We start from the raw sequence: 57086 nt of genomic DNA on the forward strand, positions 1-57086 counted from the left end.
GTGTCCACATCGACCATATGGTCGTGGTGGCCGCCGCGATCCAGCTCGTACACGGCCTGGCCGCCTTCGAAATTGTGCTTGAGCACCAGACCGGCAGCCTCGAACTGGGTCAGCACGCGATACACCGTTGCCAGCCCGATCTCGTCGCCGTGATCGAGCAGCTGCCGATAAATGTCTTCTGCGCTGAGGTGATGGTGACTGCTCTTCTGCTCGAGCAATTCCAGGATCCGCATGCGCGGATGGGTCACCTTGAGCCCAACTTTGCGCAGGTCGTGGGTTTCCATATGTTCTCCGTTCATTGGCGATTTAGCGCCAGCTGCCATCAAACGGGTCGCGGCGACCGGCGGGAGTGTATCATCGGCGTGATTTCCTCAGCACTTATTCCCCGATGCGCAATCTCCTGCTGGTCGCCGCCGTTGCTCTTTCCACCGCTGGCTGCGGCATCATTTACAAGCAGCCGATCTACCAGGGCAATCTGATCAAACAGAATGCCGTGGAGCAACTGCAGGTCGGCCAGAGCAAGCAGCAGGTCAGCGCGTTGCTGGGTACTCCGTCGATTCCCGACCCGTTCCATGCGCAGCGTTGGGACTACACGTCTACCCAGCGCGTCGATCGCCTGGCGCGTACCGACGTCAAGAATTTCACCGTGTTCTTCGAGAATGATCAGGTGGCGCGCTGGGAAGGCGACTACTTCCCCTCGCAGGACGAGCAGCTGGCCAAGTCGGCACCCAAGCAGTTCGGCCGCAACCTGGCGCGCGACAAGAAGAAGCAGCGCGGCCGTTGATGCGTTCGGTCAGCGATCGCGCGATCGTCTGACCACCCGCAACGCCTGAAAGCCGGCCATCGATGCCGGCTTTTTGCTTTTCACCTTATCCGCTCGGATTGTCCGCTCGGACCATCGCACTCGGCCTGCCGACTGCCGCGCGCTTGCCTACGCTGGCAACGCGCATGCTTGGCGCAGTGCGCAGATGGCAGCGCTCGATACTGTATGGCCTCAGGCAGGCGCCGCGTCCGTCTGGCGACGCGAAGAGCGAAATTCGCTCGAAGCCCGTTTCTACGCGCTCACTTCTGTATCGAAGCCGATTGCAGCCAGCACAGCACGACATCGAACACCGCAACGCAAAAACTGCGATGGCGCCCTTGCCGGAAGAGTTCGCTCAATAGCAGCTGCCCGGCTGATGCGGCCAGATCCGGTCATTAGCTAGCGGGATTGGCCTTCGCAGCAGATGCAGCCCGGCGGCGACGCGCTTCTTTCGGGTCCAGCAGCAGCGGCCTGAGCAGCTCGACCCGGTCGCCTGCGCGCAACACCTGATCCGGGCGCGCCACGACACCGTGGATGGCGATCGTTGCGGATGCGTTCTGTTGCATGAGGCCGGATGCCGCCGCTGCCTCGGCGACCGTTGCGCCCTCCGGCAGATCCAGCAACACCGCGCTGTAGCGATCCGGCCAGGCCAGGACGACTTCAACCTGCATGGTCACACGTCGCCGCGATCGGCGACCCGCACGAAATCGTTGACCATGCGATCAGCCAGACCCTGAAATCCCAGCGCCAGTGCCGGCCCCAGCAAGCGCGAGCTGGTTTCCACTTCCAGGGTCAGACTCACCTTGCACGCGTTGTCGCCCAGCGATTGAAACTCCCACAGGCCTTCCAGGCGCTTGAACGGCCCATCGCGCAGATGCATCACGATGCGTTCGGGCCGCTCGAGCATGTTCTCGGTGGTGAACCAGGTGCGGAACGAGCCCAGCCCCAGATCCAGGCGCGCCACGATATGCGCATCGTCCTGCTCCAGCACATGGGCAGCGTCGCACCAGCCGAAGCGGCGCGGATAGGCGGCGACATCATTGACCAGATCGAACATGCGGGAGGTGCTGTGTTCGACCAGTGCGCTGCGACGGATGGTAGGCATTCGCTAACTTGTGAAAGACGGAAGATCGTTTGACGACGCCGAATCGGCGACAATGGCGTCATGAGCAAGCAACCATCCAAGGATAAAGCAAACGGCGCGAAGGCCACGAAAACCATCGCGCTGAACAAGCGTGCGCGCCACGAATACCACCTGGAAGAGCGCTACGAAGCCGGTCTGGCGCTGCAGGGCTGGGAGATCAAGGCGATCCGCGCCGGCCGCGCCAACATCGTCGACGGCTACGCGTATGTGCGCTCCGGCGAAATTTACCTGATCGGCGCGCAAATCACCCCTTTGATCCAGGCCTCCACCCACACCGTGCCGGTGGAACGTCGCGACCGCAAACTACTGCTGCACCGGAGCGAAATCGACAAGGTACTCACCCGCGTGGAGCGCGAAGGCTACACCCTGGTGCCGACCGCGCTGTACTGGAGCAGCAACAAGGTCAAGCTGGAAATCGCCCTCGCCAAGGGCAAGCAGAATCACGACAAGCGCGACGCCGCCAAGGACCGCGACTGGCAGCGCGACAAGCAGCGCGTGATGCGTCGGCACAACCGAGATGCGTGAATCGGAAATCGGGAGTGGGGAATCGCAAGAGCGGGTCTGCTGCCTGCTTCTGGCTTAATTCAGCCTTTGCCAGAGCACAAACTGACTCAGTGCACGGCATCTCAGCTTTGACGATTCCCGATTCCCCACTCCCGATTCCTCACGTCGCGCCAAGCATCCGCATCAAATTCGGCACTCCCCTGCCCTGCACGTAGCGATCGCGCTCCAGATCGGTGCAGGTGTCCAGCATCAATTGCTTGACCCGGTCCGGGAAGCCGATGAACTCGCGGCGTGCCGACAGAAATCCGGCCAGTACGCCGGAGACATGCGGCGCGGCCATGCTGGTGCCGCTCATTTCCACCATCAGGCTGGCCGGATCTTTGGGGTCGAAGTCGTAGTACGCCGAGACGATCTTTTCGCCGGGCGCCACCACGTCGGGCTTGCCGCGGCCGTCGGCGGTGGGGCCGCGCGAAGAAAAATACGACACGCCGTAATTGTGCGGGCTGCTCTTGTGCACCGAGCCGACCACGATGGCCTCTTCCAGATTGCCCGGGTCGCTGATCGATAGATCCATGTTGGCCGGATAGGCATCGCCATCCTTACCCATCAACCAGGCCAGCCCTTCGTTGCCGGCAGCCACCACCACCAGCACACCCTGCCGCCATAGCCGCCGCAACTCGTTGCAGAGCGGCGTAAAGCCGCAGCCATAGCTTTCCGGGTCGAAATAGCCGCCCAGGCTCAGATTCACCCCATGGATGACCAGCTCGCCTGCGCGCTCGTTGATGGCAGCCACCTGCTGTACGGCCTTGATCATCCACGAATCGCGCCCATCGCCGGCGTCGTCCAGCACCTTGAAGCCATATAGCTGCGCGTCCGGCGCCATGCCGGCAAATTCCAGCGGCGGGCCGGGCTTGCCCTGCGCATCCGGCAGCGTCGCCTGGCAGTGGCCGGCAATGATCCCGGCGATGTGGGTGCCGTGGCCGTGCCGATCGAGCCGGGCAAACGCATCGCCGTCGGCGCGCGTCAATCGCTTGGGCGCACCGCGTCGGGTGCAATCCCATTGCGCCACCACGGTATCGCGCTGGCCTTTGACGAAGAAATGCGGGTGACTGGCGGCGATGCCGGTATCCAGTACCGCCCAGCCGATCTGCTGCCCGCGCGCACGATAAGCATTGCGTGCTGCATCGGCATGCAGCACGTTGCCGGAGATGTGAATCAGCGCGCGCTTGCCGGCATCGCGCCACACCCGGCGAAACCCCAGCGCGCGGTAGCGATTCTGCAGCGATTCGATTTCGAAGCGGGTCAGGCGCGCGGACACGAAGCGCTGCAACCCGTCTTCCAACTCGATCGCCTCATCCAATGCGTCGCCCTCCAGGCCGGTGCTGCGCGCAGCGACTTCGCGCAGATGGCGCACCAGTACCGCCCGCACACCGGCCGGATCGTTGCCGGCGAGCCGCCGGTCCAGTTCGATCAGAACTTCATGCCGATGCTCTGGGCCGTGCGCTTCGAGCTGCTCGCTGAGGTCCTTGATCAACACCGCATTGGAGACAGGCTGATCGAAGCCCATACCCACCGCCTGACGCACCGCTGCGCGCACCTGCGGGATCGACAGATAGCCCGAGCCCGAATGCGGGTTGTGCTGCCAGTCGGGATTGATCCGCGCACCGGCAATGTTTTCGAAACGCCCCTTCGCATTGGCGATGTCGTCGGTGAGATCCGGGTCCAGCGCGATCGGGTCGCGCGTCTCGGCGACGTTGATCCACTGCTGCACGCACGCCGGGAATGGCAGCTTGCGGGTGCCGGTCCAGCGCTTGAACATGCTGCGCACCTGCGGCAACCCGAGCGGCGACCCCACGGTCAGGAACAGCGTCACCTCGCAGTCGGCCGCCTCAAGCTGCCGCAGCACGTCGTAGGCGATCATCGAGCCCTGACTATGCGCGACCACCACGAACGGCCCGCCGCCTGCACGCAGCCGCTGGGTCAGGCTGTCGCGCATCGATGCGGCGCGCTCTGGCACGAAGAACAGGTCATGCACGTCCTGCAGCAGCGCCGCAGAAATCAGCCGCAGCAGCACGCGGTTGATCGCATCGATCGGGCCCTTTGCCTGCACGCTGCCGGGTGCGCTCGCCGTCTCCAGTTCGTCGAGCAAACGATGCAGGTCGGCCCGCTCCTGATCACTGTGTGCCAACGCATCGGCGAGCACGTGCAGATCCTGCCCGCCCGGCACCAGGCCGAGCGTACTCAACGCACGCTGCACGCTCTGGTTGAGCGCCGGCCCCACATCGCGCCCATCGCAATTGCCGGGCTCTGCCACCGGATACCGCTCGCGATTGACCCAGTACGCCAGCCGGGTGCGCTCGCCCATCGGACGCCCGAACAACGCCTTGTCCCACTGACAACGCAACACTTCGGCGGGCGGCTTGTTGCCGATGCCGTGGATGTAGATCACGGTGCGCGCCTTTCCCTGCACGCGGGCTGCCGCGGCGACTTGTGCGCCTGACTGCGATGAGCGCTTCTGTTGCGGCCGTGCCGGCTGCTTGGCAGTTGCAGTGGCCGGGCGCGGGGCTGCGCGTGTCGAACGTGGACGTGGGGGCTTACCTGTCGCCATCGCTTCGCTCCTTCGTTTACAGACTGTTCGGTCCGGTAGGACTGAAGCCACTGTAAGCGCTGTCCATCTCACCACTTGTGACCGGGCGCGCCGATCCCTACACTGACCCCGTCAGCGTTTGATGCTTTCCCCGGGGGTGCACTGGTTTCGACGGGGGTCGCGAAGTCGCTTGGCGCATGCCGAGGGGGCAGCTTTCCTCGTTAATCCAGCAGCAAACTTTTAGTTGCCAACGACGACAACTACGGTTCGGACTTCGCTATCGCCGCTTAATTGGCTTTAGTTGTAGTTCTACAGCCGCCTAAGGCGAACCCCCGAAACTACTTGTGCCCGTGCTCGTAGATGTAGGGTCATTATCACGGAACCGCCGGTGGTGGCTGCCTGTCAGCTACCGGCTAAATAAAGCAGGCTGGTTTCCAGGTGCGCTTTGCCCGCCGTGCTGCCTGGGAATGAGATCTAACGGAGGGATAAGCATGTAGTGCCGGGGATGGAGTGCTTCCGGACGGCGGTTCGATTCCGCCCACCTCCACCACACAGCGGTCCTAAGAAGACCGACTAAGGCCGGGAATCCTCGAAAGAGGTTCCCGGCCTTTTTCATGGGCGCTGCGGCAGCGACGCCGCTAGCGCCATCGCCAGCGCTCGCCACTGTCCGCCGCGTCAATTAGTGACGCGGGCTGTCGGTTCGGATGTGGTGGCGATCGCCCCTGCGAGAGGGCGGTCACACGCGTGGGCTAACGCAACGTCGCCGCGGAGTTGGTCGAACAGTGCGAGCAGCTCGGTCGCTTCCTGCTGCAGCAGGACCAGTGCGCTCTTGTTGGGCTCATCCATTGCATCTACTCCGACGGCGCTCGCCAGCGCTCCTGATGCACTGGAAGCAAACCGCATGCCAGCGTGCCGGTGCTGGTTGCTGCTCCGGCACTGGCTGGACCAACTAGGGCGACTCAGTGCCTGCAGTGCGTGGCGCTTTCAAGCCCGGCAATGGCAATGGCCAGGTTGACGCCCTCCTCCTGGCTACACGTCGGCCCTGCACCGCTGGCGACCAACGCGTTCGGCTCAGGCGGAGTCGAGTTGCCGTTGCGCTTCGGCATGCATGGCCTCCATGGCATGGGACACCCTGCCGGCACTTCGCCCGGCGAACATGGCGCTGCGTTGATCGGGAGCGTAGGCGCAAGCGTGGCGCTTGCGAGCTCGCGCTTCTCTACCCGTGCCGCTGTTTCGATGCGCCTAACCGCGGCCCAAGGCTCGCCGATGCCACGGCTTGGGGCGGCGCGACAGATCAGCCGACCGGTTAGAAGAAAAACACACAAGGCACGCTTGGTTCTGCAGTGCGGCATGAGCGTACTGGCGCCAGGGCATGACACCGAGTCCTGCCAGATGGCTGATTGGCTAACTGATTGGCTGACTGTCAGATTGAGGCACGGCGCTTGCATCGGCCTCAACCAGACAATCGGTGTTGGGGAACACGGTGTTGACCAAGAAAGCAAAACGCCATGCCGCTGGGGCTTTATTGCTCGGGGGCGCCATCTTCGTCCTGATCGGTATCGGCGGCTACTTCACCACGCAGCGCTCACTGGCCGATGCGGGCTGGGTGACGCATACGCAGGAAGTCCTTGCGGGCATCGACGAAATCCAGGCTGGGCTGCTGTCGGCGGAGTCGTCGGTGCGTGGCTACGTGCTGACCGACAACGAGGCGTTCTTGGGCGTGTATGCCGATGCGATCGGGCGCCTGCCCGAGCGCATCGTGCGGCTGGAGGCGCTGGTGCAGGACAACCCGGTACAGGGACGCAATGTACGTGTGCTCAGCCGATTGGTGGACACACGACTGGTACAGATCAACAATCTGCTGCACAGCTATCGCACCCATGGCCTGGATGGCGCGCGCGGGTCGATTGCGCGCGGCGTGTTCCAGACCTCCTCGGCATTGCGGCGCCAGGTGCAAACCATGACCGAGCTGGAACGTCACCAGCTGGTGAAGCGGACGCAGACCAATGCACTCAGTGCGCAGTGGGTGCTGCGGATGACCGTGACCGGCATCGTCAGCGGGCTGCTGGTGATGCTGCTGGCTTACCGCTTGCTGGCGCGCGAGCTGCAACGCCGCGAGCGCGCCGAGGACGAGGCCAGCCATACCAGCGAGCAGTTGGTCGAGTCGTTTGCGACGCTGGAGCGCACCTCTGCGGGACTGGAAGCCTTGTCGCGCTACTCGGGATTGCTGCAAAACTGCCGCGATGCCGAAGAAGCGCTGGAAATTACCGCACGCACGATTGCGCCGCTGATTCCCGGCGCGGCCGGTGCGGTGTATTTGCTGCGCGCATCGCGCGATCGCGCCGAGCAGGTGGTGGCCTGGGGCGCGATGGCCGACGACGACAGCGCAAGCATCGCGCCGGAGACATGCTGGGCGCTGCGCCGCGATCGCACGCACGTGGTGGAAGATGCCAGCCTGGGCATGCTGTGTCGCCATACCGGCGCCAATCTTCCGACGCACGCCAGCACGGTGTGCATTCCATTGTCGGCACAGGGCACACAGCTGGGCATGCTGGCGCTGCGCAGCGACCAACCGGGCGGCCTGAGTTCACTGACCGTGGCCGAAGCGGCGGCGGAACAACTCTCGCTGGTGCTGCATAGCCTGCGTCTGCGCGAAACACTGCGTCAGCAATCGATCCGCGACCCGCTCACCGGCCTGTACAACCGCCGCTATCTGGAAGAAGCGCTCAATCACGAACTGGCACGCTGTACGCGCCGGGTGCAGCCGTTGTCGGTGCTGATGCTGGACGTCGACCACTTCAAGCGGTTCAACGATCTGCATGGGCACAGCGGCGGCGACCGGGTGCTGGCGGCAATCGGCGAACTGCTGCTGGCGCAGACCCGTGGCGAAGATATCTGCTGCCGCTACGGTGGCGAAGAATTGACGATCATCCTGCCCGAGGTGGATCTGACCACTGCGCGCAGGATGGCGGAAAAGTTGCGCGCCGGGATCGAGGGGTTGCAGGTGATGGCCGATGGCGTGTCGCTGCCGAAGATCACCGCATCGTTTGGCGCGGCGAGCTTTCCCGAACACGCGGGCAATGCGGCGCAACTGCTGCGGCGCGCCGACGAAGCGCTGTACCGCGCCAAGCAAGCCGGGCGCAATCAGGTCATCAGCGCGCCGGAAGCGGCCGACACAGAGTTGGCGCAGGAGTCCTGACAGCCACAGGCCGATCGCAGCGATCCCGGCGATCCCGGCGATCGCAGCGCGATGATTGGATACGCGATATCTGATCGTCAGCCGGTCGCCAGGCGTCGGTCCGGCACCAGGCCACCCCAGCGCGACTATGCATACACGCTTATATCCGCAAGCCAGAGATCATGAGAGGCGTTCGCTAGGTAAGACGGCGTCGCCAAAGCTGCGGCCTGACGCACCATGCCGACACAAGCACTCGCCGTGCCTGCCATACGTGTCGGCCGATTCTTCAGCAGCGCTGCATCACCGACCGGCACGCCCATCCGCGCCGGTGGGAATCAGCCCTGCTCCAGCCAGCATGCCGTCGACGCGGGCACGCACGTAGGTCGCATCGTCGGGCTCGGCGCTGCGCAGTACCGTTTCGGTGCGCGCCTGGAAATCCGATAGTCGAAATCCGCATCTTCATCTGCAGGCAGCTGCGGCAGTCCGTTCTGCAACGCATCGAGGCGCGTCGCTAGCTCTTTGCGTTTAGGCATAACAGGCCCCGACTCACAGCCGATACGGTTGCCACAAGGCCGTCAACAACGCACCAAGCCTTGCCATGCAACGCTTCATTTTCCTACCCGCTACAGCGGTGATTGCATGCTCAACTTTCGCGCAACCCGGCCGATAATGATGCCGACTCCGACAGAACCTTGCCTGTGATCCTTCACCTGCGGCGGGATTTCCGCCTCGGCATCGTCAAGATGCTTGGGCCAATCACCGCGCTGTTGCTTTGCCTCTATGCGGTGTACCTGGCCATGACCGGCCAGGCGATTGCGTGCCTCATCACCGCAGCGCTGGGCGTGCTGGCGATCTGGCGTGGCTGGCAGATGCGCGCGGCAGAACGCACGGGCGCTGGCGGTGTCTGGTTGGCATCGATCAATGTCGCCGGCTGCCTGGTGGCCTGCTGGACCGGGGGCGACGGCGCCCTACCCTGGCTGTTTCCGGTGCTGGCAACCAATTATTTTCTGTGCGGGCCGCAACGCGCGGTGTTGCTGAGCCTGCCGTTGATGGTGGCATTGTTGTTCTTGCCCGGCTTGATCGTCAGCCCCGGCCAGGGCGTGTCGACCGTGGTGGTGACGCTGGTGACGTTGGCGGTGGGGTATTCGTTCTCGCTGCGCATGCAGGACGACCGCGTGCACCTGGAAGAGCTGGCGTCGCTGGATGCGCTCACCGGCTTGCCCAACCGACGCATGCTCGAACGCGCGTTGACCCATCAGATCGATCAACGCCAACCGCAGGAGCGGCTCAACAGCCTGATCATCCTGGACCTGGACCATTTCAAAGAGGTCAACGATCTGTACGGGCATGCCGCAGGCGATGCGGCGCTGTCGGATCTGGCGACCATCTTGCGCTACGAAGTCCGCGAGCCGCATCAGGTGTTCCGGTTTGGCGGCGAAGAATTCGTGGTGTTGCTGCGCGCCGGCTCATTGGCGGAACTGGAAGCGGCCACCGAGCGCTTGCGCAAGGTGATCCGTAATGGGTTGCGTGGCCCGGGAGGACGCATCACGGTCTCGCTGGGAGCTGCGCGCCACGATGGCGAAACGCACTGGCAAGACTGGTTTTCGCGTGCCGATGCGGCACTGTATCTGGCCAAAAACAGCGGCCGCGATAGCGTACGGGTTGCCGACTGAGCACCGCGCCGCTGGCTGGCTGGATCGCGACATCGAACACGACGATTACGATCTTCTGCTAGACGGGGCGACCCAACGGCCGCCCCGTCCATCGTTCAACGATCGACCACCGCCACCGGTGCGGCGGGTGCTTCACCCTGCTTCCAGCCGCCCAGCGCCTTGTACACACCGACCACGCCGACATTGACTGCCGCCTCGGCCTGCGCCAACGCATCGTCTGCCGCCAGCTGGGTGCGCTGTGCATCCAGCAAGGTCAGGAAGTCTTCCGACCCCTCGCGGTAACGGATCTGCGCGAGCTGCTCGGCACGTCGCGCGGCATTGGCCTGGTCCACCACGATGGCCAGACGCGCCTGCTGCCGGCCGTAGCCGATCAAGGCGTTTTCAGTGTCTTCCAACGCCAGCAACACCGTTTGCTGGTACTGCGCCAATGCACCGTCGGCCTGGGCCTTGCTGGCACGCAGGCGTGCACGCACGGTGCCGAAGTCGAATGCAGCCCAGCTGATCGACGGGGTGATCGACCAGGCTTTTGCGTTGCCCTGGGTCAACCTGGCCGCATCGCCGGACAGAAAGCCGACAAAGCCGCTCACGCTGATGCGCGGGAACAGATCGGCCGTGGCAACGCCGACCTGCGCGGTGGCTGCGGCCAGACGGCGCTCGGCGCTACGCACGTCCGGGCGCTGACGCAGCAATCCGGCCGTATCGCCCAGCGGCAACGGGCGCGCGAACGCCGGCATGCTGCGTGCGACCAGGGTGGCATCCAGCGCATTCGGCTGCTGGCCGAGCAACACGGCAAGACGGTGCCGGTATTGCGCCTCGGCGGTTTCCAGCAACGGAATATCCGCTTCGATGGCCTTCAAACGCGCCAGGCTGCTCTGCACATCCAGCTCGCTGCCGGCGCCCAGGTCCCAACGCGTCTGCGTCAGCTTCTGGGTATCGCGCAGATTGGTCAGGGTGCGCTTGGAGACATCGAGCTGCTTCTGGGTGCCGCGCAATTCGAAGTAATTGCGCGCCACTTCGGCTGCAACCGTGACCTGCACGTCCAGCAGGTTGGCCTGCTCGGCGTCGAGATCGGCGCGCGCCGCTTCCGAGGCGCGGCGCTGACGGCCGAACAGATCCAGCTCCCAGGCCGCATCCAGGCCCAGGGTGGTCTGTTCGGTGAGGAAGCGCTGATTGCCGGCGATCACCTGCTGCTGCTCGCGTCGATCGAAGCTGCTCTGCGCAGTGATATGCGGGGCCTGATCGAGACGACGCTCCACAAACACCGCACGTGCCTGCTTCACCCGCGACACCGCGATGCGCAGATCGTGATTGGCGAACAACGCATCGCGCACCAGTTGCTCCAGCACCGGGTCGTCGAACTGCGACCACCAGTTGCCGACCGGGGATTCAGCGCTGAAAGACGCATCCTGCGCGCCCTGCAGCGTGACCGAGGCGGGCGGGTCGGGCCGGTAATCCGGCCCCACCGCGCAACCGCTGAGCACCAGCGCAGCCAGCGCCGCGCCGAGCAATGTCCTTACCATGGCAAGGTGTCTCCCAAGTGGGTGTAGCTGCCGGTGGGGCCGTGCGCATCGATCAATGCCATCTGCACGCTGCTGTGTGCGCCCTGCTCGATGTCGATCTCGCCCTCACCACCGTTCATGTCGGTTTTGACGTAGCCCGGATGGATGGCGTTGACCTTGATCGAGGTGTCGCGCAGCTCATAGGCCAGATGCACGGTCCAGCTGTTCAAGGCGCTCTTGGAGGCGTTGTAGGCAGGCACCTTGAAAGTGTAGATCGGCGAGTTGGGGTAGCTATGCAGCGTCAGCGAGCCGAGAACGCTGGACACGTTGACGATACGGCCGGCCAGCGAGCGCTGCAGCAGCGGCAGGAACGCCTTGGTCACGCCGACTACTGCAAACAGATTGGTGTCGAAGGTGCGCTTCCAGGTGTCCAGGCTTTGCTCGGACGGCTTGCGCTGGATGTCGTCGATCATGATGCCGGCGTTGTTGACCAGGATGTCCAGGTGGCCGTGACGCTCCTTCACCGTGCCGACTGCTGCAGCGATGCTGATGTCGTCGTTGACGTCCAGTTGAATCGCTTCCACCGGCAGGCCTTCGGCCTGCAGCTTGAGTGCAGCGGCCACTGCGTCGTCGCGCTTGCGACCGGCCAGCAGCGTGTGCACGCCGGCCTGTGCGAGTTGACGAACGGTTTCCAGGCCGATGCCGCGGGTGGCGCCGGTGACCAGTGCGATCTTGGTGTTGCTCATGTGGTGAATCCTCTTCAATTGGGGGAAGTGATTGGCTTACGCCTTGACCGTGTCATGCGAAACGGCGGCCGGTGCAGCGGGCCCGCGACGGGTCACCCACTTGCGCAGCGCCACGTAGAACACGGGGGTCAGGAACAGGCCGAACAAGGTCACGCCCAGCATGCCGGCGAACACGGTGATACCGGTGACCGAGCGCACTTCGGCGCCAGCGCCATGGCCGAACACCAGCGGCACGGTGCCGGCGATGAAGGCGATGGAGGTCATCACGATCGGGCGCAGACGCAGGCGGCAGGCTTCCAGCGCGGCCTCGACAATGCCCTTGCCGTGCATCTCCAGCTCGCGGGCGAATTCCACGATCAGGATCGCGTTCTTGCACGCCAGGCCCATCAACACCACCAGGCCCACCTGCACGAACACGTTGTTGTCGCCGCCAGTGAGCCACACACCGAACAACGCAGACAGCAAGGTCATCGGCACGATCAGGATCACCGCCAGCGGCAGGGTCCAGCTTTCGTACAACGCGGCCAGCACCAGGAACGCCAGCAACACCGCCATCGGGAACACGATCAATGCCGAGTTGCCCTGCGTGGACTGCTGATAACTCAGGTCGGTCCATTCGATGTTCATGCCGTTGGGCAACACCTTCGGCGCCATGCCGGCCAGCGTGTGCATCGCCTCGGTGGACGACAGCACGCGCGGGTCCGCTTCACCGATCAGATCGGCGGCCGGGTAGCCGTTGTAGCGGATCACCGGATCCGGGCCGTAGGTCTGGCCCAGCGTCACCATGCTGCCGATCGGCACCATTTGGCCGTTGGCATTGCGGGTGCGCAGGTTGGCAATGTCTTCGACGCTGTCGCGGAACTGTCCATCGGCCTGGGCGATCACCTGATAGGTGCGACCGAAGCGATTGAAGTCGTTGATGTACGACGAGCCCAGATAGGTCTGCAGCGTGTCGAACAGATTGGTCAGCGGCACGCCCTGTGCCTTGGCCTTGTCGCGGTCGACCTTGGCATCGAGCTGCGGCACGTTGGCCTGGTAGGTACCGATCGGGAACTGCATGCCCGGCGTTTGCGCGATCGCACCGGACATCGCATTCACCGCACTCTGCAACTGGCCGTAGCCCAGACCTGCACGGTCCTGGATATACAGCGAGTAGCCCGAGCCCTGGCCCAGACCCAGAATCGGCGGCGGCATGAAGGCGAACGCAAAGCCCTGCTGGATCTGGCTGATACGTGCGTTGATTTCCGCATTGATCTGCGCGGCGGTACGGGTGCGCTGACTGAACGGCTTGAGCGTCAGGAACACGGTGCCGGTGTTGGGCGTGTTGGTGAACTGCAGCGGATTCAAACCCGGGAACGCAATCGCGTGGTCCACGCCTTCGGTCTGCAGCGCGATCTGGGTGATCTGACGGATCACCTCATTGGTGCGCTCCAGCGAAGCGCCTTCCGGCAACTTGGTACCGGCGATCAGGTACAGCTTGTCCTGAGTCGGAATGAAGCCGCCCGGCACGATCTTGAACATGAAACCGGTGCCGACCAGCAGCAGCAGATACACCATGAACACCGCGCCACGCTTGCCCAGCGCACGCGACACCGCGCCCTGATACTTGTGCGAGCTGCTGTTGAAGAAGCGGTTGAACGGACGGAACAGCCAACCGAACAAGCGATCGATCAACCGCGACGGGCCGTCCTTCGGCGCGTCGTGCGCCTTGAGTAGCATGGCTGCCAGCGCCGGCGACAAGGTCAGCGAGTTGATCGCCGAAATCACCGTGGAAATGGCGATGGTCACCGCAAACTGCTTGTAGAACTGACCGGTCACGCCCGACAGGAACGCCATCGGCACGAACACTGCGCACAGCACCAGCGCGATGGCGATGATGGGCCCGGACACTTCGCGCATCGCCTGATGCGCAGCTGCCAGCGGAGTAAGACCTTCTTCGATATTGCGCTCGACGTTTTCCACCACCACGATCGCATCGTCGACCACGATGCCAATCGCCAGCACCAGGCCGAACAGGCTCAAGGTATTGATCGAGAACCCCAGCAGATACAGCGCTGCGAACGTGCCCACCACCGACACCGGCACCGCCAGCAACGGAATGATCGAAGCGCGCCAGGTCTGCAGGAACAGGATCACCACCAGCACCACCAACAGCACCGCTTCCAGCAGCGTGTGCACCACGGCGCTGATCGAGTCGCGCACGAACACGGTGGGGTCATACGCTGCCGACCAGGCCATGTCCTGCGGGAACTGCTTTTCCAGCTCGGCCATCTTGGCGCGCACGGCGTCCGACAATTCGATCGCGTTGGCACCAGGCGACTGGAACACGCCCATGCCCACCGCGTTCTGGTTGTCAAGCTGCGAGCGCAAGGTGTAGTTGCCGGCGCCCAGCTCCAGACGCGCCACGTCGCTCAAGCGCACGATCTCGCCGCTGTTGCCGCTGCGGATCACGATGTTGCCGAACTCTTCTTCAGTGGTCAGGCGGCCCTGCGCATTGATCGAGAGCAGGAAGTCGCTCTTGTTCGGCATCGGCTCGGCGCCGAGCTGGCCGGCGGAGACCTGCACGTTCTGCTCGCGGATCGCAGCGACCACGTCGCTGGCGGTGAGCCCGCGCGCGGCCACCTTGTCCGGATTCAGCCAGATACGCATGGCGTAGTCGCCCGAACCGAAGATCTGGATCTGGCCCACGCCAGGCAGACGCGACAGCTCGTCCTTGACCTTCAAGGTGGCGTAGTTGCTCAGGTACAGCGAGTTGTACTTGCCCTTGGGCGAGGTGAGATGCACAACCATGGTCAGCGTCGGCGACTGCTTCTGGGTGGTCACACCCTGCCGGCGCACGTCTTCGGGCAGACGCGCCTGCGCCTGGCTGACGCGGTTCTGCACCTGCACCTGTGCCTGGTCCGGATCGGTGCCGGGCTTGAAGGTCACGGTGACCACCAGTACGCCGTCCGAACCGGCCACCGACTTCATGTACATCATGTCTTCGACGCCGTTGATCGCTTCTTCAAGCGGCGTGGCGACGGTCTCGGCAATGACCTTGGGATTGGCGCCCGGATACACCGCACGCACCTGCACGCTCGGCGGTACCACTTCGGGGTATTCGCTGATGGGCAGCAGCGGCATGGCGATCAGGCCGGCCGCGAAGATGATGATCGACAGCACCGCGGCAAAGATCGGCCGGTCGATGAAAAAACGGGAAAAGTCCATTGGGGTGGTCCTGAAAGAGGTTGCCGCCGGGTGGCGGCGCGGCACAGCGGCCCCGATCCGGTCTGGGTGTCAGGCCGGTGGTCGAAGCGCGATGCAGCGATGAATCAGTTCGACGCGGTGCGTTTGTCCGATGCGGCGGCCATGGCCACGGCCTTGGCATCGACCGGCATGCCGGGCATGAAGATCTTCTGCACGCCATCGACCACGACGCGGTCGCCCGCGGCCAGACCCTTGCGCACGATGCGCAGCCCATCGGCACTGCGACCGAGCTCCACATCGCGACGCTGCGCCTTGCCGTCCTTGTCGACCACGTACACGTACTTGCGGTCCTGGTCGGTCAACACGGCTTTTTCGTCGACCAGCATGGCCTTGAACTGGCCGCTGCCCAGCAACTGCACGTGCGCATACAGGCCCGGCGTGAACTGCCGCTGCGCGTTGTCGAGCACGGCACGCACGCGGATGGTGCCGGTGCTGCGGGTCACCTGGTTATCCAGGAAATCCACGCGCCCGGCGTGCGGGAAGCCCTGCTCGCCGACCAGGCCGATGCGCACCGGCAACTCGCCGCCGCGTTCGTCCGGACGCTCGCCGTTGCGGGCCATCTGCGAGTAGCGCAGGAAGGTGCCTTCGTCGGCATCGAAGTAGACGAACACCTTGTCCAGCGACACCAGCGTGGTCAGCACGCTGGCGCTGTCGCCGGCGGTGACCAGGTTGCCGGCAGTGACCATCGCACGCCCGGCGCGGCCGTCGATCGGCGCGCGCACGCGGCTCCAGTCCAGATTGAGCTTGGCGGTGTCCACTGCCGCTTGTGCGGCCAGCAGATCGGCATCGGCCTGATCGGCGGCGGCGCGACGCTGCTCCCAGATTTCGGTGGAAATGGCCTGCTGGTCGGAGAGTTTGCGCGCACGTGCCGCTTCGCTGCGCGCCAGCGTGGCCTGGGTGCGGGCCCGCACCATCGCTGCGTTGGCGCGGGCGAAATCGGCGCGGTAGCTACGATCGTCGATGCTGAAGAGCACATCGCCCTTCTTCACTTCGGCGCCTTCGGTGTAGTTCACCTTGTCGATGTAGCCGGACACGCGCGGGCGCAATTCGACGCTTTGCACTGCCTCGATGCGGCCGCTGAATTCGTCCCACTGGCTGATCTCTTTCATCAGCACCGGCGCGACGCTGACGCTGGGCGGCGGCGGCGCGCCGGTCTGCGCGGCACCGCCGCCGCAGGCGGCAAGCACGACCGCGAGCACGGCGCCCGTCAGAACAGTACGCATTGGAAAACGGAACGGGGTGGCGTTCGGGGTCATGGAGAGATCTCTCGAGTGGGGATGGGCAAATGCAGACCGGCCAGCCGGTCTACCGACGGCGCGGTAGAAAGACGACGACTGACGGTCACGATGGGTTGTCCGGGCTGGCCAGGCCCGGCGATGAGCGAGACGGCGGCGCGGCCGACATCCACGGCGCGAATCCATTCCGGGCACGCATCCTTGGCACGGCCCGGCGTGCACACCGGTTGTTCGACCGAGAGCAGATGCACACGCACGCCCAGCGGTTTGGCTTCTTCATGCAGCACCTGGGCGAGCATGCGGATGGCGGCGGCGGCCACCGAACTGTCGCCGTGTGCCGCCCAGGCGCGCAGCGCGCACGGGCTGCCCAGCAACAGATAGCGGCCGCCGCCGTCGGCTTCGGCCAGCAGCGGCAACAGGTGACGTGCCGCCGCCAGATGCGGCAGCACGTCGCGCTCCAGGCGCCGACGCAGCGCCGTCACCGGCCGATCCAGCAAGCGCCCGGCCTTCCGCGGGCTGCCCAGGCTGGCGATCACTGCGCCCAAGGGGCGCGGCCGCTGCGCCAGCTCGGTGGCCAGCGCCTGTGCCGCGGCGTCATCGGCCACCGAGCCTTGCAGGGTCTCCAGCAGCGGGGCATTGCCATGCTGCGCGCGTAGCGCGTCGAGCTTGGCGGCATCGCGTCCAATCACCAGCACCGGCATGCCGGCGTCGAGCAACGCGGTGACGATCCCGGCACCCACGTTGCCCGCACCGCCGATCACGACGGTTTCGGATTGGACCATCCCGATCATGGGACTTTCACTCCCGACATCGGGACAATTCCGCGCTGTGCCCAGCGCGCCTGCAGTCCAGTCCGCTGCATGGGCGCACCGCCAGCCTGCCGCTTGGGCGAAGCGGAAAAGCCACGTGAAACGCTGGCACGCGGGCTTCTTGCCGAGGAAACCACCGGATCGAAAGCGCTTTCAATAGCGCTGCGGGCGTTAGAGGACAAGCCGAAGACATCGCACAACCACATGGCCGTGCTCCTGCATGGAGGGGATGCCGCATAAGCTAGGCCTGAAAGTAGCACTTGATTAGTCCGGATTTAGGGGAATAATCGTCCCGCAAGCGGTCCAATCCCTCCTGACCCCCGGAAGGCAGTCCCATGACACACGATCTCAACGACACCCTGATCTTCGTCAAGGTGGTCGAACAAGGCAGCTTCATTGCTGCCGCCAACGCGCTTGGCCTGCCCAAGACCACCGTCAGCCGCAAGGTGCAGGAACTGGAAACGCGCCTGGGTGCGCGCCTGCTGCACCGGACCACGCGGCGCATCGGCCTGACCGAAGCCGGCTCGGTGTATCACGAACATTGCCAGCGCATCGCCCGCGAACTGGAAGAAGCCGAAAGCGCAGTCGGGCAATTGCAGTCCGGCCCGCGCGGCTGGCTGCGGTTTACCGTGCCGTATTCGCTGGGCATTACCTGGATCGCGCCATTGCTGGGCGAATTCCATGCGCAATACCCGGAAATCCAGCTGGATATGCATCTGGGCAACGAGAAGCTGGACCTGATCGGCGGCGAAGCCGATCTGGCATTGCGCGTCGGTGCCCTGCCCGATTCGAACCTGGTCGCACGCAAGCTCGGCAGCCTGCGCACGCAGGTGTTTGCCAGCCCGTCGTATATCGAACGCTATGGCGAGCCGCTGCATCCGGACGAGCTGCAATTCCATCGCACGCTGGCATTGCGCAAGAACCGCAACGTGCACAACAACCGCTTTTTCTGGTCGCTTAGCGATGGCAGCGATGTGCGCGATTTTCCGGTCAATCCATTGATGGTGGCCAATGACCCCGCCGCGCTCAACGGTGCGGTGTTATGCGGCGAAGGGTTGCTGCTGACCGGCGATGTGATGGCCAAACCGTTCGTGCAATCGGGCCTGGTGCGTCGCGTACTCGCTGGCTGGACCGGGCCGGAAGTGGATTTCAACGCAGTGTTTGCCGGCGGCCGTCTGGTGTCGCCAAAAGTGCGCGCGTTCGTGGACTTTCTGGTGACGCGGATGAACTTCGACGCGGATTACATGATGGCCCAGTGCCCGGCACGGTTGGCTGCGCAAAAGGCCAGCAGCGAGGCAGAAGTGGAAGTCGAAGTGGAAGCCGAACGTGCGGAAGGCAAGCGCATTCTGGAACACGTGACTGCGTGATTGCGTGCTTGAGTCGCGCGCGTTAGTTGAGCGGGCTTAGTTAGTCGAGTGCGCTTCGATGGATCCCGCTCTCGTCGGGAGAAGCTGCCCGACGGGCGGATGCGGGTACGTGCGCAGGTCGAACTGGCAACATCACGCCGCGCTTTCGTTTGAAATTTCTGGTTCGACATAAAAAAGCAGGCCGCTCTCGCGGCCTGCTTCAGGACTTCTGCGCTGGCGAGGAGTCACCAGCGCACACTTCACACGTACGACGTACTCAACGCATGCCGGTGTTGCTGGCAGCGCCTTCCGCACGCAGCGGAATCAAGCGAATTTCCACGCGGCGGTTCTGCGCGCGACCGGCGTCAGTGCTGTTGTCGGCGATCGGGTAGCGCTTGCCGGCACCCATGGTTTCCATGCGTTCGCGCTGCACGCCCTGTGCGGTCAGATACTGCGCCACTGCGCCGGCACGCTCTTCGGACAGGCGCTGATTCACCGCATCGCTGCCGACGCTATCGGTATGGCCCACCACTTCCACCATGGTCTGGTTGTACTCGCGCAGCGTGGAGGCAACGCCATTGAGCGCGCTGTAGAACTGCGGCTTCAACGCAGACTTGCCGAAGTCGAAGGTGATGCCGTCGGGCAGGTTCAAGGTGATGTTGTCGCCCTGGCGCTGCACGTCGATACCGGTATTGGCGGTGCGCTCACGTAGCGCACGTTCCTGCCGATCCTGGTACTGGCCAACCGCCGCGCCGCTCAGTGCACCGATACCAGCACCAACCATGGCGTGCTGACGACGCTCGGTAGCGCTGTCGCCGGTGAGCAGGCCCGCAGCCACACCGATCGCGGTGCCGATCAGCGCATTGCGGCCGGTGCGGTTCTGCTGTTGGGTCTGGTCGCCATATTGATCGCGCTGCACATACGAGCCGCCGGTAGCGCAGGCGGACAGCGCGATGGCGCTGGCCAGGGCAACGGCGAGACTCTTGGTGGCTGCTGGGGACATGGTGTTCTCCTGTGGCCGGAACATCCGGCACTCAATCGTGGTGGCGAGGATAAACAGGCCAACGCGACTGGCGCATGATGAAAATGGTCATGGATGACGTGCGGATAGCCGTCCATTCAGGAAAACGTTTTCGGTGGCCACATGCGAAAACAAGACGAAAACTGCAGCTGCCTGCGTTGCTACGCGACCGCATCGAAGACGCGTTGGGCGTTGCGACATGCCTGCACTGCAGGCGCACACGCACATGCCGCAGCACACGCGCCGCAGTCAGCCCCGCGTCTTTGCATAGGCGGCCAACGCCGCATCGCGCCCTTCTGCAAGACCAATGATCGGTGTGCGCGGATACTCCGGTGCGAAGCGTGCGAGCGACAACGGATGCAGCCACGGGGCGAAGCGTTCCTTCACCGCGAGCTTGCCGAGTTCGGGCACCCAGCGCGTGATGTAAGTGGCCTGTGGATCGAATTTTTCTGCCTGCGTGACCGGGTTGAACACACGGAAATACGGCGCGGCATCGGCACCGGTGCCGGCCACCCATTGCCAGCCCATGGTGTTGTTGGCCAGGTCCGCATCCACCAGCGTGTCCCAGAACCAGCGCGCGCCTTCGATCCAGTGCACGCGCAAGTGCTTGCACAGCAGACTGGCCACGATCATGCGCACACGGTTGTGCATCCAGCCGGTGTGCCAGAGCTGACGCATGCCTGCATCGACGATCGGAATGCCGGTGCGGCCGCGTTGCCAGGCCTGCAATGCGACCGGATCGACCTTGGCCCAGTCAAACCCTTCGAAGCGCGGATTGAGATTCTGATTGGTGGTGTCCGGAAAGTGATGCAGCAAGTGATACGCAAAATCGCGCCAACCCAGCTGGCGGATGTAGCCATCGATCTCGGCACCATTGCGCGCGTTGCGATGCGCTTCCAGCGTGCTGGCAATCCGCCACGGTGCGATCTCGCCGAAATGCAGATGCGGCGACAGTTGCGAGGTACCGACGCGATCGGGACGGTCGCGATTTTCGCGATACCCGTTGAGCGCACCGTCGATGAAGATCTCCAGCATTTCATGCGCACCGGCCTCGCCGGGCTGCCAGTGCTCCCAGAATCCTTGGTCCCAGTTCAAGCGCGGCAGCAACTGCAGCGACTCCAGCGCAACGGTTTTCAACTTCGCCGGCAACGGCGGCAAACTGCGCGGCGCCGGCACGGTAGTGGACAGCTGCAACTGGGTCAGCGCGTTGCGCCAGAACGGGGTAAAAACCTTGTACGGGCCGCCCTGTTGCGTCGACAACTGCCAGGGCTCCAACAGCAACGCGGAATTGCAGCTTTGCACCTCGATGCCGCGCTCACGCAGGCTGCGCTTGATCTGCGCATCGCGCGGCTGGGTGGCCGGTTCGTATTTGCGGTTCCAATACACCGCCACTGCGCCGGTCTGCGCGATCAGCTCATCCAGCACCTGCGCACTGTTACCGGCACGGATGACCAGGCCGCTCCCCAACGCACGCAGCGCGTTGTCCAGCGCCGCAAGCGAGCGATGCCGCCAGCTGCGCGAAGCCGCGCCAGGCGCCCACTCGCCTTCTTCGTGCGGTGCGTCGATGTAGAGCGGAATCGGGTCATGCCCGGCATCCAGCGCGGCACGCAGGGCCGGATTGTCCTGCAGACGCAGATCGCGACGGAACCAGACGATGGCGTATGACATGCGAACTCGGCAGCGGCGGTGAGGCTGCGCAGCATAAGCCAGCGCACGCAACGATGGCGCGATGCCCGGCCCACTCCGACATGCGGGTCGCCCGGCGGCAGCACATGTTGCGCGGCAGTGGATCGCTCACGCGTGACCGCAGCGACATCGATATCGCCGCACGCGCGCGCTTATGGATGGAGGCGCAAGCGTTGCCGCGCCAGTGCCGTTCAACCGCCGCCCACGACCGCAGGCAGCGCTGGCAAGGTACTTACTCGAAGCTGCCCACCGAGTCGTGCGACAGATTGTCGAAGCGGGTGTATTCGCCGAAGAACTTGAGCTTGCACGAGCCGGTCGGTCCGCCACGGTGCTTGCCGATGATGATCTCGGCCAGGCCCTTGTCCGGCGAATTTTCCTTGTTGTAGTAATCGTCGCGGTAGATGAAGACGATCATGTCGGCGTCCTGCTCGATTGCGCCTGATTCGCGCAGGTCGGCCATCACCGGGCGCTTGTCGGTACGGGTTTCCAGCGAGCGGTTGAGCTGCGACAGCGCAATCACCGGCACGTTGAGTTCCTTGGCCAGGCCCTTGAGACCACGCGAGATTTCCGAAATTTCGGTCGCGCGGTTTTCGCTGTTGCCCGGCACCGACATCAGCTGCAGGTAGTCGATGACGATCAGGCCCAGGTCGTGTTCGCGCTTGAGCCGGCGGCACTTGGAACGCAGCACTTCCGGCGACACGCCTGGCGTATCGTCGATGAAGATCTTGGTTTCTTTCAGCATCTTGATCGCGCCCGTCACGCGCGCCCAATCCTCGTCTTCCAGTGCGCCGGTACGCAGACGCTGCGCATTGATGCGACCGTTGGAGGAGATCAGACGCATCGCCAACTGCGAGGCCGACATTTCCATCGAAAATACCGCCACGCCCTTCTTGGACTTGATCGCAGCGTATTCGGCGATGTTCAGCGCCAGCGTGGTCTTGCCCATCGCCGGACGCGCGGCCAGGATGATCAGATCGGTCGGCTGCAGGCCGGCGGTCATCGCATCGAAGTCGGTGTAGCCGGTCGGCAGACCGGTGATGTTGCCGCCGTTTTCGAAACGGTTGCGCAGCTCTTCGAACGCGTCCTTCAATGCGCCCGGCATCGCCACGAAATCGGTGCGTCCACGCGCGCCTGCTTCGGCGATCTTGAACACCGCTTTTTCCGCCGATGCCAGCAGCTCCACGCTCTCGCGCCCTTCCGGCTGAAAGCCATCGTTGACGATGGTGGTGCCCACTTCAATGAGCTGCCGCAGCACGGCCTTGTCGCGCACGATTTCCGCGTACGCGGCGATATTGGCCGCCGACGGCGTGGTGCTGGCCAGCTCGATCAGATACGCGCCATCGCCCACCTGCTCCAGCTTGCCCTGAGACTCGAACCACTCGCCCAACGTCACCGCGTCGAACGGACGGTCTTTCTCGTTCAACTCGCGAATCGCGCGGTAGATCAGCCGGTGGTCGCGCCGGTAAAAATCGTTATCGGTGAGCTGGTCGTTGACCCGGTCGAACGCCTCCGGTGCCAGCATCAGCCCGCCAAGCACAGCCTGTTCGGCTTCGACCGAATGCGGCGGCACGCGCAACTGGTCCAGACGCGGCTCGGGACGATCGTAATCGTCGTCGTCGCGATCACGATTGCGCTTGGAACGGAAACCAGGACGAGCGGACATGGACGAACAAACCTGACGCGGGGAGACGAGGGCAGGAAGCATAGTCATCGACGGCGCCGACGACCATGCACAACTCTGTGGATAACTGGTGGACAGCCAGTGCATCACCCTTGTACGCGAGCGCTGTCGCAGCAGCCGCGACCCTTGCCCTGCCTGGCTTTCAGCACCCTGACCAGGCAGCCCGGCAAGCGCGCACGCGCCGCGACAACGCTGTGATCAACTCAATGCTTGAGGTGCGCGACCAGGCCCAGAAACGCATCGACAAAGCTTTGCAGGAACTTGCGGCTGTCGGCGTTGGCGATCTGATCGCCCGGGCCAAACAGACCGTCCTTGTACTGCAGGAAGACCTCCGGCTGGCCCAGCACATGCATGTTCAGATAGGCCAGCACATTGCGCAGATGCTGCTGTGCAGTCGCAGTACCGATCGCGCCGACCGAGATACCGACCACCGCTGCCGGCTTGCCGCTAAACGCACTGTCGCCGTAAGGACGCGAGCCAGTGTCGATGGCGTTCTTGAGCACGCCGGGAATCGATCGGTTGTACTCGGGCGTGACGAACAACACCGCATCGGCCGCGCGGATCTGCTGCTTCAGGCGCGTGCCCTCGGCCGGGTAGTCCCCGTCGTGGTCCTGGTTGTACAGCGGGATATCGCCGATTTCCACATACTCGAACACAGCCTTATTGCCAGCCAGATGCTCCAGTGCGCGCGCCAGCTGACGGTTGTACGACTCTGCGCGCAGGCTGCCGACCAGGACGGCAATAGTGATCTTGCTCATGGGGGACGCTCCGTGGAATCAGGGCCCCACCCTACCCAGCCCCATGCTCAGAGCTGGTGAAACGCCGCCCGGCACCGGCGGCTCAACCGGCGGCGCACGCATCGACGGCGCATGGTTCAAGAGGATTTCGCCTGCAAGGCGTTGACGCTCCGCTCCTACCCGGCCTGATGTTCGAGCCGCGGCGCCCAGCGTCACACTCCACGCGGGCGCAGCAACGCCATCACCCGCACCTAGGGACGGTTGATCGCCACGATCACGGTCAGCGCGTCATCGCCGCGCGTTGTTCGCGCCAGTGCGCCTGCCAGGCCTGGAACATCAGCACCGTCCACAGGTGCGTGTGCCATTTGCGTTCGCCACCGTTGAAGTCGCGCCATAGTCCGGCCACGGTGTCGGCGGCAAACACGCCCTCGCGCTCCAACGTGCCGTGCGCCAGCAGATCGTCCGCCCAGCCATTCAAATCGCCGCGCAGCCAGGCACTGACCGGCGCGCCGAAGCCGCGCTTGCCGCGGTAGACCATCGGGTCGGGCAGATAGCGGCACAGCACGCGCTTGAGCAGGTATTTGCTGACCCCGTCGCGGTACTTGAGCGAGAGCGGCAGCGACCAGGCGAATTCAGCCACGCGCCAGTCCAGCAGCGGTGCGCGCGCTTCCAGCCCCACGGCCATGGTGGTGCGGTCGACCTTGCACAACAGGTCGTCGGGCAGATACGCGGCAAAATCGGCCAACATCATCGCGTCAGCCGGCGTGCCGGAGCCGTGCAGCGGGTCGGCCAGGCTGTAGAAACTGTCTGGCTCGGTGGCGCCCAGCACCACTGCGGCCGGGTCGCGCCAGCGCGAAATGCGATTGCGGTAGATGTCGCCGATGCCGCGCGCGCCCGCTTCGGCCACCAGCGCGGCCAGCCCGCCGGTACGCGAGGATTCGCCATTGCTGCGCGCCGCCACCGCCATCAGGCGACGCAACGGGCCAGGCACCAGGCCGTGCATGCGCCAGTTGCGCAACGCGCGCTGGTAGCGGCCATAGCCGAAGAACAATTCATCGCCGCCATCGCCGGACAGCGCCACGGTCACGCCGCCGCGTGCCAGGCGTGCCACCAGCGCGGTCGGCACCTGCGACGCATCGGCGAAGGGCTCGTCGAACATGTCGGGCAAGGTCGGCACCACCGCCAGTGCATCGGCACCGCTGACGTACAGCTCGGTGTGGTCGGTATGCAGATGCGTGGCCACTTCGCGCGCCAGCGGCGCTTCATCGTGATGCGAGCCTTCAAAGCCGATGCTGAAGGTGTGCACCGGCTGGCTGCTTTGCGCCTGCATCATCGCGGTGACGATGGACGAGTCGGTGCCGCCGGACAGGAACACGCCAACCGGCACGTCGGCCACCATGCGTAGCGCCACCGCATCGCGCAGCACGCTATCGAGCTGTTCTTCGGCCTGCGTATCGGTGCCGGTAAATGGCGCTGCCAGGGCGCGCTGCATCGCTTCGCGCGCATTCCAGAACGGCTGTTGCGCCTGATCGGGACGGTGCGCGGCCGCACCTGCCGCCACGGTCTGCGCATCCATCCGCAACACGCGGCCGGGCATCAGCTTGAAGGTGCGCTCGTGGATGCAGGCAGGCGCCGGGATGTAGCCCAGCCGCAGCAGCAAGGTCAGCGCGTCGCGATCGACCCCGTTGTCGAAATCCGGGTGCTGCCACAGCGCCTTGAGTTCGGAACCGAACACCAGCGTGTCGCCGGCCCAGCCGTAGTACAGCGGCTTCTTGCCGACACGGTCGCGCGCCAGGAACAGGCAGTTGTCGCGCTCGTCCCACAGTGCGATGGCGAACATGCCATTGCAGCGGGTCAAGGTGTCGTCCAGCCCCCATTCCACCACCGCTGCCAGCAGCACTTCGGTATCGGAATGCCCGCGGAAGCGATGCCCGAGCGCAGCCAGTGCGGCACGCAGTTGCGCAAAGTTGTAGACCTCGCCGTTGTAGGCCAGCACATAGCGGCCGTCGGCCGAACGCATCGGCTGATGGCCCAGCGGCGACAGATCCAGAATGCTCAGCCGCTGGTGCGCCAGGGCCACGCCGGCCTGCGCATCGCACCAGGTACCTGCATCGTCCGGGCCGCGATGACGCAAGGCCGCACCCATCGGTCGCACCAGCGCGTCGAGCTGCTCGCCATGCAGGCGCGGCGACGCCAGCAGCATTCCTGCCAATCCGCACATGCTCAGCGCTCCTGCCGACTCATGCCGCCACCGCCGCAGGTGCGGGCATCGGCACGAAGCCCGACAGCGCCCGCACGCGTTGCAGCCAGGCACCGATCGCCGGCCAGCGCTCCAGATCGAAACCGCCGTCTTCGGCGCAGTGCGTGTACGCAAACAGCGCGATGTCGGCGATGCCGTAGTCGCTCCCGGTGAACCAGGCGTGCTGCTGCAGATGCTGCTCCATCACCGCCAGCGCCTGGTCGCCGCGCGCGCGCAGCTGCGGCAATTCGGCGCGGCGCGCGGCATCGCGCGGTGTCCACAGGCTGATGAAACGTGCCACCGCCAGATACGGTTCGTGGCTGTATTGCTCGAAGAACATCCAGCTCAGCGCCTGCGCACGTTGCCACGCATCGGTGGGCAGGTACGGCGTGCCTTCGGCCAGCCAGAACAGGATCGCGTTGGATTCGGTCAGCACGCGGCCGTCGTCGCGTTCCACCATCGGCACCTTGCCGTTGGGATTCTTGGCCAGGTACTCGGGCGTGCGGGTCTGCCCCGCCACGCTGTCTACTTCGACCCAGTGATAACGGCTACCCAGCTGCTCCAGCAGCAGACGCACCTTGTAGCAGTTGCCGGAACTGGACATGCCATGCACGGTCAACGGGGGACGCACGGTCGACATCAAGCTGGCTCCGCGACAACGACGAGGGGGCTGGCAGTGTCACAGCCCCGTGCGCCTTTGCAAAGCCCTTTGCACGCATCGGCAGCCGCCTGCTGCCACCGGTGCGTGCACTGCAATCGCCAGTCGGTCTGCAGCAGCGATGGCCCATCTCACCCCGTCGCCACGATCGCCACCGGTACGCCCAGCACAGCGACCACCACACCCAGCAGCGACAGCGTCAACGCCCAGGCACCGAAGGCGCGCGTGCGTCCGCACCCGGTGGCACCGGCAACGGCCTGCACCGAGCACACCGACCACCACAGGCCGCCGAGCATCAACAGCAGCACGCACATCGACAACTGCGCCATGCCGGCCGGATCGCTGGCACCGCTCTGCAGCAGGGCCGGCTTGCCCTTGAGCGCCACCAGCCCGGCGAGCACGCACACCAGCCATGGCAAGACGCTGCCCGCCATTGCCGGCAGCAGCCGCGCGACCTGCGCCGCGCCACCCATCCAGCGCAACAATTGTTTGAGCAGCACGCAGCCCAGCACCAGCACCGCGCCCACGGCCAGAGCACCGACCAGCTGCATCCACCATGGCAGCGCATGCAGCCACATCCACGCCGACACCAGCGTGGTCACGGCAAACACCGCCCAGGCACTGCGCTGCAGCCCAACCTGCTGTGGCATGCGCTGCGCCGTGCCGTGCGGGTCGAACAGCAGCCCGCCCAGCCCACCGCCACGCCACCAGGCCAGGCAACCCAGCACCAGCACGATCAAGGCCAGCAACCCGACCAGCGGATAGCTCAGCGCCCGCCAATCGGTCGGTTGCTTGCGCCGCTGCGGCTTGAGGTCGTGATTGAAGTACAGCAGGTCGCGCGCACGCTCCATATCGGCCGCCGCACGCTCCACCCCGTTAGCGGGAATGCGGTCGGTAAAACGCTGCCATTCGCCGACAATTTCAATGCGCCCATCGCGCATCGCGATCGTGCGCGAGAAGCGAAACCAGGGGTTGCTCACGCTCTGCGTGTCTGCATCCACTTTCGTCACCGGGTCGCTCTGCACGCGCACGGTCTGCCGCGCCAGCTGCGGCCCGCGCAGCACCAACGGGCTCTTGCGCGCCTCCTTGGGCAAGCTATCCATCCAGTCGCCGAGCTGAAACAGCGGAAAACCCACTTCGTCGCCTTCTGCCACCGGCCATTCCAGCCGATAGGTTTCGTGCGTGCGCACATTCAATGCATCGCTATCGTCGATGGTCGGCGCATCGACCTGTGTCAGCGCGGTGTAGTACTGCTGCATGAACTCCAGATAGCGCTCGCCCATCGCTTGCGCGCCATCGTTTTCGAAGCTCGATGTCACCCGCTCACCGCGTCCCTGCCGATACGTGGTGTCCACGCTGAAAGTGGCGACGCGCTGCGGTTTGCGCAGCGAAATCACGATGTCTTCGATGACCTCGACCTGCGGCAAGGTCGGCATCGGTGCCGGCACGTCGACCAGGGCGTCCTGCCCGGCCAGGACCGGCAATCCACGTACGAAGGGCAGCGGCCGACGCTGCGCAAGCGGGCCGTCCTCGCGGTCGCGCGTGGCATCTACCCACACATCGCCCTGCGGCAGATGTGCGCGCACCACCACATGGTCGAAGGCGTAGGGGCTGGGCAGGCGCTTGTCCAGTGCGGCGCCCTTGTCGCTGCTGACCAGCACTGGTTCGGCGCGGATGCCGGCCAGCTGCAACAACGCAATCAACAAGGTCGCCTTGTCCTTGCAGTCGCCGTAGCGGTTGCGCAACGTCACTTCCGGCGCATGCGGCGCGTGCGAGTTTTCGCCCATGTCCAGGCCGACGTAGCGGATCTCGCCCTGCACGAAGGCCACCGCGCGCAACAATGCGCCCTGCGCATCGTCGCTGTGCAGCCGCAGGCTCTGCCTCATGCTGGCGGCCACCTGCGCATCCTTGAACGCATCCGGATACAACTGCGCGGCCCATGCGGCCACATTCGCCCAGTTGCCGGCAGTGGACACTTCGATCACGCCATACGGGTCCACATCGTCGGGAGCGCCTTTTTCCTCCTGCACCGCGGCGATATTGCTTGCCCCGATGTTCAACAGCGTGACCCCATCGGCACTGCTGACATTGCGGCTGAAGCCTGGCGCGCTGATGCGCCACTGCAAGGCCATGTCGGCGGGATAACGCACACGAATCCGGCGTTCGCCCAGCGGCACGCCGTAGCGCGCATCGAAGATGTCGTAATAGCCCTTGCCGAACACCGGGTTGCTGCCGGTGATGGTCACCCCGTAATCCACCCGGTCGCCGACGCGCAGGTCCGGCAAAGTGATCGACAGCGTCAGCGCGCCATCGATCAAGCCTTCTTCCAGGCCGCTTTCGCGGCGTAGCTTGGCGTAATGCGCGCGGCTACGCATGTCGATGCGCTGGCCCGCGCGCCAGACATCCAGGCTGTTGAGCTGCAACGTCTGATACTGCGGCTGGTAGTCGATGGAGATCTGCCCGGCCTCGTCCAGACTCTTGGCCCGCTGCACCGTATAACTCAGCCGCCGATACGCGCGCGCCGCAGGGCCGGTCAGATCGACCTGATCGGAGACCAGTTCATAGCGCAATCCGCTCGCGCCCGGCACGCTGTCGGGCACCGCATCGGCGACCACCCATGCCGGTGCCGGCGCCATGCTCGGCGCCTCGTTTGCCTGCGCCGGCGGTATCGCAATTGCGGCAATCGCGCAGATCCCGCACACCGTCCAGAAGACGCCGCGTAGGCGCCGCATCACATCCTTGCCGATCAACACCTACTCCTCGTTAAAACGCGTTGAGTCCCGTCAGCGCACGTCCCACCACCAGCTGATGCACGGTTTCGGTGCCCTCGTACGTAATCACCGATTCCAGGTTGAGCGCATGCCGGATCGCCACATGTTCGGTGGTGATGCCGGCCGCCCCCAGCAGGTCGCGACACTCGCGTGCCACGTCCAGCGCCATGCGGCAATTATTCCACTTTGCCAGCGAGATCTGTTCCGGCCGCAACGTCCCGGCCTCCTTCAAACGGCCAAGCTGCAGCGCCAGCAGCTGTGCGGTGGAGATCCGTCGCGCCATGTCGGCCAGCTTGATCTGCGCGCTCTGGGTGGCCGCCAGCGGCCGGCCGAACAGGATGCGCTCGCCCGCGTAGGCCAGCGCCTCGCGCAGGCAGGCCACCGCTGCGCCGATGGCGCCCCAGGCAATGCCGTAACGCGCCTGGTTGAGGCAGCTCAACGGCGCCTTCAACCCGGCCGCGTTCGGCAGGCGCATCTGCTCGGGCACGAACACGTTATCCAGGAACAGCGCCGAAGTGACCGATGCGCGCAGGCTCATCTTGTGGGTGATGTCCTGCGCACTGAACCCGGGGCTGTCGGTGTCGACCAGAAAACCGCACACGCCATCGTCGGTATGCGCCCAGATGATGGCCAGGCTGGCGATGCTGCCGTTGGTGATCCACATCTTGGCGCCGTTCAAGCGCCAGCCGTCGCCATCGCGCACCGCACGGGTGGTCATCGCCGCCGGGTCCGAGCCGCCCTGCGCCTCGCTCAGGCCGAAGCAGCCGATCACGCGGCCGGCGGCCATCTCCGGCAACCAGCGTTGGCGTTGCGCGTCGCTGCCATAGGCATGGATAGGATACATACACAGCGAGGACTGCACGCTGACGAAACTGCGCAAACCGCTGTCGCCACGCTCCAGTTCCTGGCAAATCAATCCGTAAGACACCGCCCCCAGACCCGCACCGCCATCGCCGACCGGCAGGCTGGCGCCCAGCAATCCCAGCTGCGCCAGTTCCGGCACCCACTCGCGTGGGAACCGCCCCGCATCGAAGGCATCGCCGATCGCCGGCAGTACCCGGGCATCGGTAAAACGCGCGACGGCATCCTGCACCGCCCGCTCCTCGTCGGTCAGCAGCGCTCGTACATCGAACAGATCATCGGGACGCACCGGCATGCTGGTTTCCACCACAGGAGAAGCGGCGATTATCTGCCAGTTCCCGGCCCAGCATCGTGGTGTGCGTGCGGCAGCTCGCTGGGCTGAAACGAAAAGAGCCGGCAATGCCGGCTCTCTCGTTGCAGTGATGTCGATCCTTGCGGATTACTGACGGCTGCTCACCGCGTCCTGACGGGTGCCGGGATCGCCCGCCGTCGAGGCGGTCTGAGTCACCAGCTGACCATCGACCACGGCCAGACGATCGCTCGCCGGCTTGTCGTTCATCCGCACGGTCTTTTCGAAACCGTCGTAGCGGTAGGTCACGTCGTAGGCCACCACGTTGTCGGCATCGCCCAGCGAAATGCGCTCGCCCGGCTTGCTGTCCATACGCATAGTGCCGGTGGTGCCGTCGGCATTGCGGTAGGTCACGTCGTAGCCCACCACACGCGACGAGCTCGAATTGGCGTTTTCGGTATGGCACTGACGCTCGGTGCGATCCACCACGCGGCCACCGACATGGTTGCGGTCCACACGATTGCCGACCATGCCACCACCGACAGCGCCGGCAACAGTCGCCAGCTTGCGGCCATTACCGCCACCCACCTGGTTGCCCAGCAGGCCACCGATGACGGCGCCTGCGACGGTGCCGCCGACGTTGCCATCGCGCTCGGGCAGACGTTCCTGCACCACCACGTCGCGGCATACTTCGCGCGGCGAGGAACTGGTGGTGGTTTCGCGGATTGCAGCGCTGTTGACGACCTGCGCGTACTGCGGCTCGCGCTGGGTGATCGGTGCGACCTTGACCACGTCGGCGTATTCCAGACCGCGCGGCGCCGGCTGGCCGTTGGCGACGAAGTCGCCCGACGACGGACGGTTATTCATGAAGGCGGCAGTGGCCACGCCTCCTACCAGCAAGGCACCGGCAGCGACCAGTATAGTTGTCGTGTTGCTCTTCATGACCAGCTCCCTGCGGACGTGCCGCGTTGTTGACGGCGTGATTCCAGCACGTGAACCCTGAACGAAAACGCCCTCGCTCATGAACGCCGCGGTTAAGTTCAGCTAGCGGTTACTTCATGCACTTCTAACAGCCGGAGCTCTCGCATGCGAAATCCTCTGACCGCACGTGCCCTGGACTGGGCGGCCAAGCTGCGCTACCCCACGCTGTTCAAGCTGGCTGCGGCGTTGTTTTTGGTCGATGTAGCGTTGCCCGACCCAGTCCCGTTGTTAGACGAACTGCTGTTCGGCCTGACCACGCTGCTGCTGGCGAATTGGAAAACCCGCAAGGCGCCGCTGCCGGCACCGGTGCGCCGCCACTGATGGAGTTGATCGACAGCCATTGCCATCTGGACGCCAGCGAATTCGACCACGACCGCGCTGCGGTGGTTGCCCGCGCGCGCGCGGCCGGCGTCGTGCAACAAGTGGTACCGGCGATCACCGCGGCCAGCTGGCCGAACCTGCGCGCAGTGTGCACGCAGGCTCCGGGCCTGCATCCGGCCTATGGCCTGCATCCGATCTTTCTCGATCAGCACCGCCCCGAACATCTGGAACTGCTGGCCGAGTGGATCGAACGCGAGCGCCCCTGCGCGATCGGCGAATGCGGGCTGGATTTCTATCTGGAGGGCCTGGACGCGCAGGCCCAGCGCGACTATTTCGACGGGCAATTGCGCCTGGCCAAACGCTTCGACCTGCCGCTGATCGTGCACGCGCGCCGCGCCACCGAAGAAGTCATCGCGCGCATCAAGGCCATTGGCGGCCTGCGTGGCGTGGTGCACAGCTTTGCCGGCAGCCCCGAGCAGGCGCAGCAGTTGTGGAAGCTGGATTTCATGATCGGCCTGGGCGGCCCGGTCACCTACCCACGCGCCAATCGCCTGCGCGGCCTGGCCGCAACCATGCCATTGCAGCACCTGCTGCTGGAAACCGACGCACCCGATCAACCCGATGCCAGCATCCGTGGTGCGCGCAACGAGCCGGCCGCTCTGCGCACGGTGTTGGCGTGCATTGCGCAGCTGCGCGGCGAAGACGCCGACCATATCGCCACGCAAACCACGGCCAACGCGCGCGCCTTGTTCGGCTTGCCGGGCTGATAGGCCAGCTGCCGCCGCAGCGCGCGCGTGCAGTTATGGCGACGCGGCAGCAACCTCGGCTACTGGCTTGGACGCAGCGGCCTTGGGCTTGAGCAACATCTCCAGCGCCTTGCCCACCGCCACAAACGCGAACGTGCCGGTGATATGCGTGGCCGCGCCCAGCCCGGCACCGCAATCCAGCTTGAGCGTGGCATCGGCATCGAGCTGTGGGCGAATGCCGCACACGCTGCCGTCGGCCTGCGGGTATTTGACGTTTTCCAGCGAGTACACCGCCGGCACGCCGAAATAGCGCTGCGCATTCTTGGGAAAATTGAAATCGCTACGCAGCTTCTTGCGGATCAGCGCCAGCATCGCATCGTGTTCGGTGCGCGAGACATCGCGCACGCGCACCAGGGTGGGATCGGTGCGCCCGCCGGCGGCGCCCACGGTCAGCAGCGGCAGCTTGCGACGGCGGCACCAGGCGATGGTTTCCACTTTGACCCGGAAACTGTCGCAGGCATCGATCACCAGATCCAGGCCATCGCCCAGCAGCGTTTCGATATTGCCGGTGGTGAGAAACGCCTCCACCGCATCGACCTCGATCTCCGGGTTGATCGCCACGCAGCGCTCGGCCATGGCCCGCGCCTTGTTGCGCCCGTACTGCCCGGCCAATGCCGGCAATTGCCGATTGGTGTTGGACACGCACAGGTCGTCGGCATCGATCAGGCGCAGATGCCCGACGCCGGTCCGTGCCAGCGCCTCCACCACCCACGAGCCCACCCCGCCCATGCCGACCACTGCCACGCGGCAGGCGGACAACCGCTCCACCGTGCCGACTCCATACAGCCGGTCGATACCGGCAAAGCGTTCACGCCATTGTGCTTTCATCGGCCTATTTTACGCGCGCCACCTCCCGCGCGTCCGCCCCATCGCACGCCTTCCTGCCGGAGCAGCTCGCCATGTCCGCCACACCTCCCAACCAATCCCGCGCAGCCCGTTACGCCTTCATGCTGGTGCTGGGTGTGTTGATCGGGCTGATCACAACCGTGATGGTGGCGCGCGTGCTGCAGGCGCGGCGCGACCCGGTACCCGACAGCCTGATGCACGTGCTGGACTACCAATTGCGCGCATTGCAGCCGACGCCGGGCGCCGTCTGCACACCCTCGCAGCAACTGGCGCGGCTGCAATCGCTGCGCTTGCTGGCCGACGAACTGGAACCGGCATTTCCACAGATCGGCGAGGACCGCCGCTTCGGCGAACATGCCCAGGCACTGCGTGTCGCTCTGGAGCAGGCGCAGCGCAGCGCGCCGTCCAGCTGCGCCGCGTTCGTGCCGATCAAACGGCAGATTTCAGAGGCCTGCGAGGCGTGTCACCGCGACTTTCGATGAGGTTGGATGAAGGCGGCGCTCGGGTTTCGTTAAGCCTGGAGTGATCCAGTTGGCAGACCGTTCACCTGGACCAACACAGGATGACGTCGCCGCGGCCCTGACCGCCTTCAGAACCCTCCGGAGATAACTCATGAAGACCCGACTGCTTGTTATTGGCCTGGCTGCAACCGCGACACTGGTCGGCTGTGCCACGTCCCAGCCCCAGTACGGCAGCTATCGCGGCGACCGTGGCTACGACCAGGGCTATTCCCAGCCGGCGCCGCGTTGCGTGGATTGCGGCATCGTGACCCGTATCGATGAAGTCGGCCCCACCCGCTCCGCCCCCACCGGCACCGGCGCGGTGCTCGGCGGCATCGTCGGCGCAGTGGCCGGCCGCCAGATCTCCAAGGAAACCGGCGGCAGCAAGGGCAACAAGAATGTGTCGGCCGTGGCCGGTGCCGCCGCCGGCGCGCTGGCGGGCAACGCCATCCAGAACAACGTCACCAGCGACAGCTTCGACGTGCAGGTGCGCATGGACGATGGCCGCGTGGTCGTGGTGAACCAGCGCGACCTGGCCGGCGTGCGCGAAAACGCCTACGTGCGGGTGGTCAACGGCAAGGTGGTACTGCGCTGAGCAGCGGCTGCCGCCAACGTGCAGACAGCAAAAAGGCCCGGTAACGGGCCTTTTTGCTGGGCGCGCGAGGTATTACCCCCGGTGCAGTGGCTCAGACCAGCTGCACCGCATCGGCCTGCAGGCCTTTTTGACCTTGCACGACGGTAAAACTGACCTTCTGACCTTCCTTGAGACTCTTGAAGCCCTGGATCTGGATGGCGCGGAAATGGACGAAGACGTCTTCGCCGTTTTCGCGACTGATGAATCCAAAGCCCTTGGCATCGTTGAACCACTTCACGACACCATTCTCGCGTTCGATATTGGACATCTCGACTGACTCCCTACGACACTGTGATGGACTGGCGGTGGCAGCTGTGATTGCAAGGAGGAAGCGAGGTACAAGGATGTAGCGGATCGGGCGATCTACCGCATCAGGCCACGATTCACGGTGACCTTTGCAAACAGCAGCGGCTGCAACTTAACCCGCACAAAACCAATTTTCAAGCATCCCTTGCGTATTCTTGTAAAGCCTGAAATAGGACATTTCTAAACCATCATGGACACGACTGTCGTTTATTACGTGCTGGCTGGCGTGCTGGTGCTGGTGGGCCTTGCCGGCGTCATCCTGCCCGCGCTGCCGGGCTTGCCGCTGGTCTTTGCCGGGCTGCTGGTGGCCGCCTGGGCCGACGGGTTCACCCATGTCGGTTGGGTCGCGCTGGTGATCCTCGGGTTGATCACCGCGCTGTCTTTTGTCATCGACTTCCTGGCCACCCTGTACGGCGCGCAGCGCGTGGGGGCCAGCAAGATGGCGATGTGGGGCTCGGTGCTCGGCGCCATCGCCGGTATTTTCTTTATGCCGATCGGCTTGTTCGTCGGCCCGTTTGCCGGCGCGTGGCTGGGCGAGTACTACCAGACCCGCAAGACCGGCCAGGCCACCAAGGTGGGCTTCGGCACCTGGGTTGGGATCATGCTCGGCACGGCCACCAAGCTGGCGCTGGGCCTGTGCATGCTGGGCGTGTTTGCGATCGCCTGGTTCTTCTGACGCAGCAGTTAAAGGTCCCAAGCCGGCGCGGCCGCCGTCGCTCCAAGCATGCAGAACGCGCGGCAGCAGCGACCTGGCGAGCCTCGCGACACCTGTTTAGTCGACCCGCTGCAGATGTTATGCCGCCGTGTACACATCGCGTATGCAGACGCGACCGTTAAGCTACGCGCCTGACGCGCCTGCCTGGCGCCTACACTCGGCCAGACTGCCCATGTCCAAGCACCGCACCCGTCCCCTGATGCTGATCGCCCTGGCCGCCGCGCCGCTGGCGCATGGGCAGGAAATCGCTCCGCAACCCGCATCGCCGCAGGCCTGCACGTCCGTGACCTCGGATGCCGCGCGTCTGGCGTGTTACGACCAGGCGCTGGGCTACACCGCGCAGGCGGTGCAGGAGGCAGATGCCGCAGCGCAATTGGCCAAGCAGGCTGCCAAGGCGGAAGACAGCCCCAAGAGCAGCCGTATGGGCGATTTCTTTCGCGCCGACGTCCAGCAGCAGCCGAAGGAAGAAGCGGTCGCCAATGCCGGCCGCGGCTCGCTGCTGGATCGCCGCTGGGAACTGGCCAAGGACTCCAAGCTGGGTACGTTTCAGCTGCGTGGCTACAAGCCGGTCTATCTGCTGCCGGCGTTCTGGACCAGCGACACCAACCGCACCCCGCAATCGCCGAATCCGGCCAACTCGGTCAGCACGCCGCAGCAGCTGGACAGCGCCGAGCTGAAGTTCCAGCTGAGCTTCAAGACCAAGGTGGTCGAAGACCTGTTCGGCGACAACGGCGACATCTGGATGGGCTACACCCAGAGCTCGCGGTGGCAGGCCTATAACTCCGATGCATCGCGCCCGTTCCGCGAGACCAATTACGAGCCGGAAGCGATGCTGGTGTTTCGCAACAACTACAGCCTGTTCGGCTGGAAGGGCCGCATGAGCGGCATCAGCCTCAACCACATGTCCAACGGCCGCGAAGATCCGCTGTCGCGTTCCTGGAACCGGGTGATCCTCAACATCGGTCTGGATCGCGAGAACTGGGCGCTGACATTGCGCCCGTGGTTCCGCATCAAGGAAGACCGTGCCGACGACAATAATCCCGACATCGAGGATTACATGGGTCGCGGCGATGCCACCCTGGTCTACAACAAGGATGGGCATGAATTTGCGTTGATCGCGCGGCATTCGCTGCGTGGCGGCGACCGCTCGCATGGCTCGGTGCAGCTGGATTACGGCTTCCCCATCACCAACCTGCTGCGTGGCCATGTGCAGGTGTTCGACGGCTATGGCGAAAGCCTGATCGACTACAACCACAAGGCCACCTATATCGGCCTGGGCGTGTCGTTGCTGGAGTGGTTCTGACGCGTCGATGTCGGGCGGCACGGGTGTAGACACGCACCCGTCGCCTCCTGCGAACGTTGCCGCGCCGGTACTGCATCGGCGCCGCGTCCACAGAAGATCGCCACAAAAAAGCCGGCATTGCTGCCGGCTTTTTTTGTGGCGATGACGATGGCGGTCGGCAGGCGTGTGGAGGATCGCTACTGCCGCTTTTCATGCGCCGACTCAGACGTCGAAGAAATCCACCTTGCCGTCCTTGAGGGTGTAGTAAGCCCCCACGACGCGGCATGCGCCTGCGCTCAGCGGTTCGAGCAAGGCGGGTTCGGAAGCACCGCGCAGGCGGTCGACCGTGCGCTTGACGTTGGCCTTGACCGACGCTGCGAGCAGGTCGTCGCCGCCATTCTTCTTGGCGGTCAGCACGGCCGGGACGATCGGTTCGATCATGGCGCCGATCGCGCCGGGGAAGAACGCGCCCTGCTCCACCACCGACACCGCGGCGGCAACCGCGCCGCAGCTTTCGTGGCCCATCACCACCACCAACGGCACGCCGAGCTGGCTCACCGCATATTCGATCGAACCCAATGCCGTGGTATCGACGGTGTTGCCGGCGTTGCGAACGATGAACATCTCGCCCAGGCCGCGACCGAACAGCAGTTCTGGCGGCACGCGCGAATCCGAGCACGACACCAGGATCACGAACGGGGTCTGGCCCAGCGCCAGTTCCAAGCGGCGCTTGCCGTCGGAGATCACCTTCTTAGGACGGTTCTCGACAAATGCAGCGTTGCCGTCACGCAGGGTCTGCAGCGCCTGCTCGGCATTCAAATCGGTTTTCTTGCTGGGCGCGGCGCGCAACGAAAATGGCAACGACGCGGCGGCCGCGGCCACCGGCGCGCAACATGCGCATTGCAACAGCTTGCGACGGGATACGGACTGCAACATGGTAGAGCCCCTGTTCTCTGGTGTGTCGCGCGATCGTACACCCCAGCGGGCATAACCTAACGGACTCTAGCGGCGCTATCGACGCACCACTTCGCTTTAGCGTGCGCGCCGCAGTCAGGTCCAGTCGGTCAGGCCTTCGCGCCGGTAGGTTTCCTGGAACGCCGGCCGGGCCTTCATCCGCTGCGCATGCGCTTTCAGTGCCGGCCAGGTATCGGTCGCACGCGGCATATTGCGCGACCAGCGCATCAACATGGTCAGCATGAAATCGGCGGCCGACAGCGTTTGGCCGAGCAGATAGGGCCCGTGTTCCTGCAGATGCGCATCGACCTGGGTCCAGGCCGCTTCCAGTCTGTTGCGTGCCTGGGCCTGCGCCGCATCGGCATGGGCAGCGCCGGCCGGCTCGTGCGGGTAGAACCAGGCGCGATAGGCCGGCTGCAAGGTATTGGCGCAGAAAAACATCCACTTGTAGTACGCCGCACGCTCGGGCGTGCCGACCGGCGGCGCCAACCCGGCTTGCGGGTAGAGATCGGCCAGGTGCATGGCGATCGCGGCCGCTTCGGTCAACACCTGACCGTCCAGCACCAGCGTCGGCACCACGCCGGCCGGGTTGAGCGCCAGATAGTCCGGCGCCTTTTGCTCGCCGCGCTCGAAATCCAGCGGATGCAGCACGTGGGCAACGTCCAGTTCGATCAGCAGCCAATGGACGACCAGGGCGGCGGTACTGGGGGTGTGATAAAGCGTAGCGGCCATGCGGGCTCTCGGGTCAGTTGGTACAGGCGCGCAGGCAGGCGAGCTTGCGCGGTTCGCAGCGATTGTCATCGCTCTGCTGGGTGCAGTCGAAGACTTGCGCCATGCAGTTGGCCCGTTGCGCCGGATTCTGTACGTCGTCGCAGCGCTTTCCACGCGGTGCTGCCCTGCTGCTGCAACTGGACTCGCTGGGTCGGTCGGCGCGGCATTGTCGGGCGCTGCTGTTGCACTGTGCGATGCAGCGATCCGCAGCCGAGGGTCCGTTGAACCGAGTCGCGGTGTCGTTTGTCCTGAGCGGCTTGCGCTCTGCGAACGGCCCTGGGGCGGCAGGTGGCGGCGCGTAGTTGCGCGAGGGAAACAACACCGTGGGTGCCTTTTGCTGCTGCGCCGCCGAACTCAGGCTCAGGCACAACAACAACGCGATACAGACGAGTCGGAGCATTCCTGTTCTCCTTGGGGTACCGGCCAGTGCAGCGAGCATAGCCGGTTCGCGTGGGGCAACACCGGTCTTCCTCTGTCGAGAGGTCGCAGATGCTCCGCCTCCCGACAGCACCAGACCCTCTGCCGACAACCGCCTCCATCTGCCCGGTTATCTGCAGCAAACAGCAAGACGTGTCATCGCCTCGCCATTCCACATCAAGCCTGACGACCGCACTGGCGTGCACGGTCGTCAGCCGGATGCAGACAGTGCGGAGAAAACACACCCGCGTGTCCGCGTACGTCTTGCGCCAACTGGCGCAGCCCGCCTGGCTGACGGGCTGCACAGTCGGCGCCAAGAGTGGCTAACAAAACGTAGCGAGCAGTCGTCAGGTGGGTGTGGACGGCGCGCTCAGAACCGGAGTGTACGAGTGGTACATGCCGATTCCGAGCACCGGCCGCGCCCGCCTGGCGGCTGCACAGTAGTTTTGTCAGTTGCTCTAACGCGGTTACTCCACCACCACCGGAATCTTGCCGATACGCGACTGCCACAGCCGCGGGCCGGTCTTGTGCACCGATTCGCCGGTGGAATCCACCGCCACGGTGACCGGCATGTCCTTGACCTCGAACTCGTAGATCGCTTCCATGCCGAGGTCTTCGAACGCCAGCACGCGCGCGGCCTTGATCGCCTTGGACACCAGATACGCCGAGCCGCCGACCGCCATCAGGTAGACAGCCTTGTTGTCGCGGATCGCATCGATGGCCGCATCGCCGCGCTCGGACTTGCCGACCATGCCGAGCAGGCCGGTCTGTTCCAGCATCTGGCGGGTGAACTTGTCCATGCGGGTGGCGGTGGTCGGGCCGGCCGGACCGACCACTTCATCGCGCACCGGGTCGACCGGGCCGACGTAATAGATGAAGCGATTGGTGAAGTCGACCGGCAGCGTTTCGCCGCGATTGAGCATGTCGATCATGCGCTTGTGCGCGGCGTCGCGGCCGGTCAGCAGCTTGCCGTTGAGCAGGACCACTTCGCCCGGCTTGAAGCTGGCGACTTCTTCGCGGGTGATGGTGTCCAGATTCACCCGGCGCGCGTTGGTCGGGTTGTAGGTGAGCTTGGGCCAGTCTTCCAGCGACGGCGGGTCCAGCATCACCGGGCCGCTGCCGTCCAGGGTGAAATGCGCGTGGCGGGTGGCGGCGCAGTTGGGAATCAACGCCACCGGCAAGTTGGCGGCGTGGGTGGGATAGTCCTTGACCTTGATGTCGAGCACCGTGGTCAGGCCGCCCAGGCCCTGCGCGCCGATCCCGAGCGCGTTGACCTTTTCGTACAGCTCCAGACGCAGTTCTTCGGCACGATTGGAGGCGCCACGCGCCTGCAGGTCGACGATGTCGATCGGCTCCATCAGCGCTTCTTTGGCCAGCAGCATCGCCTTTTCGGCAGTGCCGCCGATGCCGATGCCGAGCATGCCCGGCGGGCACCAGCCGGCGCCCATGGTCGGCACGGTCTTGAGCACCCAATCGACGATGGAATCGGACGGGTTGAGCATGGCGAACTTGCTCTTGGCCTCCGAGCCGCCGCCCTTGGCCGCGACGATCACGTCCAGATGGTCACCCGGCACGATCTTGGTGTTGACCACTGCCGGCGTGTTGTCTTTGGTATTGGCGCGCTTGCCGGCCGGATCGGCCAGCACGCTGGCGCGCAGCTTGTTGTCCGGATGGTTGTAGGCGCGGCGCACGCCTTCGTTGACCATGTCTTCCACGCCCATGGTCGCGTCGTCCCAGCGCACGTTCATGCCGATTTCCAGGAACACGGTGACGATGCCGGTGTCCTGGCAGATCGGGCGGTGGCCTTCGGCGCACATGCGCGAGTTGATCAGGATCTGCGCGATGGCATCCTTGGCGGCCGGCGATTCTTCGCGCTCGTAGGCGGCGGACAGGTTCTTGATGTAGTCGACCGGGTGGTAGTAGCTGATGTACTGCAGCGCATCGGCGACGGACTGGATGAGGTCTTCCTGCTTGATCGAGGTCACGGCTGGCTCTACGGCTGGCGGGGGCAATCCGCACATTTTAGAGCAAACCGCGGCCGCGGCCGGATGTGGCATCTATTGAAGCGATTGACTGGGGCCTGCACCGCGCGCCGCCCAGGCGCGGCAGGATGAGTGCGCCACGCTCGCCGGCAACGATGGCGGCTGACGTGCGAGGGCGCAGGGAGCGCTGCGACATCGCACGCATGCCGCACCCGGAACACGGGCACGTGCAGAAGACCGAATGGACCTCCAACGGCTGTGCCGCTCTGGAAAAAGTCTCCGGCATTGCCCCCACGCTAGACGCGCGCCTGCAGGCCGCCGCGGCCCCACTCGACCCGCACAGGCGGTGGCGCTGCTGTCGCGGCTGGCCGAGGCATTGCGTCGAGCGGCAGATATCCCGGGCCGCTGCGACGCGTGCACGTCCTCCCCGGCGAGCGGCCCAACACTCCGCACCGACGCCGCGCGCGGCACACTAGTGCGATGTCAGCTTCCCGTACCAGCGCCACTGCGCCTGCCGCCCCCCGTACCGGCCCTACCCTGCGCGAGCGCCTGGATGCGCTGCGTAATCTGCCCCCGTTCCTGCGCCAGATCTGGCAGACCAGCCGCTGGCTGAGCGCCAGCAGCATCGGCCTGCGCGTGCTGCGCGCGTTGATGCCGGTGGCCACGCTCTACATCGGCAAGTTGATCATCGACGAGGCGATTCACCTGGTCGGCCAGCCGCCGGCATTTGAGTCCTTTACGCAGGCGCTGAGCAGCGGGCGCTTGAACCGCTTGCTGGAATTGCTGGCGCTGGAATTGGCGCTGGCGATCGGCTCGGACTTGCTCGGGCGCATGGTCGGTTACGCCGATGCGCTGTTGTCGGAGCTGTTCAACAACGCGGCCAGCGTGCGGCTGATGGAACATGCCGCGCAACTGGATCTGGAAGATTTCGAAGACCCCGACCGCCAGGACAAGCTGGATCGCGCGCGGCGTCAGACCATGAACCGCATGAACCTGATGAGCCAGTTGTTCGGCCAGGTGCAGGATGCGATCACCGTGATCAGCCTGGCGGTGGGGCTGGTGGTGTATGCGCCGTGGTTGATCGTGCTGCTGGCGGTGGCGCTGATCCCGGCCTTCATCGGCGAGGCGCACTTCAATGCGCTGGGCTATTCGCTCAACTTCCAGTGGACGCCGGAGCGCCGCCAGCTCGATTACCTGCGCCAGGTCGGCGCCAGCGTGGAGACCGCAAAAGAAGTCAAAATCCTCAACCTGCACCGCTTCTTGATCGCGCGTTACCGCCGCCTGGCCGACAAGTTCTTCCAGGCCAACCGCGCACTGGCGCGCAAGCGTGCGTCGTGGGGTGCGTTGCTGGCGGCGCTGGGCACGCTGGGCTACTACATGGCCTATGGCTACATCGCCTGGCGCACGGTGCGCGGCGATTTCAGCATCGGCGACCTGACCTTTCTGGCCGGCAGTTTCCTGCGTCTGCGTCAGTTGCTGGAAGGTCTGTTGATCGGGTTTTCGCAGGTCGCCGGCCAGGCCTTGTATCTGGACGATCTGTATTCGTTCTTCAACATCGTGCCGGAAATCCGCTCGCGCCCCAACGCCTTGCCGGTGCCGCGGCCGATTCGCCAGGGTTTCGTGTTCGAGGATGTGGGCTTCCGTTATCCGGACGCCGAGACGTGGACGGTGCGGCATCTGGATTTCGAACTGCGCGCCGGCGAAGTGCTGGCCCTGGTTGGCGAAAACGGCGCCGGCAAGACCACCCTGGTCAAGCTGCTGGCGCGGCTGTACGACCCCGACGAAGGCCGCATCCTGCTCGATGGGCAGGACCTGCGCGACTACGATCTGGACGATCTGCGCGCCAACTTGGGCGTGATCTTTCAGGACTTCGTCCGCTACCACCTGAGCGTGGGCGAGAACATCGGCGTGGGCCAGGTCGATGCAATGGACGATGCGCCGCGTATCCAGGCCGCAGCGCAGCGCGCGATGGCTGGCGAGCTCATCGACAGCCTGCCCGATGGCTACGATCAATTGATCGGCCGCCGCTTCAAGAACAGCGTGGATCTGTCCGGCGGGCAATGGCAGAAAATCGCCATCGCACGCGCCTACATGCGCGATGCGCAGCTGATGATCCTGGATGAACCCACCGCCGCGCTGGATGCGCGCAGCGAGTTTGAGGTGTTCCAGCGCTTCAAGGAGCTCTCCGACAACCGCACTGCGGTGCTGATCTCGCACCGCTTCTCAAGCGTGCGCATGGCCGACCGCATTCTGGTGCTGGCCGACGGGCGCATCGAAGCCAACGGCACCCATGCGGAACTGATGGCGCAGGGCGGGCGCTATGCGGAACTGTTCGAGCTGCAGGCGGCGGGGTATCGGTGAGGCCGGAATCGGGAATCGGGAATGGGGAATCGTTAGAAGCGGCGTCGCGGCGGCTGACAGGCACTGAGCCTCCCCATCCTGCAGAGGCCCCAGGTCTTGCGGCCCTGCACCCCATTCCCGATTCCCGATTCTCCATTCCCGCCAAATGAGAGTTCATCTCATTTGGCCAGCTTGAGGTAGAATTGCTGAGTATTCCTCCCACGACACTAAACCGGTATGTCTTCCGCTTTCGGCGCCGAAACGGTGCTTGAGGTCCGTCATTGGACCGATGCCTACTTCAGCTTCACTACCACCCGCGATGCCGGTTTCCGCTTCGAAAACGGCCAGTTCGTGATGATCGGGCTGGAAACCGAAACCCGGCCGTTGCTGCGCGCGTATTCGATCGCCAGCGCCAACTGGGAAGAGCATCTGGAGTTCTTCAGTATCAAGGTGCCGGACGGCCCGCTGACCTCGCGGCTGCAGCACATCCAACCGGGCGACAAGGTGCTGGTCGGCAAGAAACCCACCGGCACGCTGCTGATCAGCGACCTGCATCCGGGTCGCAATCTGTATTTGCTGGGCACCGGCACCGGCCTGGCGCCGTGGCTGTCGATCATCAAGGACCCGGAAACCTACGAGCGCTTCGACAAGGTGATCCTCACCCAGGGCGTGCGCTTCGTGCAGGATCTGGCCTATCGCGACTACTTCGAGCGCGAGCTGCCGCAGCACGAATTCCTCGGCGATCTGCTGCGCGAAAAACTGCTGTATTACCCGGCAGTCACCCGCGAAGCGTTTGCCAATCAGGGCCGCCTGACCGAGCTGATGGCCGATGGCCGCATGCAGCAGACGCTGGGCCTGCCGACCCTGGACCCGGCCAACGACCGCTTCATGATCTGCGGCAGCTCGCAGATGCTGGCCGACCTGCGCACGTTGCTGGACGCACGCGGTTTCCAGACCTCGCCACGCATCGGCACCCCGGGGCATTACGTGTTCGAGCGCGCCTTCGTCGAGAAGTGAGGCAACGCGCGGGCATGCCGCTACTGCACTGTCGTAGGAGCGCACCTGGGCGCGACGAAGCGTTCCCGGCACAGCCTCATCCCCGGTAACGCCTCGCATTTTCGGTAACGCCTCGTCGCGCCCGGGTGCGCTCCTACGATCCAGGCGCATCTAAAGATTGGGCGTGCGCCCGCGATGTCACGCGCCCAGCGCACGCTCGATGTCGGCGGCCAGGGCCTACGGCTTGGTGGTAGTGCGTAAGGTGTTCGAGCGCCGCCTTCGTCGAGAAGTGAGGCAACGCGCGGGCATGCCGCTACTACAGCGCCGTAGGAGCGCACCTGGGCGCGACGAAGCGTTCCGGGTACAGCCTCATCCCCGGTAACGCCTCGCATTTTCGGTAACGCCTCGTCGCGCCCGGGTGCGCTCCTACGAGCCCGCGGTGTTTGAAAGTTTGGGCATGCGCCTGCGATGTCACGCGCCCAGCGCACGCTCGATATCGGCAGCCAGGGCCTCCGGCTTGGTGGTCGGTGCGTAGCGCTCCAACACGGTGCCATCGCGGCCGATCAGGAACTTGGTGAAATTCCACTTGATCGCCTCCGATCCAAGCACGCCACGCTGTTCGTGCTTGAGCCATTGCCACAGCGGATGCGCGCTGCTGCCGTTGACCTCGACTTTGGACGCCAGCGGAAAATCCACCGCATAGTCGAGCGAGCAGAACTGCCGGATCTGTGCAGCATCGCCGGGCTCCTGGTGACCGAACTGATCGCACGGGAAACCGATCACTACCAGGCCACGCTCACGATAGCGCTGCCATAAGGCCTGCAACCCTGCGTACTGCGGGGTAAAGCCGCATTTCGAAGCCACATTCACCACCAGCACCACACTGCCGGCGTAGTCGCGCATCGATTGCGTGCGACCGTCCAGGTCGGTGAACTCAAAGGTGGATAGCGCGGTCATCGACAACTCTCGATAGGGAAAGCGCTAGCCTAACCCAGCCCTCTCGGCCCGCCACACCCTCTCCGCACAGCGCTACCTCTCGCCCATGTGACATCTGCGCACCACGATCCAACCGCGCATCGTTGGCTGTTCGCAGGTCTGTGTGCAGGACGACTCCGGCAGCGCATTCGCTGGAGCAGGCCTTGCAGCATGTCCCGATGTGTCGCCGAGCCGCTGGCGGCTGTCCTGGCGAAGTCCCGGCGTGTTGGCGGCCTTGGGGCCTGGCGTGACCTGGCGCATGGTCGCGTCCGTCAGCCAGACATGCCTTTTGTCACACGCCTGTCCCGGCGGGCTGGGTTAGCCTCGGCGGCTCGCACTTTGGAGCCACTCTCTTGACCACCCGTCTCGCTTTTGCCCTGGCCGCTTCCCTGGGACTTGCCATGCCGTCCTACAGCATCGCCGCACCCGCCACCACGCAGGCTGCCACCCAAGCCAACCCCTTCTTTGCCGACAGCACGCTGCCGCTGCATTACCCGCAGTTCGACAAGATCAAAGACAGCGACTTCGCACCCGCCTTCGACGCCGGCATGGCCGAGCAGTTGAAGGAAGTGGACAAGATCGCCACCCAGAAAGCCAAGCCGAGCTTCGACAACACCATCGTCGCACTGGAAAAGAGCGGCGCCACGCTCGATCGTGCCACCACGGTGTTCTTCAATTTGGTGGGTGCCGACACCAACGATGCACGCAAGAAACTGCAGGCCGACTACTCGGCCAAATTCGCTGCGCATCGCGATGCGATTTCACTCAACGGCAAGCTGTTCGCGCGCATCCAGACCCTGTACGACCAACGCGCCAAGCTGGGCCTGGATGCACAAGGCCTGCGCTTGGTCGAGAAGTACTACAGCGACTTCGTCCGCGATGGCGCCAAGCTCTCCGATGCCGATAAGACCACGCTCAAGGCGATGAATGCCGAGCTGGCCAACCTGGGCACCACCTTCAGCCAGAACGTGCTGGCCGAGGTCAATGCGGCGGCAGTTGTGGTGGATGACGTCAAGCAGCTCGATGGTCTGTCCGAGGAGCAGATCGCTTCTGCTGCCGAAGCAGCCAAGGCACGCAAGCTCGATGGCAAGTACGTGATTGCGCTGCTCAACACCACCGGCCAGCCGCCGCTGACCCAGCTGAAGAATCGCGACCTGCGCAAGAAAATCTATGACGCGTCGGTCTCGCGCGGCAGCCATGGTGGTCAGTACGACAACACCGCGCTGGTCTCACGCATCATGAAGCTGCGCGCCGACAAGGCCAAGCTGCTCGGCTTCCCGACCTACGCTGCATATTCGCTGGAAAACCAGACCGCCAAGACCCCGGAAGCGGTCAACGCCATGCTCGGCAAGCTGGCACCGGCCGCGGTGGCCAACGCCAAGCGCGAGGCGACCGATCTGCAGGCGATGATCGACAAGGAACAAAAAGCCGCACGCAAGCCGACCTTCAAACTCGAAGCCTGGGATTGGGCCTATTACAGCGAGAAGGTGCGCCAGGCCAAGTACAACTTCGACGAGTCGCAGCTCAAGCCGTACTTCGAGCTCAAGAACGTGCTGGAAAACGGCGTGTTTTATGCAGCCAACCAGGAATACGGTCTGACCTTCAAGCAGCGCACCGACCTGCCGACCTACCGCGACGACATCACCGTCTATGACGTATTCGACGCCGACGGCAAGCAGCTGGCGATCTTCATCGCCGACATGTATGCACGCGAATCCAAGCGCGGTGGCGCATGGATGAACTCGTACGTGTCGCAGTCGGACCTGACCGGTTTCAAGCCGGTGGTGGCCAATCACCTCAACATTCCCAAGCCGCCTGCCGGCCAGCCCACGCTGCTGACCTGGGACGAAGTGACCACCATGTTCCATGAGTTCGGGCATGCGCTGCACGGCATGTTCTCCGACGTCAAATACCCGTATTTCTCCGGCACCAGCGTGCCGCGCGACTTTGTGGAGTTCCCCTCGCAGGTCAACGAGATGTGGGCCGACGAGCCGTCCATCCTGAAGAACTACGCCAAGCATTATCAAAACGGCACCCCGATGCCGCAGGCGTTGCTGGACAAGGTGATTGCCGCGTCCAAGTTCAACCAGGGCTTTGCCACCACCGAATATCTGGGTGCGGCGATGCTGGATCAGAACTGGCATCAGATCAGCGCCAACCAGGTGCCCGATGCGGCCGGCGTCATGGCGTTCGAGGCCAAGGCCTTGCAGCAGGACGGCATTGCCTACGCGCCGGTACCGCCGCGCTACAAGACTCCATATTTCAGCCACATCATGGGCGGCTATGCGGCGGGCTATTACGCCTACATCTGGTCCGAAGTGCTGGATGCCAACACCCAGCAATGGTTCAAGCAGAATGGTGGATTGAGCCGCGCCAATGGCGATCGGTTCCGCAAGACGCTGCTGTCGCGCGGTGGCAGCGTGGATGCGATGGAGCTGTTCCAGAACTTTGCCGGGCATGCGCCGCAGATCGAGCCCTTGCTTGAAAAGCGCGGTCTGAGCGCGCAGGGCGGCGATGGCGCTACGCCGGAAGCGCCGCAGTCCAAGCCGTGATTGGAGCTGCGTAACGACAACGCCGCCCGGAGCGATCCGGGCGGCGTTGTCGTTTTGGCGATGGCGTGCGTGGCAGCCATCGCGTATCGCTCAGGACTCTACGGCGTCCACGCCATTGAGCAATTTCTTGAGCAGTTTTTCCAGACGCGCCTGTTCGGCCTCGCTGATGTCGCCCGCCTGCTCGTGCAACAGCGTGCACGCTTCCGGCAACAGGCTTTCGATCAACGCCAGCCCGGCCGGTTGCAGGGACAGCACGATCTTGCGCCGGTCGTCAGGACTGCTGCCCCGTGCGATCAAGCCCTTCTCGCACAACTGATCGGTGAGCCGGGTGATGTTGGCCGGCTTCTCGCTGGCCGCCTCTGCCGCCTCGGTCGGCGTAATGGCCTGCTCGGGCGTGCCGTACAACATCATCAGGATCTCGTATTCCGGCGGACTGATCCCGTACGGCCTGAGTCGCACACAACTGATGGTGTGCAGCCTCTTGTAGAGATGCTTGATCAACCTCACCAGGACAGCCGGCTCCCGCGGAAAGGCTGGATAGCGCGCGCAGGTGTGGTCTACGCGATTTGCGGTTGGATCGAAACTGCTCATATCACCCGTTTGGTTACATTACTGAATGGCCTGAGCATTCAATCACATCACTTGCGGGGCGACATCTCAGCGAGCGAAAAGATGTACATATTCCGGCGCGACCCACGGCATCAACGTGGATGCAGCGACCTCGGCCGTTTGCGTGCCATCCGAATAAGGCCCGACCTGATAAGGCGGAAACACGAAGCGCACTGCGGTGATCTGTCCGGCCGCATTCAACACCGGCACGAACTGCGCGAAGTTGTCCACCTGCGCTGCGGTTCCTTCGGCAATCATGCGGTCGGCCGATGCGACTTGTTCGGCCTGTTCTTCGACCGGCACACGATCGGCTTCCACGCGCTGGGTGGCAGCGGCATGCAATTGCGCAGCGACATCGCGACCGATCTTTTCCCAGCCGGCCGGGTCGGGAATCATCGCTTGCGCGGTCAGTTGCTTGCGCTCCTTGATCAGCCAGACGAAGCGCGCCACCAGCGGATCGCCATGCGCGCCGCCGGTATAGCGGCTGCCATCGGCGGAGACGACGATCAAGTCGGCGGTCTGCAATAGTTTTTCGAATGCCAGCGACAACTCATAGGGCGCTGCCGGTTTGTCGTTGCCCAGACCGGTTACCGCTTCCATCAGTTCGCTGCGGGCATCCTGCGCATACGTGCGAATCAATGCTGCCAGTTCCGGATACGCATCCAGCCCAGGCGGATAGCTGATCCCGACCATATAGGCCGGCGCGTGTTCGATCACATCTTCTAGCGGGCCACTCTGCACCATCAGCGGTTCCGGAGGCGGCGTTGTCGCTGCGGCCGCATCGGCTGCCGGCTCGGTCGGCTCGACTACTGCCGGTTCGCGCTGCGTACAGCCCGCCAACAGGGCCAGCATCAGCAGACCCCGCACACTCTTGAATCCAAGCAACCGCACCATTCCCACCTGCTCCCCTGATCAAACCACCCACTGCTGTCCGTCAGGCCAGCAGATCCTGAAACTGTTGATGCCGGCGCACGTAGGCGGCGGCGTAGCTGCACGCTGGCACGACCTTCAGGCCGGCCTCGCGCGCATGCTGCAAAGCAGACTCGACCAACACGGCGGCAATACCGCGCCCTGCAATCGCATCCGGCACCAGCGTGTGCGTGATGGTCATGCGCGCACCCTCGAGCTGATACACCAGCTCTGCGCGATGTCCCTCGGTGTCAATAACGAATCGCTGCTGTGTCGGGTCGTGTTCGGCGTGCACTGTCGCTGCCTCCATCGTGGTGTGCGCCCGGCAGTGAATGTGCGGCAAGTGTGACCAGCGCGACGCCGCGCCTGCGTGAAAATGAATCCACGCTGTGACCGTTAGCCCGGCTCGGCAACGACATCCTTAAGTTCGCTCAACCAGCGCCGATAGCTGACTCGAAGGCGCTGCCTGCAACCGGTCTCCGGCCTGGCCAGCGCCCTCGCCTTACCAACGAGGAGTCACGCATGCAAAACGATTCGGCAGGAAACGGCACAGACAGCGACAGCTCGCTGCTGGAAGGCTTGTTCCAGTTCGCCATCAACGGCGACACCCACAACCCCGACTTCGCGCAACTCAACGATACCGTCTACGAGCGTCTGCAGCAGGCCTACGGCGCGGTGTCGGGTGCGGCGCTCAGTACCGACCGGGAACGCAGCGCAGCCTGATGCCTGCGGCGCTCCACCTGCCAGGACCTGTGACGCCATGGCGTCGGTCCTGGCCCGGTTGCCGCACGCAACCGCTGCACTGACGCATTACCGCAACCCCGGCCAGCCCGGTACCCGAGCGACCGGACCCGCCAGCGCCCTCAGCCGAAGCGCGGATTGGACAGCTGCTCCAGAAAGATCTGCCACACCCGCGGCTCCATGATCAGCATGAACATCACCCCGAATGCCGCGCCGGCTAGGTGTGCGCTGTGGTTGATGCGATCGCCGCCGCGGCGGTCCATCCACAGGCTGTAGCCGACGTAGAACACCGCATAGATGATCGCCGGTGCCGGAATGAACAGCACCAGGATGATGGTCCACGGCTGCAGCAGGATGAAGGCGAACAGCACCGCCGACACCGCACCGGAGGCACCCAGGCTCAGATAATTGGGGTTCTTCTGGTTCTTCAGATAGCTCGGCAGGATCGACACCACCAGCGCGGCCAGATAGAACAACGGATAGGTCAGCACGCTGCCGGTCAGCTGCGTCATCACCTTTTCGATCACCCGTCCGAAAAAGAACAGCGTGATCATGTTGAAAACCAGGTGCCCCAGGTCGGCATGGATGAAGCCGTAGGTCACCAGGCGGTCGTACTGCCGGTTCTTGTCCAGCGCCGGCGGCCACAGGATGAGCCGGTCGGCCAGCTTGCGGTTATTGAACGCCAGCCACGAGACGATGCCGGTGATGGCGATCAGGATCAGGGTAATCATGCGGACCTCAAACAGAACGGTAATTGTCGACCATGCGATAACGGCGCGCGTACAAGCCAAAGGCCAGTGCTGCCAGGAATGCGAAGGCCGCGAAGAAGAACATCAAAAATGCCGCTTCGCTGAGCCCAGTATCGGCGATATGCGAGGTCACGGTCGCATTGCGCACCGCCACGTTCGATAGCAGCACCCACAGATTGCCGACCGTGGTGGTCAGATACCAGAAGCTCATCACCACGCCCTTCATCGATGGCGGCGCCTGGCTATAAGCGAACTCGATGCCGGTGGCCGACACCAGCACCTCGCCGAAGGTAAGCAAGGCATAGGGCAGCATCTGCCAGGCGATGTGCATCGGCTCGCCGCCGTCCATGACGACCTGGATCGCGCCGACCGCAATCCACGCCACGCCACTGAAGGCGATACCGCTGGTCATGCGACGCAACGGCGTCGGCTCCCAGCCACCACGGCGCAACAGCGGATACAGCACCAGATTGTTGAAGGGGATCAGCAACATCACCAGCAGCGGATTGAGCGCCTGCATCTGCGAGGCGGTAAACCACGCCGGCATGGTCATCTCGCGTCCCTGCAGCACCCAGGTAGAGGCCTTCTGATCGAACAACGAAAAGAACGGCGTCACCAGCGCGAAGATCACCAGCACCCGCAGCAAGGCGCGCACGCCTTCGACCGCGGCATCCGGATGCGTACCGCGCGCGCGCTCCAGCTGCCACCAGGTGCCGCCGCCGATCCCGGCCAGCAGCAGCACCAGCGCCATGCACAGGCAGATGACGATGCCCAGCGGCTCGATCAGCGCCATGCAGGCCAGTGCAGCGACCACCGCGATGACTGCCAGCGCCAGACCAGGCCGCCCCTGCCCTGGCGCGCGTGCCAGCAATGCCGTGCGCAGCACCGCGCCGAACCCGTGCGGGTCTTTCGGCGGCAACGGCACCAGCACGTAGCGCTTGCGGCCCAGCCAGAACACCAGCGTGGCCACGAACATCAAGATGCCGGGAATGCCGAACGCCCACGACGGGCCCAGATTCTTCAGTGCGACCGGGATCAGCAACGAGGCGAACAACGAGCCGAAGTTGATGATCCAGTAGAAGGCATCGAACACCACCTTGGCCATGTGCTTGTTGGACTGGTCGAACTGGTCGCCCATGAACGAGGCCACCAGTGGCTTGATGCCGCCCGCGCCCAGCGCGATCAGGCCCAGCCCGACGAAGAAGCCTTGACGGCTGCCCTCGAACATCGCCAGACACGCGTGGCCCGCGCAATAGATCAGGCTGAACCACAGAATGGTGTTGTATTTGCCGAACAGCCGATCGGCCAGCCAGCCGCCCAGCAGCGGAAAGAAAAATACTCCGATCATGAAGCTGTGCAGGATGTGCTTGGCTTCGGCCTCGCGGCCCGGCCCGCCAACCTCCTGCAGCAGCAGCGAGGTGATCAGAAACTGCACCAGGATGTTGCGCATCCCGTAGAAGCTGAAACGCTCGCAGGCTTCGTTGCCGATGATGAAAGGAATCTGGCGCGGCAGGCGCGCGCCGGCCGTGGGGCCCGGCAAGGTCGAGGTGGTCAAAGGCGGTCCGACGAGCTGAAAACAGGCCCTATCGTACCGGCGCCGAGCTGCCGGCCGCCATGCACGCGCAGGTCGGCTGCTGGCGTTGCAGTCCAAGGACATCGCGCTGCGCGCAGTCGACGCCGAGTGCATGCGTGCGTAGACCGCATCGATAACCCGCAAAAACCGGCGTTTTCGATTCGCTCGCGTCCGCTTGAAGCCGGCGACCATGCCGCAGTGCAGATTGGCCTGCCAGCTCGGCTCGGCTACATTGCAAACGTTTTCCTGGAACACTGGACCGCTGGATGCCCCGCTTCACCCGCCTGGCCCTGAGCCTGTTGTTGTTGACCTGTGCCCCTGTCGCGCTGGCCGCCGAACCGCTGACCACCCAGGCCGAGCGCAGCGGCTTTGTGCAAACCGGTCGCTATGACGAAGTCATCGCGCTGTGCGATGCGTTTGCGCAGCGTTACCCGCAGGCGGTGCGCTGCGTCGAGTTCGGCACCACGCCGGAAGGCCGGCCGATGAAGGCCTTGATCGCCTCCACCAGCGGCGCGCTGGATGCGGCCAGCGCCGCGCAGCGCAAGCTGCCGGTGGTATTGATCCAGGGCGGCATCCACGCTGGCGAAATCGATGGCAAGGACGCAGGCTTTCTGGCCTTGCGCCAGCTGCTTGATGGCAAGGCCGGCAAGGGCGTGCTCGACACGTTGGTGTGGGTGTTCGTGCCGGTGTTCAACGTGGATGGACACGAGCGCTTCGGCGCCTGGAACCGCCCCAACCAGCGCGGCCCCGAGCAGATGGGCTGGCGCACCACTGCGCAGAACCTCAATCTCAACCGCGACTACGTCAAGGCCGACGCGCCGGAGATGCAGGCCATGCTGCGGCTGGTACAGCAGTGGGACCCACTGATGTACGTGGACCTGCATGTCACCGACGGCGCCAAGTTCGAGCACGACGTCTCGGTGCAGGTGGAGCCGGTGCATGCCGGCGACACCACGCTGCAGCGCGACGGCACGCGTTGGCGCGATGCGGTGCTGGGCGATCTGGCCAAGCAGGGTTCGCTGCCGCTGCCGTATTACCCCTCTTTCGTGCACGAAGACGACCCCAGCTCCGGCTTCGCCGACGACGTGTCGCCGCCGCGGTTTTCGCATGGCTATTTCCTGCTGCGCAACCGCTTCGGCATGTTGGTGGAAACCCACTCGTGGAAGGACTACCCCACGCGCGTGCGGGTCACCCGCAATGCCATCGTGTCGGTGCTGCAGCAGGCCGCAAAACATGGCAACGCCTGGCGCGCCGATGCGCTGGCGGCCGATCAGCGCGCCAGCCAGCTGGCCGGCATGCCCGAGCCGCTGCGCTTTGCCGCAGGCCCGGTTGCGCGCACCGTGGCGTTTCGCGGCTATGCGTATACGCGCACGCCGTCGCCGATTTCCGGCGCGTTGATGACGCGTTACGACGAGAGCAAACCGCAGATCTGGAAGGTACCGCTCCGCGATCAGATCAAACCCGATCTGGTGGTCGACGCACCACGTGGCGGCTATCTGGTGCCGGCAGCACAAGCGGCCTTCGTTGCCGAGAAATTACGCCTGCATGGCATCGATTTCCGCATCGTCGCCAGTGCGGCCGAGCATCCGGTGCAAACCTTCCGTGCCGACACCGCCACCTTTGCAGCGCGCTCGAACGAAGGTCACCAGACCTTGGAGGTCGGTGGACAATGGCGCGATGAAACCCGCAGCGTCCCGGCCGGCGCGTTGTTCGTGCCGATTGCGCAACCCAAGGCACGCCTGTTGATGGCGATGCTGGAGCCGCAGGCACCGGACTCGCTGCTGCAGTGGGGCTTTTTCAACACGGCCTTCGAGCGCAAGGAATACATGGAGGCCTACGTGGCCGAAGACGTGGCGCGCGACATGTTGGCCAACGACGCCGCGTTGAAGGCGCAGTTCGACCAGCGCATCGCCAGCGACCCGGAGTTTGCCAACAGCCCGCAAGCGCGCCTGGAGTTCTTCGCCAAGCGTCATTCTTCCTGGGACGAGCGCTACCAGCTCTATCCGGTGCTGCGTACCGCGCAGACCGACTTCTAACCGCGCCGCCGCTACAGGCGAGCGGCCGAACCGCGCCTGTGCGCGGCTCCCATCCGGGCATCTCGCTGCCCCCAATTTCGTAATGACTCAGCACCACAAGGACACCCCGTGCCACATCCCGCTATGAAACCGTTTACAACGACCGCTCTTCGCCCTCGCCCGCTCGTCTTGGCGGTGGTCATGGGCCTGGGCATTGCGCTGACTGCGCCGTTGGCACTCGCACAATCCGCAGCGGCAGCCCAGCCATGGATGGACACCGCGTTGACCGCCGACCAACGTGCGGACCGGCTGCTGGCGCAGATGACCGACGACGAAAAATTCCAGATGCTGCGCAGCTATTTCGGCCTGGGCACCGACAAGATTCCCAAGCCGGAAGGCGCGCTTGGGTCGGCAGGCTATGTGCCCGGCATTCCACGCCTGGGCATCCCGGCGCAGCAGCTGGCCGATGCCGGCGTGGGCGTGACCAATCCGGGTGGCATCCGCAAGGGCGACTTCGCCACCGCGATGCCGTCCGGCCCGTCCACGGCATCCAGCTGGAACCCGCAGCTGGCCTTTGCCGGCGGCAAGACCATGGGCCGCGAATCCTGGCAGCAGGGCTTCAACGTGCTGCTGGCCGGCAGCGTCAACCTGCAGCGCGATCCGCGCAACGGGCGCAACTTCGAATACGCCGGCGAAGACCCGCTGCTGGCCGGCACCATGGTCGGCGAATCGATCCGCGGCGTGCAGAGCGAACACGTGCTGTCGACGATGAAGCACTTCGCGCTCAACGACATGGAAACCCGGCGCAACTTCCATAGCGCCGACATTGGCGAGCAGGCGATGCACGAGTCGGACCTGCTGGCCTTCGAGATTGCGCTGAAGATCGGCGACCCGGCGTCGGTGATGTGTTCGTACAACAAGATCAACGGCATCTACGGCTGCGAGCACGATTACCTGCTCAACCAGGTGCTCAAACAGGAATGGAAATACCCCGGCTATGTGATGTCCGATTGGGGCGGCGTGCACAGCGGCTCCAAGGCCGCGCTGGCTGGACTGGATCAGCAATCGGCCGGCGAAGTGTTCGATGCTGCAGTGTTCTTCGATGCGCCGTTGCGCATGGCGGTGGGCGCCGGCGTGGTGCCGCGCGCGCGCTTCGACGACATGGTCAAGCGCGTATTGCGCAGCCTGTTTGCGCATGGCGCGTTCGATCACCCGACCCAGCGCCAACCCATCGATGGCAAGGCCGGGCAACTGGCCGCGCAGCATGTGGCTGAAGAAGGCAGCGTGCTGCTGCGTAATGAGCAAGCCCTGTTGCCACTCTCCAAGGACGTGCGCCGCATCGCGGTGATTGGCGGCTACGCCGACAAGGGCGTGATGTCCGGCGGCGGCTCCTCGCGGGTGGACTACACCATCAATGGCGGCAACGCGGTGCCCGGGCTCACCCCGACCACCTGGCCGGGCCCGGTGATCATCCACCCGTCCTCGCCGTTGCAGGCCCTGCGCGCCGCATTGCCGAACGTGCAGATCGACTACGTCGACGGCAAGGACCGCAATGCGGCCGCACGTGCGGCCAAAGCGGCCGATGTCGCCATCGTCTTCGCCACCCAATGGGCCGCCGAATCGGTGGACCTGCCGGACATGCAGCTGCCCGACAACCAGGATGCGTTGATCGACGCAGTGGCCAAGGCCAACCCCAAGACCACCGTGGTGCTGGAAACCAACGGCCCCGTGCGCATGCCCTGGGCCGAGCGCGTGCCGGCGGTGCTGCAGGCGTGGTATCCGGGTATCGGCGGCGGCCAAGCGATCGCCAACTTGCTGACCGGCGCGGTGAATCCGTCCGGCCATTTGCCGGTGACCTGGCCGGTCGACGAATCGCAGCTGCCGCGCCCGTCGATTCCGGGCCTGGGCTTCAAGCCGGCCAAGCCGGGCGAAGACAGCATCGATTACGCCATCGAAGGTGCCAACGTCGGCTACAAGTGGTTTGCCGCGCGCAAGCTCACCCCACGTTATCCGTTCGGCCACGGTCTGTCGTACACGCAATTCCGCATGGGCGGGCTGCAGGTGGACGCGCAAGGCAGCACCCTCACCGCGCGCTTCGAGGTTGAGAACACCGGCCCGCGCGAAGGCGCTGCGGTGCCGCAGCTCTACGTCACCTTGCCCGATGGCCATGCCACACCGCTGCGCCTGATCGGCTGGCAGAAGCTCACGCTCAAACCCGGCGAAAAGCGCAGCGTGCAGGTAGTGGCCGAACCAAAGACGCTGGCCGATTTCGATGCCAAGGCACGTCATTGGAAGATCGCTGCCGGCACCTACCGCGTGCAACTGGCGCGCTCGGCGAATGAGCCGGTGCAGAGTGCGGAGGTCCGCTTGCAGGCGACGCAACTGCCGTAACCAGCGGCG

The 57086-nt window shown here is 64.6% G+C and carries 49 protein-coding genes, 2 other RNA genes and 1 pseudogene (1 of these 52 running past the window's edge); 19 read left to right on the top strand and 33 right to left on the bottom strand.

All coding sequences use genetic code 11. From position 1 onward, the window contains the following. On the bottom strand, positions 1 to 284 hold the 5' portion of the coding sequence (gene fur / locus ABQZ00_RS12320) for a ferric iron uptake transcriptional regulator (RefSeq protein WP_055844918.1). 127 nt of this gene lie to the left of the window's left edge; 284 of the gene's 411 nt are visible here — the first part of the coding sequence; its start codon is at positions 282 to 284; the stop codon falls past the left edge of the window. 104 nt (positions 285 to 388) lie between these two features. Between fur and ABQZ00_RS12325 the strand changes: the two genes are divergently transcribed. After that, the gene (locus ABQZ00_RS12325) at positions 389 to 784 is read left to right on the top strand and encodes an outer membrane protein assembly factor BamE (protein ID WP_055844921.1); all 396 of its coding nucleotides are present in this window, start codon (positions 389 to 391) and stop codon (positions 782 to 784) included. A gap of 413 nt (positions 785 to 1197) precedes the next feature. Here the strand turns inward: ABQZ00_RS12325 and ABQZ00_RS12330 are convergent, their stop codons facing one another. Both ABQZ00_RS12330 and ABQZ00_RS12335 read right to left on the bottom strand, forming a co-directional pair. Beyond that, entirely contained in the window at positions 1198 to 1473 is a 276-nt protein-coding gene (locus ABQZ00_RS12330; protein ID WP_323538200.1) for an RnfH family protein, read from the bottom strand. A gap of 2 nt (positions 1474 to 1475) precedes the next feature. Then, a complete protein-coding gene (locus ABQZ00_RS12335) occupies positions 1476 to 1907 on the bottom strand; it encodes a type II toxin-antitoxin system RatA family toxin (RefSeq protein ID WP_055844927.1) in 432 nt (143 codons plus the stop codon). A gap of 60 nt (positions 1908 to 1967) precedes the next feature. Between ABQZ00_RS12335 and smpB the strand changes: the two genes are divergently transcribed. Continuing rightward, entirely contained in the window at positions 1968 to 2471 is a 504-nt protein-coding gene (gene smpB / locus ABQZ00_RS12340; protein WP_055844930.1) for an SsrA-binding protein SmpB, read from the top strand. Positions 2472 to 2610: 139 nt separating this feature from the next. On the opposite strand, the gene ABQZ00_RS12345 is transcribed toward smpB, so the two are convergent. Beyond that, positions 2611 to 5058 (bottom strand): S8 family peptidase, encoded by a 2448-nt coding sequence (locus ABQZ00_RS12345; protein ID WP_323538199.1) that lies wholly within the window; start codon positions 5056 to 5058, stop codon positions 2611 to 2613. Positions 5059 to 5190: 132 nt separating this feature from the next. On the opposite strand from ABQZ00_RS12345, the gene ssrA reads away from it, so the two are divergent. After that, positions 5191 to 5587: a transfer-messenger RNA gene (gene ssrA / locus ABQZ00_RS12350) on the top strand. Positions 5588 to 5712: 125 nt separating this feature from the next. Here ssrA and ABQZ00_RS12355 read toward each other — a convergent pair. Beyond that, positions 5713 to 5883, bottom strand: coding sequence for a hypothetical protein (locus ABQZ00_RS12355; RefSeq protein WP_162847462.1), 171 nt, complete (start codon positions 5881 to 5883; stop codon positions 5713 to 5715). A 637-nt stretch (positions 5884 to 6520) separates the two neighbouring features. Here ABQZ00_RS12355 and ABQZ00_RS12360 point away from each other — a divergent pair. Next, positions 6521 to 8236 carry a sensor domain-containing diguanylate cyclase gene (locus ABQZ00_RS12360; protein WP_323538198.1) on the top strand — a complete coding sequence of 572 codons (1716 nt, stop codon included), beginning with the start codon at positions 6521 to 6523 and terminating at the stop codon, positions 8234 to 8236. A 279-nt stretch (positions 8237 to 8515) separates the two neighbouring features. On the opposite strand, the pseudogene ABQZ00_RS12365 reads toward ABQZ00_RS12360, so the two are convergent. After that, positions 8516 to 8819, bottom strand: a pseudogene (locus ABQZ00_RS12365) (hypothetical protein). A 94-nt stretch (positions 8820 to 8913) separates the two neighbouring features. Here ABQZ00_RS12365 and ABQZ00_RS12370 point away from each other — a divergent pair. Next, positions 8914 to 9888, top strand: coding sequence for a GGDEF domain-containing protein (locus tag ABQZ00_RS12370; RefSeq protein ID WP_323514273.1), 975 nt, complete (start codon positions 8914 to 8916; stop codon positions 9886 to 9888). 95 nt (positions 9889 to 9983) lie between these two features. On the opposite strand, the gene ABQZ00_RS12375 is transcribed toward ABQZ00_RS12370, so the two are convergent. The 6 genes from ABQZ00_RS12375 to ABQZ00_RS12400 form a co-directional block, all read right to left on the bottom strand. Then, positions 9984 to 11408: an efflux transporter outer membrane subunit gene (locus tag ABQZ00_RS12375; protein ID WP_055844938.1), complete on the bottom strand. Its 1425-nt coding sequence runs from the start codon at positions 11406 to 11408 to the stop codon at positions 9984 to 9986. After that, on the bottom strand, positions 11402 to 12133 hold the full coding sequence (locus tag ABQZ00_RS12380) for an SDR family oxidoreductase (RefSeq protein ID WP_323538197.1): 732 nt from the start codon (positions 12131 to 12133) through the stop codon (positions 11402 to 11404). The genes ABQZ00_RS12375 and ABQZ00_RS12380 overlap by 7 nt, the downstream gene beginning before the upstream one ends. Positions 12134 to 12169: 36 nt before the next feature. Continuing rightward, positions 12170 to 15340 (bottom strand): efflux RND transporter permease subunit, encoded by a 3171-nt coding sequence (locus tag ABQZ00_RS12385; RefSeq protein WP_323538196.1) that lies wholly within the window; start codon positions 15338 to 15340, stop codon positions 12170 to 12172. Between the two features lie 104 nt (positions 15341 to 15444). Then, positions 15445 to 16635: an efflux RND transporter periplasmic adaptor subunit gene (locus ABQZ00_RS12390; protein ID WP_055844946.1), complete on the bottom strand. Its 1191-nt coding sequence runs from the start codon at positions 16633 to 16635 to the stop codon at positions 15445 to 15447. Further along, positions 16632 to 17405, bottom strand: coding sequence for an SDR family NAD(P)-dependent oxidoreductase (locus ABQZ00_RS12395; RefSeq protein ID WP_323538195.1), 774 nt, complete (start codon positions 17403 to 17405; stop codon positions 16632 to 16634). Before ABQZ00_RS12395 ends, ABQZ00_RS12390 begins: the two co-directional genes overlap by 4 nt. After that, positions 17402 to 17629 carry a hypothetical protein gene (locus ABQZ00_RS12400; RefSeq protein WP_115512094.1) on the bottom strand — a complete coding sequence of 76 codons (228 nt, stop codon included), beginning with the start codon at positions 17627 to 17629 and terminating at the stop codon, positions 17402 to 17404. The genes ABQZ00_RS12395 and ABQZ00_RS12400 overlap by 4 nt, the downstream gene beginning before the upstream one ends. Positions 17630 to 17758: 129 nt before the next feature. Between ABQZ00_RS12400 and ABQZ00_RS12405 the strand changes: the two genes are divergently transcribed. Beyond that, positions 17759 to 18790, top strand: coding sequence for an XC_2801 family transcriptional regulator (locus ABQZ00_RS12405; protein ID WP_323538194.1), 1032 nt, complete (start codon positions 17759 to 17761; stop codon positions 18788 to 18790). Between the two features lie 256 nt (positions 18791 to 19046). Here the strand turns inward: ABQZ00_RS12405 and ABQZ00_RS12410 are convergent, their stop codons facing one another. The 8 genes from ABQZ00_RS12410 to ABQZ00_RS12445 all read right to left on the bottom strand — a co-directional run bounded on the left by ABQZ00_RS12410 (position 19047) and on the right by ABQZ00_RS12445 (position 30730). After that, positions 19047 to 19772 (bottom strand): YiaD family glycine zipper/OmpA-like lipoprotein, encoded by a 726-nt coding sequence (locus ABQZ00_RS12410; protein ID WP_115528244.1) that lies wholly within the window; start codon positions 19770 to 19772, stop codon positions 19047 to 19049. A 267-nt stretch (positions 19773 to 20039) separates the two neighbouring features. Beyond that, positions 20040 to 21458 carry a cryptochrome/photolyase family protein gene (locus tag ABQZ00_RS12415; protein WP_323538193.1) on the bottom strand — a complete coding sequence of 473 codons (1419 nt, stop codon included), beginning with the start codon at positions 21456 to 21458 and terminating at the stop codon, positions 20040 to 20042. 250 nt (positions 21459 to 21708) lie between these two features. Next, complete coding sequence (locus ABQZ00_RS12420; protein WP_055844967.1) at positions 21709 to 23139, bottom strand: replicative DNA helicase; 1431 nt, start codon at positions 23137 to 23139, stop codon at positions 21709 to 21711. A 221-nt stretch (positions 23140 to 23360) separates the two neighbouring features. After that, positions 23361 to 23915, bottom strand: coding sequence for an NADPH-dependent FMN reductase (locus tag ABQZ00_RS12425; protein ID WP_323538192.1), 555 nt, complete (start codon positions 23913 to 23915; stop codon positions 23361 to 23363). Positions 23916 to 24174: 259 nt separating this feature from the next. Then, a complete protein-coding gene (gene asnB / locus ABQZ00_RS12430) occupies positions 24175 to 26115 on the bottom strand; it encodes an asparagine synthase (glutamine-hydrolyzing) (protein ID WP_115527474.1) in 1941 nt (646 codons plus the stop codon). 19 nt (positions 26116 to 26134) lie between these two features. Beyond that, on the bottom strand, positions 26135 to 26773 hold the full coding sequence (locus ABQZ00_RS12435; RefSeq protein WP_323517234.1) for a glutathione S-transferase family protein: 639 nt from the start codon (positions 26771 to 26773) through the stop codon (positions 26135 to 26137). A gap of 149 nt (positions 26774 to 26922) precedes the next feature. Then, positions 26923 to 29466: a DUF3857 domain-containing protein gene (locus ABQZ00_RS12440; RefSeq protein ID WP_323538357.1), complete on the bottom strand. Its 2544-nt coding sequence runs from the start codon at positions 29464 to 29466 to the stop codon at positions 26923 to 26925. An 88-nt stretch (positions 29467 to 29554) separates the two neighbouring features. After that, a complete protein-coding gene (locus tag ABQZ00_RS12445) occupies positions 29555 to 30730 on the bottom strand; it encodes an acyl-CoA dehydrogenase family protein (protein WP_311240450.1) in 1176 nt (391 codons plus the stop codon). Here ABQZ00_RS12445 and ABQZ00_RS12450 point away from each other — a divergent pair. Then, entirely contained in the window at positions 30717 to 30869 is a 153-nt protein-coding gene (locus ABQZ00_RS12450) for a hypothetical protein (RefSeq protein ID WP_323517237.1), read from the top strand. The two genes, ABQZ00_RS12445 and ABQZ00_RS12450, sit on opposite strands and share 14 nt — an antisense overlap. Here ABQZ00_RS12450 and ABQZ00_RS12455 read toward each other — a convergent pair. Then, positions 30863 to 31654, bottom strand: coding sequence for a glycine zipper 2TM domain-containing protein (locus ABQZ00_RS12455; RefSeq protein ID WP_323517239.1), 792 nt, complete (start codon positions 31652 to 31654; stop codon positions 30863 to 30865). The genes ABQZ00_RS12450 and ABQZ00_RS12455 overlap by 7 nt on opposite strands. A gap of 144 nt (positions 31655 to 31798) precedes the next feature. Between ABQZ00_RS12455 and ABQZ00_RS12460 the strand changes: the two genes are divergently transcribed. Together ABQZ00_RS12460 and ABQZ00_RS12465 are read left to right on the top strand one after the other, a co-directional pair. Continuing rightward, on the top strand, positions 31799 to 32014 hold the full coding sequence (locus ABQZ00_RS12460) for a DUF6116 family protein (RefSeq protein ID WP_323538191.1): 216 nt from the start codon (positions 31799 to 31801) through the stop codon (positions 32012 to 32014). Beyond that, entirely contained in the window at positions 32014 to 32781 is a 768-nt protein-coding gene (locus ABQZ00_RS12465) for a TatD family hydrolase (protein WP_323538356.1), read from the top strand. Before ABQZ00_RS12460 ends, ABQZ00_RS12465 begins: the two co-directional genes overlap by 1 nt. Before the next feature lie 33 nt (positions 32782 to 32814). Here the strand turns inward: ABQZ00_RS12465 and ABQZ00_RS12470 are convergent, their stop codons facing one another. Further along, complete coding sequence (locus ABQZ00_RS12470) at positions 32815 to 33648, bottom strand: tRNA threonylcarbamoyladenosine dehydratase (protein WP_323538190.1); 834 nt, start codon at positions 33646 to 33648, stop codon at positions 32815 to 32817. A 71-nt stretch (positions 33649 to 33719) separates the two neighbouring features. Here ABQZ00_RS12470 and ABQZ00_RS12475 point away from each other — a divergent pair, with 71 nt between their 5' ends. Further along, positions 33720 to 34148 carry a hypothetical protein gene (locus ABQZ00_RS12475; protein WP_323538189.1) on the top strand — a complete coding sequence of 143 codons (429 nt, stop codon included), beginning with the start codon at positions 33720 to 33722 and terminating at the stop codon, positions 34146 to 34148. Between the two features lie 130 nt (positions 34149 to 34278). Further along, a complete protein-coding gene (locus ABQZ00_RS12480) occupies positions 34279 to 34761 on the top strand; it encodes a glycine zipper 2TM domain-containing protein (protein WP_055844992.1) in 483 nt (160 codons plus the stop codon). Positions 34762 to 34852: 91 nt separating this feature from the next. Here ABQZ00_RS12480 and ABQZ00_RS12485 read toward each other — a convergent pair whose 3' ends face one another. Next, positions 34853 to 35068 (bottom strand): cold-shock protein, encoded by a 216-nt coding sequence (locus ABQZ00_RS12485; RefSeq protein WP_055844995.1) that lies wholly within the window; start codon positions 35066 to 35068, stop codon positions 34853 to 34855. Positions 35069 to 35296: 228 nt separating this feature from the next. Between ABQZ00_RS12485 and ABQZ00_RS12490 the strand changes: the two genes are divergently transcribed. Beyond that, positions 35297 to 35782 (top strand): DUF456 domain-containing protein, encoded by a 486-nt coding sequence (locus tag ABQZ00_RS12490; RefSeq protein ID WP_115553414.1) that lies wholly within the window; start codon positions 35297 to 35299, stop codon positions 35780 to 35782. Between the two features lie 211 nt (positions 35783 to 35993). Next, complete coding sequence (locus tag ABQZ00_RS12495) at positions 35994 to 37124, top strand: phospholipase A (protein WP_311240447.1); 1131 nt, start codon at positions 35994 to 35996, stop codon at positions 37122 to 37124. A 201-nt stretch (positions 37125 to 37325) separates the two neighbouring features. Here ABQZ00_RS12495 and ABQZ00_RS12500 read toward each other — a convergent pair whose 3' ends face one another. From ABQZ00_RS12500 to ABQZ00_RS12515, 4 genes are all read right to left on the bottom strand, one after another. After that, entirely contained in the window at positions 37326 to 37964 is a 639-nt protein-coding gene (locus ABQZ00_RS12500; RefSeq protein ID WP_193552589.1) for a carbonic anhydrase, read from the bottom strand. Positions 37965 to 38153: 189 nt separating this feature from the next. Further along, positions 38154 to 38789 (bottom strand): glutathione S-transferase family protein, encoded by a 636-nt coding sequence (locus ABQZ00_RS12505; RefSeq protein WP_323538188.1) that lies wholly within the window; start codon positions 38787 to 38789, stop codon positions 38154 to 38156. A 777-nt stretch (positions 38790 to 39566) separates the two neighbouring features. After that, a non-coding RNA gene (locus tag ABQZ00_RS12510) (sX9 sRNA) lies at positions 39567 to 39643 on the bottom strand. Between the two features lie 69 nt (positions 39644 to 39712). Further along, complete coding sequence (locus ABQZ00_RS12515; RefSeq protein ID WP_055845008.1) at positions 39713 to 41230, bottom strand: fumarate hydratase; 1518 nt, start codon at positions 41228 to 41230, stop codon at positions 39713 to 39715. 477 nt (positions 41231 to 41707) lie between these two features. On the opposite strand from ABQZ00_RS12515, the gene ABQZ00_RS12520 reads away from it, so the two are divergent. Together ABQZ00_RS12520 and ABQZ00_RS12525 are read left to right on the top strand one after the other, a co-directional pair. Then, on the top strand, positions 41708 to 43588 hold the full coding sequence (locus ABQZ00_RS12520) for an ABC transporter ATP-binding protein (RefSeq protein ID WP_323538187.1): 1881 nt from the start codon (positions 41708 to 41710) through the stop codon (positions 43586 to 43588). Between the two features lie 216 nt (positions 43589 to 43804). Next, on the top strand, positions 43805 to 44584 hold the full coding sequence (locus ABQZ00_RS12525) for a ferredoxin--NADP reductase (protein WP_323538186.1): 780 nt from the start codon (positions 43805 to 43807) through the stop codon (positions 44582 to 44584). A 450-nt stretch (positions 44585 to 45034) separates the two neighbouring features. Here the strand turns inward: ABQZ00_RS12525 and ABQZ00_RS12530 are convergent, their stop codons facing one another. After that, complete coding sequence (locus tag ABQZ00_RS12530) at positions 45035 to 45520, bottom strand: glutathione peroxidase (protein WP_055845013.1); 486 nt, start codon at positions 45518 to 45520, stop codon at positions 45035 to 45037. Positions 45521 to 45891: 371 nt separating this feature from the next. Here ABQZ00_RS12530 and ABQZ00_RS12535 point away from each other — a divergent pair, with 371 nt between their 5' ends. Continuing rightward, the gene (locus tag ABQZ00_RS12535) at positions 45892 to 48090 is read left to right on the top strand and encodes a M3 family metallopeptidase (protein ID WP_193552846.1); all 2199 of its coding nucleotides are present in this window, start codon (positions 45892 to 45894) and stop codon (positions 48088 to 48090) included. A gap of 90 nt (positions 48091 to 48180) precedes the next feature. Here the strand turns inward: ABQZ00_RS12535 and ABQZ00_RS12540 are convergent, their stop codons facing one another. The 3 genes from ABQZ00_RS12540 to ABQZ00_RS12550 form a co-directional block, all read right to left on the bottom strand. Then, positions 48181 to 48681, bottom strand: coding sequence for a MarR family winged helix-turn-helix transcriptional regulator (locus ABQZ00_RS12540; RefSeq protein ID WP_055845019.1), 501 nt, complete (start codon positions 48679 to 48681; stop codon positions 48181 to 48183). Positions 48682 to 48747: 66 nt separating this feature from the next. After that, complete coding sequence (locus ABQZ00_RS12545) at positions 48748 to 49593, bottom strand: DUF3298 and DUF4163 domain-containing protein (protein WP_055845022.1); 846 nt, start codon at positions 49591 to 49593, stop codon at positions 48748 to 48750. A 40-nt stretch (positions 49594 to 49633) separates the two neighbouring features. Next, positions 49634 to 49918: a GNAT family N-acetyltransferase gene (locus ABQZ00_RS12550; RefSeq protein WP_055845026.1), complete on the bottom strand. Its 285-nt coding sequence runs from the start codon at positions 49916 to 49918 to the stop codon at positions 49634 to 49636. Positions 49919 to 50130: 212 nt separating this feature from the next. On the opposite strand from ABQZ00_RS12550, the gene ABQZ00_RS12555 reads away from it, so the two are divergent. Next, complete coding sequence (locus ABQZ00_RS12555) at positions 50131 to 50331, top strand: hypothetical protein (protein ID WP_323522042.1); 201 nt, start codon at positions 50131 to 50133, stop codon at positions 50329 to 50331. 140 nt (positions 50332 to 50471) lie between these two features. Here ABQZ00_RS12555 and ABQZ00_RS12560 read toward each other — a convergent pair whose 3' ends face one another. Next, on the bottom strand, positions 50472 to 51080 hold the full coding sequence (locus tag ABQZ00_RS12560) for a rhomboid family intramembrane serine protease (RefSeq protein ID WP_055845033.1): 609 nt from the start codon (positions 51078 to 51080) through the stop codon (positions 50472 to 50474). A 7-nt stretch (positions 51081 to 51087) separates the two neighbouring features. Next, positions 51088 to 52653: a POT-type proton-dependent oligopeptide transporter gene (locus tag ABQZ00_RS12565; protein WP_323538185.1), complete on the bottom strand. Its 1566-nt coding sequence runs from the start codon at positions 52651 to 52653 to the stop codon at positions 51088 to 51090. Between the two features lie 284 nt (positions 52654 to 52937). Between ABQZ00_RS12565 and ABQZ00_RS12570 the strand changes: the two genes are divergently transcribed. Together ABQZ00_RS12570 and ABQZ00_RS12575 are read left to right on the top strand one after the other, a co-directional pair. Beyond that, a complete protein-coding gene (locus ABQZ00_RS12570) occupies positions 52938 to 54707 on the top strand; it encodes a M14 family metallopeptidase (protein WP_323538184.1) in 1770 nt (589 codons plus the stop codon). 180 nt (positions 54708 to 54887) lie between these two features. Continuing rightward, the gene (locus ABQZ00_RS12575; protein WP_323538183.1) at positions 54888 to 57077 is read left to right on the top strand and encodes a beta-glucosidase family protein; all 2190 of its coding nucleotides are present in this window, start codon (positions 54888 to 54890) and stop codon (positions 57075 to 57077) included. The last annotated feature ends 9 nt before the right edge of the window (positions 57078 to 57086 follow it).

Origin of the sequence: Xanthomonas sp. WHRI 10204 (assembly GCF_040202875.1) — a bacterium.
Lineage (GTDB): Bacteria > Pseudomonadota > Gammaproteobacteria > Xanthomonadales > Xanthomonadaceae > Xanthomonas.

Bases quoted from the DNA above. Each gene is read 5' to 3' on its own strand.
- ABQZ00_RS12540 (WP_055845019.1), bottom strand. From the start codon at position 48,681: ATGAGCAGTTTCGATCCAACCGCAAATCGCGTAGACCACACCTGCGCG.
- ABQZ00_RS12465 (WP_323538356.1), top strand. From the start codon at position 32,014: ATGGAGTTGATCGACAGCCATTGCCATCTGGACGCCAGCGAATTCGAC.
- smpB (WP_055844930.1), top strand. From the start codon at position 1,968: ATGAGCAAGCAACCATCCAAGGATAAAGCAAACGGCGCGAAGGCCACG.
- ABQZ00_RS12555 (WP_323522042.1), top strand. From the start codon at position 50,131: ATGCAAAACGATTCGGCAGGAAACGGCACAGACAGCGACAGCTCGCTG.
- ABQZ00_RS12380 (WP_323538197.1), bottom strand. From the start codon at position 12,133: ATGAGCAACACCAAGATCGCACTGGTCACCGGCGCCACCCGCGGCATC.
- ABQZ00_RS12345 (WP_323538199.1), bottom strand. From the start codon at position 5,058: ATGGCGACAGGTAAGCCCCCACGTCCACGTTCGACACGCGCAGCCCCG.
- ABQZ00_RS12425 (WP_323538192.1), bottom strand. From the start codon at position 23,915: ATGAGCAAGATCACTATTGCCGTCCTGGTCGGCAGCCTGCGCGCAGAG.
- ABQZ00_RS12330 (WP_323538200.1), bottom strand. From the start codon at position 1,473: ATGCAGGTTGAAGTCGTCCTGGCCTGGCCGGATCGCTACAGCGCGGTG.
- ABQZ00_RS12420 (WP_055844967.1), bottom strand. From the start codon at position 23,139: ATGTCCGCTCGTCCTGGTTTCCGTTCCAAGCGCAATCGTGATCGCGAC.
- ABQZ00_RS12550 (WP_055845026.1), bottom strand. From the start codon at position 49,918: ATGGAGGCAGCGACAGTGCACGCCGAACACGACCCGACACAGCAGCGA.
- ABQZ00_RS12410 (WP_115528244.1), bottom strand. From the start codon at position 19,772: ATGTCCCCAGCAGCCACCAAGAGTCTCGCCGTTGCCCTGGCCAGCGCC.
- ABQZ00_RS12395 (WP_323538195.1), bottom strand. From the start codon at position 17,405: ATGATCGGGATGGTCCAATCCGAAACCGTCGTGATCGGCGGTGCGGGC.
- ABQZ00_RS12415 (WP_323538193.1), bottom strand. From the start codon at position 21,458: ATGTCATACGCCATCGTCTGGTTCCGTCGCGATCTGCGTCTGCAGGAC.
- ABQZ00_RS12520 (WP_323538187.1), top strand. From the start codon at position 41,708: ATGTCAGCTTCCCGTACCAGCGCCACTGCGCCTGCCGCCCCCCGTACC.
- ABQZ00_RS12455 (WP_323517239.1), bottom strand. From the start codon at position 31,654: ATGAAGAGCAACACGACAACTATACTGGTCGCTGCCGGTGCCTTGCTG.
- ABQZ00_RS12545 (WP_055845022.1), bottom strand. From the start codon at position 49,593: ATGGTGCGGTTGCTTGGATTCAAGAGTGTGCGGGGTCTGCTGATGCTG.
- ABQZ00_RS12325 (WP_055844921.1), top strand. From the start codon at position 389: ATGCGCAATCTCCTGCTGGTCGCCGCCGTTGCTCTTTCCACCGCTGGC.
- ABQZ00_RS12525 (WP_323538186.1), top strand. From the start codon at position 43,805: ATGTCTTCCGCTTTCGGCGCCGAAACGGTGCTTGAGGTCCGTCATTGG.
- ABQZ00_RS12560 (WP_055845033.1), bottom strand. From the start codon at position 51,080: ATGATTACCCTGATCCTGATCGCCATCACCGGCATCGTCTCGTGGCTG.
- ABQZ00_RS12375 (WP_055844938.1), bottom strand. From the start codon at position 11,408: ATGGTAAGGACATTGCTCGGCGCGGCGCTGGCTGCGCTGGTGCTCAGC.
- ABQZ00_RS12435 (WP_323517234.1), bottom strand. From the start codon at position 26,773: ATGTCGACCGTGCGTCCCCCGTTGACCGTGCATGGCATGTCCAGTTCC.
- asnB (WP_115527474.1), bottom strand. From the start codon at position 26,115: ATGTGCGGATTGGCAGGAATGCTGCTGGCGTCGCCGCGCCTGCATGGC.
- ABQZ00_RS12400 (WP_115512094.1), bottom strand. From the start codon at position 17,629: ATGTGGTTGTGCGATGTCTTCGGCTTGTCCTCTAACGCCCGCAGCGCT.
- ABQZ00_RS12385 (WP_323538196.1), bottom strand. From the start codon at position 15,340: ATGGACTTTTCCCGTTTTTTCATCGACCGGCCGATCTTTGCCGCGGTG.
- ABQZ00_RS12530 (WP_055845013.1), bottom strand. From the start codon at position 45,520: ATGACCGCGCTATCCACCTTTGAGTTCACCGACCTGGACGGTCGCACG.
- ABQZ00_RS12335 (WP_055844927.1), bottom strand. From the start codon at position 1,907: ATGCCTACCATCCGTCGCAGCGCACTGGTCGAACACAGCACCTCCCGC.
- ABQZ00_RS12470 (WP_323538190.1), bottom strand. From the start codon at position 33,648: ATGAAAGCACAATGGCGTGAACGCTTTGCCGGTATCGACCGGCTGTAT.
- ABQZ00_RS12570 (WP_323538184.1), top strand. From the start codon at position 52,938: ATGCCCCGCTTCACCCGCCTGGCCCTGAGCCTGTTGTTGTTGACCTGT.
- ABQZ00_RS12480 (WP_055844992.1), top strand. From the start codon at position 34,279: ATGAAGACCCGACTGCTTGTTATTGGCCTGGCTGCAACCGCGACACTG.
- ABQZ00_RS12475 (WP_323538189.1), top strand. From the start codon at position 33,720: ATGTCCGCCACACCTCCCAACCAATCCCGCGCAGCCCGTTACGCCTTC.
- ABQZ00_RS12490 (WP_115553414.1), top strand. From the start codon at position 35,297: ATGGACACGACTGTCGTTTATTACGTGCTGGCTGGCGTGCTGGTGCTG.
- ABQZ00_RS12355 (WP_162847462.1), bottom strand. From the start codon at position 5,883: ATGGATGAGCCCAACAAGAGCGCACTGGTCCTGCTGCAGCAGGAAGCG.
- ABQZ00_RS12390 (WP_055844946.1), bottom strand. From the start codon at position 16,635: ATGACCCCGAACGCCACCCCGTTCCGTTTTCCAATGCGTACTGTTCTG.
- ABQZ00_RS12505 (WP_323538188.1), bottom strand. From the start codon at position 38,789: ATGGCCGCTACGCTTTATCACACCCCCAGTACCGCCGCCCTGGTCGTC.
- ABQZ00_RS12495 (WP_311240447.1), top strand. From the start codon at position 35,994: ATGTCCAAGCACCGCACCCGTCCCCTGATGCTGATCGCCCTGGCCGCC.
- ABQZ00_RS12485 (WP_055844995.1), bottom strand. From the start codon at position 35,068: ATGTCCAATATCGAACGCGAGAATGGTGTCGTGAAGTGGTTCAACGAT.
- ABQZ00_RS12405 (WP_323538194.1), top strand. From the start codon at position 17,759: ATGACACACGATCTCAACGACACCCTGATCTTCGTCAAGGTGGTCGAA.
- ABQZ00_RS12450 (WP_323517237.1), top strand. From the start codon at position 30,717: ATGCTGGTTTCCACCACAGGAGAAGCGGCGATTATCTGCCAGTTCCCG.
- ABQZ00_RS12460 (WP_323538191.1), top strand. From the start codon at position 31,799: ATGCGAAATCCTCTGACCGCACGTGCCCTGGACTGGGCGGCCAAGCTG.
- ABQZ00_RS12575 (WP_323538183.1), top strand. From the start codon at position 54,888: ATGGGCCTGGGCATTGCGCTGACTGCGCCGTTGGCACTCGCACAATCC.